Source organism: Acetobacter estunensis (assembly GCF_019083805.1).
GTDB classification, from domain to species: Bacteria; Pseudomonadota; Alphaproteobacteria; order Acetobacterales; family Acetobacteraceae; genus Acetobacter; species Acetobacter estunensis_A.
In genome coordinates this window covers 1-57397 of the sequence record NZ_JAHRDV010000003.1, presented here as the reverse complement: position 1 = coordinate 57397, position 57397 = coordinate 1, and the positions used below count along the sequence as shown (strand labels likewise).

Sequence of the window (57397 nt, the reverse complement as noted above, 5' to 3'; positions counted from 1 at the left end):
CATGGCAAGCGCCTGAAACTTCAGGAAATTACGTGTCTCAGCCTTTCCGTAGGCAATGTTGAGTGCCGAGAGAATGGACTTGATGCCTGCAGAAGCTGACCACAAGGCAATCGTCGTGGCGATGGCCAGATTGAAGGTCAGGGAGCTATGGGAGACAGAGACAAGCTGCTGCACCCGTTCCTGAATGATGGTGTAGGCTGCCGGCGGCAGAAGGTTGCGCAGCGTTTCCAGTTGCGGACCGACACTCTGCACGTCGAATGCCAGACCATAGATCGAGATCAATGTGCTGATGGCCGGAAAAAGCGCTAGCGTGGCGTAGAACGCGCAGCCGGCGGCCACCAGTGTCGTTGGTCCTGCGATGAGCGCCCCGATTGTGGAGCGGCATACAGCCCGCCAGTCGGCTGCTGTGAGCTGGCGGGGGGAGGTCAGGCGACGCTCAGTCCCGTTTTTGGAAACTTCCGCATGCTTGCCGTTCTCCATGTTGAGAGTGGGGGGCGTGGTGGGGGCGTTTGACAAGGATGAGCTCATCTCGGTCGGAACCTCGGGAACGATGGGTGCGTCTCGGGGGAACCTGACGCCGGACGGGCCATGAGGGATTTCGGCCACAAATTGCACAAGCTGGGCGTAATGCCGGAGCATCTGGCCCTCTCGCTGTCCGGGAAAGGGACAGGGAAGGAGCGCGGTCTTGACCGCGTGAAGGAGTGATAATGCACCGTCTTTAAAGGAAAGTGGTTCTGCAATTCCACTCTTTTCGGTGCGATGAAAGTTTTCTGTTGCGTGAGTGTGTCTTCAGGAGCATAAGCGGCTCCCTACGCAGCAACGCACGTGCCACTGGCCCACTGAGGTTACGCAACGACGTCAAGCGTTCTGGCAACTGGGATCCCACGCGGGATTCAGTCTTGGTCGCTGGTCCGTTAGACCGTTTCGCAACACAGCCTGCCATGGCTTTTCCTTTCTGGCAGGCGCAGAAGGTTTCAAGTGCGATGACTCCCAAAATCTCGCAGTTCCTCGCGGAGAAGCAGCCGGCTACACCCTGTCTTGTGGTGGATGTCGATGCCGTCGAAGAGCGGTATCGCGCGCTTCAGGCTGCTCTGCCGCTTGCCCGTATCTATTACGCCGTAAAGGCGAATCCTGCCCGTCCGATTCTGGATCGGCTCGTCTCTCTTGGTTCTTCCTTTGACGCAGCGTCGTGGGAGGAGATCGAAATGTGCCTTGATGCCGGTGCGCGCGGCGAGGACATTTCGTTCGGCAATACTGTCAAGAAAGTATCCGCCATTCGTCGCGCGTGGGAGGCGGGCGTGCGTCTGTTCGTCTTCGACTCTGAGGAAGAACTGGACAAGATCGCCCGTCATGCGCCCGGTTCCCGAGTGTATTGCCGCCTTCTGGTGGACAATTACGGCGCGGAATGGCCGCTGTCGCGCAAATTTGGCACCACGGTGGAAAGCGCGCGCGAACTGATGCTGCGTGCCCGTGATCTGGGTCTCGATCCCTACGGTCTGTCTTTTCATGTCGGCAGTCAGCAGATCGAGACGGACAGTTACGAGATGGCGATCAGCCGGGTGGCAGCACTTGTGAGCGATTTGTCTGCGGCGGGGCTGGACCTTCGTATGGTCAATCTGGGTGGCGGTTTTCCCATTCGCTACCGTGAAGATGTGCCGGATATCGACACGTTCGGAGAGGCCATTTCGGTAGCGATGCGCAAGCATTTCGGCAACGCTTTACCGGAGATGCTGGTCGAGCCGGGACGCTTCATCGCCGGTGCGGCGGGTGTGGTGTCGGCTGAAGTCGTGCTGGTGAGCAAGCGCGGCCGCGAGGATGGTCCGCGTTGGGTCTATCTCGACATCGGGCGTTTTGGCGGCCTTGCTGAGACGGAGGGCGAGGCCATCCGTTACGCTATTCGCACTGCGCGCGACGGGGAAGAGACGGGACCGGTGGCGCTGGCCGGTCCTACCTGCGATGGCGCGGACATTCTGTATGAGCGTTCGCCCTATGCGCTGCCTCTATCGCTGGAATCCGGCGATCGCATCGAACTGCTCAATGCGGGTGCATATGTCTCGACCTATTGCTCAACCCGTTTCAATGGGTTCGCGCCACTGGCTGAGCATTACATCTGACACGAGATGTCCCCTCTTGTTGTGAGAGGGGACACGTGTGGATGATGGTGGCTTTTCGATCATCGAAGGTCGGAATATGCTGCTTCCATGACACGCATCGACACCTCTCGCCCTTTTCTGCCGGTCCGCATCGCCGTGATGACGGTTTCGGATACACGCACTCTCGAAACCGACACATCGGGACAGGCGTTGGTCGAGCGTATCGAAGGGGCCGGGCATGTCGTCGCTGCGCGGACCATCGAGCGCGATGATGTCGAGCGCATCACGACGCGGTTGCTCGACTGGATTGCCGATCCTGAAATCGATGTGGTCATCACGAACGGCGGGACGGGTGTGACTGGGCGCGACGTGACGCCGGAAGCGTTTGAGAAGGTGATCGAGAAGCGCATCGAAGGCTTCGGTGAACTGTTTCGGATGCTGTCGTACCAGAAGATCGGCACGTCCACGATTCAGTCCCGGGCACTGGCAGGTGTGACGGGCGGGACATATCTCTTCGCGCTGCCCGGCTCGACAGGGGCTGTGAAGGACGGATGGGACGATATTCTCGTGTTCCAGCTCGACAACCGTCATCGTCCTTGCAACTTCGTGGAACTGATGCCGCGCCTGAAAGAACGATAAGGAGACCCACCATGGCCGACGAGATCAAGCTGCTGATGCTGGCGGGCGATTATGTCGAAGATTATGAGATCATGGTGCCGTATCAGGCGCTGACCATGGTTGGTTACACCGTCGATGCGGTTTCACCGGGGAAAAAGAAGGGTGAGACGGTCATCACGGCTATTCATGACTTCGAGGGCGCCCAGACATACAGCGAGAAGCCGGGTCATCATTTTGCCCTGACGGCGAGTTTCGATGGTCTGAATCTGGACGATTACATCGGTCTGGTCGTGCCGGGTGGCCGTATGCCGGAATATCTGCGTCTCGATCCCAAGGTGCTTGAGATCGCGAAAGCGTTTTCCGACCGCCCGATTGCCTGTATCTGCCACGGTATTCAGATTTTGACGGCGGCCGGGTTGGTGAAGGGCCGCAAGGTCTCTGCCTATCCGGCGTGCCGTCCAGAGGTGGAGATGGCTGGTGGCACCTATATGGACATTCCGGTGACGGAGGCCGTGACGGATGACCAACTGGTCACCGCCCCAGCTTGGCCTGCTCATCCCACATGGCTGGCGCAGTTTCTGAAGGTTCTGGGCGCCAGCGTTTCGCCCTGATCTGGAAAAGGCGTGACACGGTGAAGTGTCACGCCTTTTCTTTAGTGGCCGAGGATCACGCTTGCGTGGACATTGGCGCTGATCGTCTGCTCTTCCGGTGTGGCCTCGGGGCTGGCCGCCGCCATGCGCGCCATCATCGCCATCGGACGGTAGACCATCGGTTCGTTGACGGAGACTTCGGCGAAGGACACCATCTTCAGCCCCAGATTCCCCGCCACGTCATTGGCACGTTGACGCATATCGTCCAGCGCCTTCTTCTCGGCCTGACGTTGCAGATCGCGGGTGTGTTCGGGTGAGAGCGTCCAGTTCACGCCTTCCAGAACTAGTCCCATGCCTTGGAGCTTGCCTGTGACGTCGAGCAGGGTGGCCAGATCCTTGCCCTGAATGCGAAGTGTTTGCCGGGCCACCCAGCTTGTCGCGTTGTTGTTGGGACGCCGCTCACGGGACGTATTGTAAGAGGCGGCTTTAACATCGAGCGCCGGTGTCTTACGGATCAGTTCGATCGCCTGATGCACCCGTTGGTTTACCCGCATCTGGGCTGCGGCAGCGCTGGCGTTTTCCTCTTCCACGACCATGATGGCCGTTGCCTGATCGGGCTGGGCTTCGATCGAGCCTGTGCCGCTTACGTCCAGCTTTGTGGTGGAGACGTCATGACCTGCCTGCTGCGCGAGAGCGGACAGCGGCGCGCTGGCGGCGAGCATTGCAAGCAAGCCGCACAGACGCGAATGTATTATTTTCATGGATGATTTCGGCCTTTGAGAATGGCAAGGGCTTCACGCAACCGGGACACACCCAGCCGGATGTGCCCCTCGCTGCACAGGGTCTGCCCTTCTTCCCTCAGCGTGCCGACAGACCGATGCTGACCGTCGTCATGCGCTTCGATTGCCCGGACAAGGCGCCGACAGTAGTCACGGCTGTCGGAGGTGACAACCAGCGAATGATCGGCCTTTGAAGCCTCTGCCCCCGTGGCCTCTGGCACCTCGACGGAAACGGTCTGGACACGCAGAGCTTCCCTCAGACCTGTCGGTTCCCGCGAGAAGAGCTGCCGGGCCGATGTTGCATCATCCTGAGCATGGGCCGCTGCGGCGGCACCGCAAAGTCCGATGGCAAGGATCGGCAGCACGACCGGGAGGGGCAGATATCTCATGATTTATATCGTATCAGGTTTCTTTGTCGTGAGCATGAGACGTGGGTGAATCCTGCGTCATGTCAGCCACCGCGTTTTTGCTGGCTTCCTGTGGAAGCGGCAGGGTCATGCGGACGGACAGGCCCGGTTCGCGCCGGATGTAGCGCAGCGTGCCGCCATGCAACTGCACGATGGCCTGCACCAGCGAGAGACCAAGACCGGAGCCGGGCGTATTGCGCGCCGCATTGGCCCGGAAGAAGCGTTCGGACGCGCGTTCGATGTCCGCTTCACTCATGCCGATTCCTTCATCACTCACGGTGATGGTCGCGACGCGCGCATCGGGACGGTCTTCATGGAGAAGATCCGGTCCGGTCGCGACGGCGATGGTCACCTCTCCTCCTTGAGGAGAAAACTTGAGGGCATTGTCGATCAGGTTCGAAACCGCCTGCTGGATCATCGAGCGGTCTCCGTAGAATTTCACCTGCTCGGGCAGGCGGGGCACCAGACGGATGTCCTGCTCGTCCGCCAGAGGTTCATAGAGCTCCACGATGTCCTGCAGGACGGGGACGAGATCGAACGTGGCGAAGGCGGAACGGCGCGCGCCGGCCTCGATCTGGGCGATGCGCAGGAGCGCCTCGAAAACAGCGGTGATGTTGTCCAGATCGTTTACGCCTTCTTCGATGGCGGCGCGCAGCGTGCCTTCGTCATGAGCATGGAGAGCCGCGTATTCGAGTTGGGCGCGCGCGCGCGTGATGGGGGTGCGCAGATCGTGCGCGATGGCGTTGGAGACCTGCTTCACGCCATCCATCAGCCGCGCGATGCGGTCGAGCATCTCGTTGATCGCCTCGCTCACCTCGTCCAGTTCGTCGCCGCGTCCGGACAGGGGCATGCGGCGATGCATGTCGCCGTGAGCGATGGCCGAGGTGGTGCGTGCGATGGAGGAGACCATGCGCCGAAACATCTTGCGCACCAGCAGCGCACCGAGGAGTGCGAGCGCCGTGATGACGACCCACGCCCAGAGCAGCGTGTCGGTGAGCAGATGGCGCAGGGCGGTACGGTCGCGTACGTCGCGCCCGACGAGGAGACGGTAGCCACGCGGCAGGTCAAAGCCCTGAACTTCCGCGATGCCGCGCACACCGGCGCGGCGGATGGTGAGCTGGTACCACACATTGCTCATGGCCACGGCTTCGGGCCATGAGGGCAAATTGCCGGCGACGCGGACACCGTTGCGATCGACGAGCAGATAGAGCGCGTCATCGTCCACGTTGTCTTCCAGCCGGTCTTCGATGGTCAGTGCGAGGGCGGACAGGCCGCCATCGGTCCAGCGTTCGGACAGGGCGCGGGCATCGGCGGCGACGGAGGCTTCTACCTGTCGCTCGATCAGCTCGGCGGTGCCCCACCAGATGACGGACAGGAAGAGCACTGCCGACACCCAGAAGAGCACGGCGTAACCTAGCGCGAACCGCACCCCGGCTGAGCGCAGGCCGCCGATGTGATGGCGCAGGGCCGCAAGGGAGAAACGACGGCGCGAGCGCCTGTGTCCATCGGAAGGTGGAGTCGGATCGGTCATCGGGCGCGGTGGCCGGTCAGTCGGCGCTCAGCATGTAACCGGCGTTGCGGACCGTGTGGATCATGGGCTTTTCGAACGGCTTGTCCACTTTCTGGCGCAGGCGCGAGACATGAACATCGATGACGTTAGTCTGCGGATCGAAATGGTAGTCCCACACGCCTTCGAGCAGCATTGTGCGCGTCACCACCTGTCCGGCGTGACGCATCAGGAACTCCAGCAGGCGAAACTCGCGCGGCTGGAGATCGATTTTTTGTCCCTCCCGCTTCACGGCGCGTGAGAGCAGGTCCATTTCCAGCCCACCCACTTCGAGCCGTGTCTGTGGCACCGTTTCATTGCGGCTGCGACGTCCGAGCGCTTCCACGCGGGCCAGCAGTTCGGAGAAGGCAAAGGGTTTGGTCAGATAATCATCACTGCCGGCTTTCAGTCCTGCCACGCGATCGTCCACGTCACCCAGCGCGGAAAGAACGAGCACGGGGGTGGCGTTTTGCTGGGCGCGAAGGGTTTCGAGAATACGCAGTCCGTCAATGCCGCCGGGCAACATCCGGTCAAGGATGATGACGTCGAACTTTTCGCTCACGGCAAGGAAGAGACCGTCCTTGCCGTTGTCGGCCTGTTCCACGAGATGGCCTGTCTCCGTGAGACCCTTGGCGACGAAGCTGCGAACGGTCGGGTCGTCCTCAACGAGAAGTATGCGCATGGTCGTGCCTCCGGGGCCGTAGGTTCACGGGCAGTGGTGTCATTCTAGGAGCGCGAACAGATCCTGTCACGCAGGAGGCAGATCGCGTGCGTCGAGATCGCGCCACACCCCACCGGCGAGGATTTCGGCGGGGCGGAAGCCGGATTTGTAGGCCATCTTGGGGCTGCGCGCTATCCAGTAGCCCAGATAGACATAGGGCAGGCCAAGCGTGCGCGCATGTTCAACGAGCCACATGATAGAGAAACTGCCCAGCGAGCGGTTCGGCAGGTCGGGTTCGTAGAAACTGTAGACGGCGGAAAGGCCGTCACCCACCCGATCCACCAGCGAGGTGATGAGCAGTTCTCCGTGCGGATTGCGGAACTCGACCATACAGGTGTCGATAGGGGTGTCCTCCACCATCGAGCGGTAATCGGCAAAGGTCATGCTGGCCATGTCGCCTTCCGCGTGGCGCGTGGCCTGATAGCGCTGGAAGAGATCGAACTGTTCGGGCGTGGCGCGGGGAGGCACCTCGAAGCCTTCGAGATCCACGTTTGTGTTCCATGTGCGCCGCTGGGTGCGGGTGCGCTGGAAGCGCTCCACGGGCAGGCGAATGGGCACGCAGGCATTGCACCCGTTGCATACGGGGGCATAGGCGATCATGTGGCTGCGCCGGAAGCCGGCACGCGAGAGCCGGTCGTGCAGGGCTTCCGCGTTCGGGCCGGTGAGATCGGTGACGACCTTCCGCTCCACTCTGTCCGGCAGATAGGGGCAGGGCAGAGGGGCCGTGGTGTAGAAAAACTGGGGGTGGCGGGATGAAAACGTCATCGTCTCGTAGCGCCTCCCTTCCTGCGGTTGGATGAGCGAGCCGACCGGGAAGAAAGATGATGCCGAAGAGGAAACGCCTCCGTCAACGAAGACGTTTCCTGTAGGGCGTGTCAGCCTTTTTTGAGGCGCTCGGCGGCTTCCACGGCGAAGTAGGTCAGGATGCCGTTTGCCCCCGCGCGCTTGAAGGCGAGCAGGCTTTCCATGACTGCGCGTTCATGGTCCAGCCAGCCATTGCGGATGGCGGCCATCAGCATCGCGTATTCGCCCGACACCTGATAGGCGAAGGTCGGAACGGCAAATGTTTCACGCACGCGCCAGATGATGTCGAGATAAGGCATTCCCGGCTTGACCATGACCATATCCGCGCCTTCGAGCAGGTCGCTCTCGACTTCGCGCAGAGCCTCGTCCGAATTGGCGGGGTCCATCTGGTAGGTCTTCTTGTCGCCCTTGAGCAGACCGCCTGAGCCGAGCGCGTCACGGAAGGGGCCGTAGAATGCGCTGGCGTATTTGACGGCATAGGACATGATGCGGGTGTTGACGAGGCCGTTTTCATCCAGATCGCGCCGCATGGCCTCAATGCGTCCGTCCATCATGTCGGAGGGCGCGATGATATCGATGCCGGCGGCCGCCTGATTGGTGGCCTGCCGGGTGAGGATCGCCACGGACTCGTCATTCACCACGTAACCGTCACGAATAATCCCGTCATGGCCGTGGCTTGTGTAGGGATCGAGCGCCACATCTCCAATGAGTCCCATATCGGGGAACTCTTTCTTGAGCACGCGGGCGGCGCGGCACATCAGATTGTCGGGGTTGAGAGCCTCGGTGCCTTTTTCGTCACGCACCTCGGACGGGGTGACGGGAAAAATAGCCAGCGCCGGAATGTCGAGCTTTGCAGCGGGTTCGACGTGAGCGGCGAGGCGATCGAGCGTGACGCGTTTCACGCCGGGCATCGACTCCACTTCGGTCACGTTGTTGGTGCCCTCCATGACGAAGATCGGCCAGATCAGGTCATCAGTGGTGAGCACATTCTCGCCCACCAACCTGCGCGTTGAGCGATCGAAGCGATTGCGACGCAGGCGGGTCAGCGGAAAACGACCGACGGTCATGAAGGCGGCTCCTGTAGCGCCGGGGTCTTGGCGGAGCGCCAGCGGGCCGCGGCATGGTTCGGGCTTCACCGTTTCCGGGAGCCATGCCGGGCGGGCATATGGCTTCGCGGAACGGCGGGCAGGCCATCTGTCCAAATGGGCAGGGTGCCTGCGGGCGGAGTTTCCGCCCGCAGGTCGGCACTATGCGCCTTGTTGAAGTCTCTGCCAAATGAAGCGTCGTATCCCGCAGACAAACGACTCCTGTCAGTGCAGAGCCGTTATTCCGAGCGCGTCGGTCCACGCCGTGCCGTTCCACCACACGGGAATGCCTTTGTGGGCAGAGGAGCCAGCGGAGGCATAACAGTCGGTGCAGTAAATCTGGGCGCCTGTGGCGCTCCCGGAAGTGGGCAGGGAGGCGTAGCTAGAGTTGAGATTGGTGATCGTGCCATTCATTTTGAGACCACCGTCAACGGTAAGAGCGTCCTCGGTCAGGCCCGCCGCACCGAGAACGTGAGTGGTTCCGTCTGTGTTTCCGTAGATATAGACGCGAAGTGTGTCGTTGGGGTCTTCAAGCATAAGAGACTTGCCCGCGTGCATCACGGCATTATCGGTGAACTCTGGCGTTCCATAGATGTCCACGGCAAATCCGCAGCCGTAATAACCGCACAGGGCGATCCCGTTGGGGAAACTGGCAGGATTGAACTCCATGTGTTCCTGCACTGTGCCATCCATGCTGAGTTGGTGGACATCGCCGTGACCATCCACCTGCACGCCAATGCTTGTGGTTATGTCATTGTAATCGTTCTGATTGCTGGTGTCGTCCTGATTGCGCGTGTTCCAGATCGTCATGCGCATGTTGTGGGAATAGGCAGGAGATGCTGCATCGGCATCCCAGCCGGGACGATTGGACTGTCCGAAGTCGGCCACGACTTTCTTCGAGCCAGCGGCATAGTCAGGGCCACCATATCCCGCTGAGGAAAAGGAGCGGGAGCCTATATTCATCGAATACCATTCACCCTCAAGCAGGATCATGTTGGCATTCCCGCCGGCAAGAGCCATGTCGAAGCTGTCTGCGGCAGGAGAGGTAGTGCCGCTATAGGACACGGTTATGCCGTGCATGACGCCCGCTTCACCTGTGGTGTCATCGTCCCATAGGTCGTATTCGATCCCTTCACAGGCGCGGAGTTGGTTGTTTATCTTGCCGGTCGGATCGTTGATGTCGCCAGGTGTGGCATGTGGTGTAGGGCCGGGCATGTAGCAAACGGCATTGGCATCAAAGGCTTTGGTGTAAGCGCCGAACATGATGGCGGGGTCGCCGAAGTCGGACCACACGGTGTCGACGGCCGGTGTCGTCCCGTCCATGGAAGACGTGCCGGGCGTTTCATTGGTTGTAGAAGCACCGCTGATGCTGGCCTGTCCGAAAATACGCCATCCATCGGTCGTTACGGTCTTTACGAGACCGTTGTCGTCCATTGCGTAGCCTGTCAGCATGCCGACATAGGTGGCGTTCTTATGAGACGATGGGTCCACGCCAATCTCGTTGGTAATCATGCGGGTGTGGGGATGACTCTTGATCCAGTCCGACCATGCCTGTGGTAACGGATTGGCAAAAGTGGCTCCCCAACTGTAAAATACCGGAATATGCGTCTGGCCATCAGGCGCTGTGACAGCGCTGCCGGTGGCGGTGAAAATGGGCGAACTGGGACCTGCGAAGGTATAACGGGCAACGACATCGTAGTTGTCGTAGGTCGTTACGGCATCTGCGCCTCCCGGGCCGACACCCGCGATGGAGCCGCGCATATTCTCGGACTGCAGAAAGACGCCTTCGACGATGCCCATATTGCCTTCGCTGTAAGGCACGTTGTGGACAAAGAGCGGTACACCGTCGAATTCCTGCGAGCCGCCGAGCCGTAGATGAGTGGGCGGCATGTAGTCATCGGTCTGGGCATTGTCCGATGAGTCGTATCCCATGGTCCACGGGTGATTAAAGGCGATTTTTGGATTGGCGTACTGCGTGCCGGTTCCGGAATTGACGGTCCATGTTTGATCGGCGTTCCATCCGATTGTGGCATTGTCGCTTGCGGTAGCTATCGTCGTGGAAAGGGGCGAGGTCATGGCGCCGGTGGAATCCAGCACCGCCACGCCGCCTGACGTGCCGAGCAGCGAGGACTGGATGGCGCCGACGGCAAGCAGATAGGCGTTGTTGACCGAGGACGTGACCGAATTGATGGAGGTCGTGTTCGACTGGATTGCGCTCACCAACTGGGCGAGGGTTTCGCCCGTGCCGGAAACCGTGGTGCTTCCGTCGATCTGGTTGGTCTGGAACGAACTGCCAGCCTGAGCGGGCGCCGAGGTAAGAAGCAGGACCGAAGTCAGCCCCGTGGCGAGGAGACATCGGGTGGAAAAGCCACCCGTCACGCCGGTTCGGCCGGACATGCGTGAAAGAAAAAGGATCATTTCATCTCGTGCTGAAAAGGAATTGAAGGCAGGAATGAGAGTCGTGCGATCCGGTCCCGGGTGGGCCGGAATGGGGCGAAGAATACCTTGTCTCCACGCGGTCGATGGTGGCTGTGTCCGCATCAGGTGCGCGCCGGGATTTGGGTGTGGGGGTTTTCTCGCGCCCGTGAAGCGGCTATCCGCCCTTGGCAGACGGCCCCGCCTCCCGCACCCCGGAGGCATCAGACGTGGATGAGGTCACATGAGCGACGATGTCGATACGCTCCGTACGGAGTGCCTGGCGGCTCTTGCCGAGGCGCAGGACCAGCGTGGCTGGGACGCGATCCGGGTGGCCTTTCTCGGCAAATCGGGGCGGCTGACGGGACTGCTCAAACAGCTTGGGCGCATGGATGCCGAAGAGCGTAAGACCCGTGGCGCGCAGCTCAACCGCCTGCGGGATGAGTTGACCCGCGCTATTGAAGAGCGTGGACGTGAGATCGAAGCCGCAGCGCTTGACGCGCGGCTGATCGCTGAGCGCGTGGATGTGACTCTGCCTGTTGTCGAAACACCGCGCGGTGGCATCCATCCCGTCAGTCAGGCGGTGGAAGAAATCACGGCCATCTTCGGCGCGATGGGTTTTGCCGTGGCCGAAGGGCCCGACATTGAAACGGACTGGCACAACTTTTCCGCGCTCAATACGCCCGAACACCATTCCGCCCGCACCGACCACGACACGTTCTATCTTCCGTCCAAAGAAGGCGAGGGGGCGCGTGTGCTGCGCACCCAGACCTCGGGCGTGCAGATACGCACGATGCTGGGGCAGGAACCGCCGATCCGCATCATCGCTCCGGGCCGGACCTACCGCGCTGATCACGATGCGACCCATTCGCCCATGTTTCATCAATGCGAGGGGCTTGTGGTCGATCGTGGCATCACGCTCGGTCACCTCAAGGGCACATTGATCGAGTTCCTGCGGGTCTTCTTCGGCAAGCCGGAACTGCCGGTGCGCTTTCGCGCGTCCTACTTTCCGTTCACCGAGCCTTCGATGGAGGTCGATATCGGCTGGTCGCGCAAGACCGGCGAGATCGGTGGGGGTGGTGACTGGCTGGAAGTGCTTGGCTCGGGCATGGTGCATCCGCGCGTATTGGCCAATTGTGGGCTGGACCCGAAAGAGTGGCAGGGCTTTGCTTTCGGTATGGGGATCGAGCGCCTGTCGATGCTCAAAAACGGCATCCCCGACCTACGTTCCTTCTATGAAAGCGATGTTCGCTGGTTGCGTCACTACGGGACCGATCCGCTCGCGCCCGCCCTGCTGCACGAGGGAGTCTGATCCATGAAGTTCACGCTATCCTGGCTGCATGAGCATCTCGACACCACCGCCACGGTGGAGGACATCTGCGCTACGCTGAACCGCATCGGCCTTGAGGTTGAGAGCGTGGAGCAGCGTGGCAAGGCGCTGGAGCCGTTCCTGACCGCTCGCATCGTGGAAGCCGTGCAACATCCCAATGCGGATCGTCTGCGTGTGTGCAAAGTCGATGCCGGTCCGGGGTTTCAGGACGTGCAGGTCGTCTGTGGGGCGCCCAACGCCCGGACGGGGCTGGCTGTCATTTTCGCACCGCCGGGGACATATGTTCCGGGGCTCGACATCACCATCAAGGCGGGCAAGATCCGTGGTGAAGCCAGTGGTGGAATGCTGTGCTCGCTGCGTGAACTGGGACTTGGCGAGGAATCGAACGGCATTGCCGAACTGCCGGAGGACACCTTCCCCGGTCAGTCATATGCCGATTTCGCGGGACTGGACGATACGGTCATCGATATCGCCATAACTCCCAACCGGGGCGATGCGCTGGCCGTGCGCGGCATTGCGCGCGATCTGGCAGCAGCCGGTCTGGGCAAGCTCAAGCCGTTTCTGGCCGAGACGGTGGAGGGCACGTTTCCCTCGCCTGTGTCGTGGAAGCTGGAATGGCCAGAGTCCTGTCCGTGGGTGCTGGGACGCACCATTCGCGGTGTGAAGAACGGACCCAGTCCGCAATGGCTGCGCGACAGGCTCGAATCCGTGGGGCTGCGCTCCATTTCCACACTGGTGGACATCACCAATCTGTTCTGTCTCGATCTTGGACGTCCGCTGCACGTCTTCGATGTGGCGCGGATCAAGGGCGACACGCTCACGGTCTGTCGTGGCGGGGGAGAGAGCGTCCGCACGCTTGATGGCAAGGACCATATCGTCACGGCCGAAGATTGCGTGATTGCGGATGGTGCTGGAGTGCAGTCCATTGCAGGCATCATGGGCGGGGCGGAGACCGAGGTTTCCGACGGCACGACGGACGTGTTCGTGGAATGCGCGCTGTTCGATCCCATCCGTATCGCCCTGACCGGCCGTCGTCTGGGCATCAACTCCGATGCCCGTTATCGCTTCGAACGTGGGGTGGATCAGGCGCTGCCGGTGGCGGCGCTGGAAGCTGCCACACGCATGATGATCGATCTGTGTGGAGGAGAGGCCAGCGACGTCGTGTCCGCAGGCGCGGAACCGCACTGGCAGCGTTCGGCGCGGCTGCGTTTCGCACGTGTGGCAAGTCTTGGCGGGCTGAATGTGCTCTCCAAGGAGAGCATCGACATTCTGGGGCATCTCGGCTTCGAGGTAGAGCAACAGGATGCGGAGTCTGTCACTGTCAGCGTGCCGTCATGGCGCAATGACATCGCCCAGTCGGTCGTCCTCGATCCGTCGCCCACCATTGCTGCGGATCGTTGCATGCTGCTGGAAGATTCAGTGCGTGAGATCGAACCCGAATGCGATCTGATCGAGGAAATCCTGCGGATCAAGGGGCTGGATCAGGTGCCGCCCGTCGCCTTGCCGTTGCGTTCCGCCGTGCCGGGAATCGCTCTTACGCCGGGGCGCGTACGTCTGGCGAAGGCCCGCCGTGTGCTCGCAGCACGCGGTCTGATGGAAACCATCGGCTTCTCCTTCATCGCGCACGAGGACGCCGCCCGCTACGGGGAGGCACCGGAATCGCTGCGACTGCTCAATCCCATCGCGGCCGATCTGGACCAGATGCGTCCCACGCCTCTGCCGAGTCTTGTGGCGGCAGCCCAGCGTAACGCGGCGCGGGGGTGGGCGGATGTTGCCCTCTTCGAGATCGGAGCGGCTTTCGGGGATGAGAGCCAGACCACTCTTGCCGCAGGTGCGCGCAGTGGCCACACGCCGCGTCAGCCCGGTGGGGGTGGACAGCCCATGACCTTCATGGCCGCGAAGGCCGATGCGCTGGATGTGCTGCTTTCTCTGGGGGTGTCGCCGGAGGCTCTCAGCGTGACCACCGATGCGCCGGGCTATTATCATCCGGGCCGCTCGGGCGTTTTGCGTCAGGGACCGAAGATGGTGCTGGCCAATTTCGGGGAACTGCATCCTTCCTTGCTGAAAGAGGCCGGATTTGATGCGCCCGTCGTGGCGTTCGAGGTGTTCCTTGATCGTATTCCCGAGCCGAAGCGCCGCAAGAAGACCGCCCCGGAACTTTCGCCTTTACAGCCGGTGCGCCGCGATTTCGCTTTCGTTGTCGCAAAAGATACGCCTGTGGGCGATGTCCTCCGTGCGGCCCGGGGCGCGGAACGCAACCTGATCGCGAATGTGTTGTTGTTCGATGTTTATGAAGGCGACAAGCTGCCGGAAGGGCAGAAGTCGGTCGCGGTCGAAGTGGTGCTCCAACCGAAAGGCGCCAGCCTGACGGATGGAGAGATTGAAGCCGCTTGTAACAAGGTCGTGGCCGCCGTTGCCAAGGCGACTAACGCGACATTGCGGTCGTGAGGACATCTCGGCACATGACCCGCACTCCAGCCAATGGTATGAGCGCAGCATGACGTGCGATCAGCTTCCTTCTCCGGCGCTTCTGCCGCCCGGCTTTGCCGACCGTCTCCCGCTTGACGCTCAGACGGAGGCCAATGGCACACAGGCGCTCCTGTCCGTGTTCGCAAGCCACGGTTACGAGCGTGTGGAGCCACCGCTTCTGGAGTTCGAGGATACGCTACTGGGTGGAGCGGGAGCCGCTCTGGCCGAGCAGGCGTTTCGGATGATGGACCCGGACACACGCCGTATGATGGCGCTGAGGCCCGATATCACGCCGCAGGTGGCACGTATTGCGGCGACACGTCTGCGTGATGCGCCTCGTCCGTTGCGCCTGTCCTACGCCGGGCAGGTTGTGCTGGTAAGTAACGATATTGCGGGTGAGGACGCGCGCCAGATCGCACAGGCGGGTATCGAGTTGCTGGGCCCCGACAGCGCCGAGGCGGATGCTGAGGTCGTCAGCGTGGTGGCCGAAGCGTTGGGGCGCGTGGGCGTTGCGGATCTGTCCTGCGATCTCACCATGCCGCCGCTTGTGCCATGTCTGATCGAGCAGGCCGGTCTGGCTCCGGCCGCCCGTACGGCGCTCATGCATGCGCTAGACCGTAAGGATGCGGCGGCTGTAGCCGAGCATGGCGGTGCGATCGCTCAGACGCTCATTACATTGCTCAGTGCCGCAGGCGATGCCGAACAGGCGCTGGCAGCGCTCGGGACAGTTCATCTGCCTGAGCAGGCACGGCTGTTCAGTGACCGGCTGACGGCAACGGTGGCGGCCATCCGTGCGCGTCTGCCGGGCATTCAGATTACCGTCGATCCGGTGGAGTTTCGTGGCTGGAAATACCACACAGGCGTGTGCCTGACGGTCTATTCCCTGACTACACAGGAAGAACTCGGGCGTGGCGGTCGGTATCGTAGCAACGATCATGAGCCAGCCTGCGGTCTTACATTGCGGCCGGGAGCCGTGTTTCGTGCCGCTCCACCCGTGTATGTCGCGCCGCGTGTCTACCTGCCGTTCGGGACCGATGCGGCACAGGCGCGCAGGCTGCGCGAAGAGGGCCACATCACGGTTGCTGCGCTTGCCGCCGAGAGCGATGCTGAGCGGGAAGCGCAACGTCTTGGCTGCACTCACATCGCCCGACGCGATACGCTGGTGCCGCTCGTCTCCGCTTGATTCCAACTCCTCCGGCCTCCGGGCCTGAATTTCACCGCAGGGGAAACTGCGCATGTTCAATGTCACCGTAATCGGAACCCAGTGGGGGGACGAGGGTAAAGGCAAGATCGTCGATTGGCTGGCGAGCCGCGCCGATGTCGTGGTCCGTTTTCAGGGTGGCCACAATGCCGGTCACACGCTTGTCGTGGGCGATCAGGTCTATAAGCTTTCGCTGCTGCCTTCCGGGTTGGTGCGGGGCAAGCTTGGCATCATCGGCAATGGCGTGGTGGTGGACCCGCAGGCGCTTCTGGCCGAGATTGGACGTGTGCAGGCACAGGGCCTTCCGGTTTCTCCCGAAACCCTGAAGGTGGCTGAAAACGTGCCTCTGATCCTGCCGCTGCATGGCGCGTTGGACCGCGCGCGCGAAGCTGCGCGCGGTGATCGCAAGATCGGCACCACCGGACGGGGCATCGGTCCGGCCTATGAGGACAAGGTGGCGCGTCGCGCGATCCGTCTGTGCGATCTGGCCGAGCCGGAGACACTGGACTGGAAGGTGGACGAACTGCTGCTGCACCATAACACCTTGCTGGCCGGGCTGGGTGCGGAGCAGTTCACAAAGGAGGAAGTTCTCGCCTTCCTCACCGACATCGCGCCGAAAGTGTTGCCCTATATGGCGCCTGTGGCCGATCTGCTGGAAGCGGAACGCAAGGGCGGCAAGCGCATCCTGTTCGAGGGCGCGCAGGCCGTCATGCTGGATGTCGATCACGGCACCTATCCCTTCGTGACGAGTTCCAACACCGTGGCGTCCAACGCCGGAACCGGTTCGGGCATGGGGCCGAACGCCGCCGGTTTCGTGCTGGGCATCGCCAAGGCTTACACCACCCGGGTGGGTGAGGGGCCGTTCCCCTCCGAACTGTTCGATGAAACGGGACGGACGCTGGGTGAGCGCGGTCATGAGTTTGGCACGGTCACGGGGCGCCCGCGTCGTTGCGGCTGGTTCGATGCTGTGCTGGTCAAGCATGCGGCACAGGTCGGCGGTGTCAACGGACTGGCGCTGACCAAGCTGGATGTTCTTGACGGTCTTGCCGAGATCAAGGTGTGCGTGGGGTATGAACTGGACGGAGAGGTGATCCGTCGCTTCCCTGCAGGTTCGGCAGCGCAGGCACGTGTGAAGCCGGTTTATGAGACGCTGGAAGGCTGGGGCGAATCGACACAAGGCGCTCGCAGTTGGGCGGATCTTCCGGCGCAGGCGGTGAAATATGTACGTCGCATTGAGGAACTGGTGGGAGCGCCGGTGACGCTTCTGTCGACAAGTCCTGAGCGTGACGACACGATTCTGGTGAAAGATCCTTTCGACGCCTGATCTGGCGGCGGATCGCATGATGTAAGCGGTCCGTTAAGCACCGGCTGCTAACTCTTTCTTGTTCACAAACCGGGAAAGAGTTACATGGCGGACGACGAGGACATTGCAGAGGACGACCTGTCTGCAACCGGGACTTCCGGACGTCTCGTTATCGGTGGCCGTTATGTCGTGGAAACGGAGCAGGCCGCTCCCGAACTTGCTCATTGCAAGACGTGCGTCGTTCGCGACCAGGTATCTCATTCAGCAGAACTGGTGGCTCTGGCGCCGGATGCCTTTCATGCGGCTCGGGAAAATGCCGCAGCTTTCGCCCGCGTGCGGGCACCCAATACCCTGACACTTCACGCGGTGGATGACAGTTCCGGTTCGGTCTGGATGGTCTGCGACGCGCCCCCCGGTCCTTCCCTGATGGAAACGGGTGGGTGGACGGAAAAATCCGTTCTTGAGCGCGTGATCGAGCCTGTTGCTGCCGCTTTACATGCTTACAAGGAAGCCGGACTGACACATCGCGCCATTCGGCCCGATAACATGTTCGATCCGGGGGGGCGGTTGCCTGTCCGGCTTGGTCCGGCCGCAGCCGGACCGTCCGCCTTCTGGCAGCCTGATCGTTTCGAACCGTTGTCGTCCGTGCTGTGTTTTCCTGCCGGACGAGGGCGTGGCACGATCGCAGATGATGTGTTTGCTCTGGGGGCCGTCGCCGTATGGCTTCTGAGCGGATGTCCATCCTACGCTGCCGATGTGGCGGGTGCCAATCTGGAGGAGCGCTTCGCAAAGGGAAGTTTTGCAGCACTCGCAGGACACCTTTCCCTTTCGGCCGAAGCGAGGGCAATGCTTGCGGCCATGCTGGCGGATGATCCGGCAGCCCGGCCAGCGCCGCGCGATTTGCTCAACGCCGCGGCACACAAGGGATATGTGGCACGTAAAACTCCTGTTGCGACCATCCCCATTCAGGTCGGCCCGGTGAAGGTGAGGACGACACGAGATCTGGCTTGGCGGGCGACCTTGCATCCCAAGGAGTTTACGGACCTTTTCATGCGCGGAACCGTCGAACGCTGGCTTCTGCATGAAATGGGGATGACGCAGACCGCCGGACGTCTGGCATCGATTGCCAAGGATATTATTCTCGCTGAGGACGGAGTGCTGGGTAACTCCGTTCTCATGGAGATTGTAGCGCTTCTTGAACCTTCATTGCCCATGTTCTGGGGAGGCATGTGGTTCTGGCCGGATGCTCTGGGGCAACTGGTGGTCAGCGCCATGGAAAGTGCCGGGGCTTTTCCCTTCGATGTGCCTACGACGATTGTCACCATTCTGCGCAGCGGAAAGCTGGCACGGTTCGGTCAGATCTCTTCAGTGCCCATTCAGGACACGGCATGTCAGCAGATGCAGGCGGCGGCCCGAAAAGCGCAGGTGGACGATGCGACGTCCGTTGTACGTCTGGCCTATGTCTTCAATCATTTCCAGTCCTGTCTGTCGCCACGATGCATCGAACAGCGTCTTTCCACCGCTGGGGCCCTTCTTCATTGGCTCAACGCCACACGCTCAGCCATTCCCCAAGGCTCCAATGCTTTTCTGGACGCACATATGACGGCTTTTCTGGTGGCGTCTGTTCATCGCAGTGGTGTCATTGAATATTTTGGCGATCTGATGCCTGATCGCTCGTCATGGACCTCAGACCTGCTTTTGCTTGCGCGTCTTCAAAAGCAGTTGACGACGGGACCGTTGCCGGGTGTCGGCCGCCAGCTTCTTCCTCATCTGACCGCAGCCCTGAAACGCTGGCGCAGTCGGAAAACCCGGACGGCGCGGGGGGAAGCGCTCGCGACTGCAGCGAGTGAGGGAGACCTTCAGAAAATGAACGAGCTGCTGTCCGATAAGGCGGCCCTTACCCGGGATCAGCAGGAATGGACGGCGGCGCAACGTGAAGCGGCAAGCATTGAAGCCTCACTTGCACAGACGCGCACTTGGAAGCCTGAGATAACACCTCGTGCCCGTCTTGAGATTGTACGTATAGCTACATCGGTGGGCATGATGGCGATGGTTGGCGCATTGTGTGTGGAGCTGATTCTGTGAGTGCGTCTTCAGCGGGAACGCGCCGGATCGGCGGTATGAAGTGGTGGCATGGGTTGGTCTGCGGTGCGGCACTGGCGTGGATGCCCGGCTATGCCCTGCTGATCGGAGTCCTGCTCGCGCCTGTGCTGATACTTCATATTCTTGATTTTCGGCGCAGCGAAGAAATGGCGCGGATTCTGGCGCCCTATGCCTTTGCCGCGTTGATCCATCCTTTCCATCAGTTGTGGTCCGCTGATGGGACGCTGGATGCGGCTTTTGCCATTCTTTCTGATCCCATGACTTCAATTTTGAGCTGGGGCGCGACCGCTTTGGCATGGCTCATTTTTGAAGGGGGAATGCTCGGTATCCGCCTGTGGCGTCAGTATCAAATGACACGGCAGAAAGCGGAATGGACGGCCCGCCTCAAGGCTGTGCAGGATGAGTGGGGCGATGAAGAGGCATCGCCGCCGTCCTCCGTCGGAGCGGGAGCGACAGCGACGACAACGCCTTGAAAGATTAGCGGGCCTGCTGGATGGCTGAGAGAAGCCATGCTCCGCCCGACGACGGCCGCACGAAGGTCCACAGTTCCGTCACCACAACCGGTTCGGTGGAGCTTCCCGCCACTACACGACCGGTCATGTCCGTGGTCAGGTCGATCAGGCTGTAGCGGATGGCGACCGTGGCGTAATCATAACCATTTTCAGTCCACGCTTCGGCCAGATCGCCTTGCAGGAAACGTACGTCCGAGACGACATTGCGTTCGCCCCGACTGGCAAGAGCGCCAAGCTGCTGGTTGAAATAGCTCACCATCTCTGGTGTCGCCATGCCCTGCAATGCGGGGATGTTCTGCTGGCTCCATGCGGCCTGAATGTTCAGCAGCAGTGTCTGGAAAGCCTGATAGTCCTGCGCTCCGATCTGAAGCGTGGAAGGCGCTGTGCGACCGTTTGAGTTCCCGGCTCCCACAGGAAACGCCCCGGCAGAACCGGTGCCGCCATTACGGTTGCGCGTGAAGAGCGCGAACAGCCAGCGGATCACGATCACGGCCAGAAAAATCTGGAGCAGCAGCCCGACAAACCCGAACAGTCCATGCACGCCACCGAGGAAACCATGCCCGGACAGAAGACCGAACACACCCGCTCCCAGCATGCCGCCCATAAAGCCGGTCAGGAAAGGATGACGCGACTGGCCCATCATCGGCGCGTTGCCATAACGGGGCGCGGACTGGCCCGGCATTCCGTAACGCGGGGCGATGGAGCGTTCCATTGGGGCTGCGCCATAGGGAGATGTGCGCGTGGGAGCAGGGGCCGACCATGTGCGACTTCCCCGGCTGCCCATCGATCCTCCTTCGCCGGGGCGCGCTTGCGCGATACCGGAGAAGAGAGACAGGGCAATGGCCACAGCGGCAAAAGTCGTGGTGGAACGAGACTTCATGGTGGACAGAACGCACCTCCGATTACACAGAAACGGATGATCGAAGATCACCCGGCAACCTATTACTTACGGCTGAGGAAAGATTCAGTTGCCCGCGACACTCATGGCGTCGATGCGAACGGTGGGTGAATCCATTCCGAAGCGGAAGGACAGGTCGTTTGCCACTTGTACTCGCCCGAACATGTCCAGAAGATTGCCGGCAACCGTGAATTCTGCAACCGGATCGGCAAGCTGGCCATTGCGGATCATGAAACCGGAGGCGCCACGGCTGTAATCGCCGGTAATGCCGTTAACGGCGGAACCCATCATTTCGGTAATGTAGATACCTTCCTCGATATCGGACATCAGTTCCTGAGGCGTGGCGGTTCCGGGCGCGAAAAACAGGTTCGATACGCCCGGAGACGGAGGGGAGGACGCGCCACGGACCGCTCGACCATTAGAAAGCAGTTTCAACTGACGCGCGCTGCGGCCATCGAGCAGCCAGTGCTGCAAAACGCCATCCGCCACGAGATCGAGCGTTGCTCCCTGTACACCTTCACCATCGAAAGGACGGGAGCGCAGGCCGCGCTGACGATGCGGATCATCAATCACACGCAGACCTGTCGGAAAAATGCACTTGCCCATATGCGCTTTCAGGAACGATGTGCCCCGGGCAATCGCCACACCGTTGATCGCTCCGGCAAGATGCCCAAGTAGGCTGTTCGCTATGCGCGGCGCAAAGAGTATCGGCAGGACGCCAGTGCGCGGCTGTACCGGATCCAGACGGGCGACAGCCTTGCGCCCTGCGCTGGCACCGATGGTTTCTGGAGCGTCCAGATCCGCCAGGTGAACGGTGCTGTGGTAGTCGTAATCGCGCTGCATGGCGGTACCGTGACCGGCCAGCGCGCTCATGGAAATGGAGTGCCGCGTCCGGCCGTACTGTCCGGCCACGCCACGTGAAGTTGCCAGCGCGACCTGAGTGCGCCCCCATGAAGCGCTGGCTCCGGCTGAGTTGGTCACGCCTTCAATGGCTCGTCCGGCATCTTCCGTGCGGCGGGCGCGATCGAGCAACTGCGTCGCATCTGGCTCCGTCGGGTCCATCAGATCGAGCGTGTTGGTTTCCACCCGCCCGATCAGTTCCACGCCGTCGGGAAAGCCGGCATTGGCATCTTCAGGCAGCACACGGGCCATGGCGAGTGCCTGCTCAATCAGCATATCGAATCCGGCCGGATCCGGTGTGGAGGTCGAGACGATGGCGGAGCGTTTCCCCACGAACACCCGCAGGCCGAGATCGGTGGTCTCGGAGCGTTCGAGTTCTTCCGTGACGCCGTTGCGCACGCTCACGCCCAAGGCTGTGCCACCTGCATAGACAGCATCAGCGGCATCGGCACCGTGTTTCGTGGCGCGTGCGACAATCTCGCAGGCGAGGTCGAGGGGAGAGGTGCTCATGCCGCAAGCTGCTCCTCAAGCGTGCCGAAAGACATCACGCCATCCACCGGGCCGAGGCAGGCGAGTGTGGGCTGCGCGCGGAAGATGCGTCGCGCAACGCGATTGATGTCGTCGGGTGTTACCGCATCAATCTTCGCCACGGTCTCGGAAATCGAGATCAGGCGACCGAAGATCTGAAGCTGTCGAGCGATCTGCTCACACCGGCTGCCCGTGCTTTCCAGTGACATGAGCAGCGAAGACTTAAGCTGGGCGCGGGCGCGGGTCAGTTCCGGTGTGGTGATGGCCTGCTGCACCTTGGCCAGTTCATCCAGCGTCACGGGCAGAAGCTCGCGGGCCTCCTCCTTGCCGGTTCCGGCGTAGATGCCGAACAGACCGCCATCGAGAAAGGGCGTGATGAAGGAATAGACTGAGTAGACCAGTCCGCGTTTTTCACGGATTTCCTGAAACAGCCGCGAGGACATGCCACCGCCCAGAAGAGTGGAGAGCAGCAGGGCCGCATGATAGTCCGCGTCTCCATAGGGCACAGACGGGAAGCCGAGCAGGATATGGGCCTGATCGAGTTCCTTTTCCTTGCGGTATTCGCCGCCGGTGTAATGGCTGGTGACGCGGGGCATTTTCTTGCCGGCGGGCAGATCCGCGAAGTGACGACTTACCCGCTCCACCACATCGTCATGATGGAGGTTGCCGGCGGCTGCGACGATCATGTTGTCCGCAGTGTAGTGAGTGCGCATATAGCCCATCAGGGTGTCGCGGCTCATCTCGCGGATCAGGCTTTCGGTGCCGAGCGTGGGCAGTCCCATCGGTTGGCCGGCAAACGCCGTTTCCTGAAAATGATCGAAGATGATGTCGTCAGGCGTGTCGTTGGCCTGCCCGATTTCCTGAAGAATCACGCCACGTTCGCGTTCCACTTCCTCGGGCAGAAAGGTGGAGTGGGAGAGGATGTCACCGATGATGTCGATGCCCAGCCCCAGATCACCCTTGAGCAGCTTGACGTAATAGGCCGTCTGCTCGCGCGCCGTATAGGCGTTGATGTGTCCACCTACATTCTCGATTTCTTCCGCAATCCGGGCGGCGGAACGCGAGGTCGTGCCCTTGAAGGCCATATGTTCGAGGAAATGGGAAACGCCGTTTTCCTCAGGACGTTCGTCGCGGGTGCCTGTGGCGACATAGGCTCCGAAGGAGACGGTCTCGACGCGCTCCATGCGCTCTGTGACAACGGTCAGGCCGGAAGGCAGGCGGGTCGTCTGGATGGGATCGGTCATGTGTATCCTGAAAGGGGGCGGGAGAGCCTCCCGCCCGGAAGGGGATCAGCGTGAGTTGGCGAGGACGCTGGCCCGGATGGCATCTTCCACGACCGTAAGATCGTTGGACACCACGCGGTAGCGCTCCTCGCGCTCGAACAGGTCCGCCAGAGATGGGGGTAGTGCGGGCGTAATTCCAGTGGCTTCACGCATGGCATCTGGGAACTTCGCCGGATGCGCCGTCGCCATGGCCACCATGGGTACACCCGGCTCGCGGAACGCGCGGCCTGCGGCAATGCCAATGATGGTGTGTGGGTCGGCTAGATAGCGATTTTTCTCGTACAGCGAGCGGATTTCGGCGGTCGTGGCCGCGTCGTCCAACTCCTTGCCGGAGAATAGGGTGCTGATGGCCTCCCAGGCCTTGGAGGGGACGTCCATCTTTCCCGTCGTGCGGAAGCCGGTCATCAGATTGGCGCAGGCCTGTGCGTCCCGTCCCATCACCTCGAACAGCAGACGCTCAAAGTTGGAGGAGACCTGAATATCCATCGACGGCGACAGGCTGGGCACGACCTTGCGGGTGCTCATGTCGTTGCTGTGAAGGAAGCGTGTGAGGATGTCGTTGCGGTTGGAGCCAACGCACAGATGCTTCACCGGCAGGCCCATCTGACATGCGACCCATGCGGCCAGCACGTTGCCGAAATTACCGGTGGGGACAGCGAACGAGACTTCACGGTCCGGCGCGCCAAGCTGCAGAGCGGAATAGACGTAATAGGGGATCTGGGCGGCGATGCGGGCCCAGTTGATGGAATTGACAGCAGAGAGGTGCATGTCGGTGCGGAACGGCAGGTCCGCGAACATGGATTTCACCAGATCCTGACAGTCGTCGAACGTGCCCTGCACCGCAAGATTGTGAATGTTCGGGTCCAGCACCGTGGTCATCTGGCGACGCTGCACTTCGGAAGTGCGGCCTTCGGGGTGCAGAATGGCCACCGTCAGGCGCTCGCGTCCACGACAGGCTTCGATCGCGGCGGAGCCGGTGTCGCCCGAGGTCGCACCCACGATGGTCACGCGTTCGTCACGCTCGTTTAGTACATGATCGAACAGCCGCCCGAGCAGCTGCATGGCCATATCTTTGAAGGCCAGCGTAGGCCCGTGGAACAGTTCCTGTACGAACAGACCGTCCTCAATCTGCGTAAGCGGCACGATGGCGGCGTGATCGAAGCGTGCATAAGCGTCGTGGCACAGCTTGCTCAGCGTCTCGTGCGTGAGCGAACCCTCCGCGAAAGGCGCGATGACGCGCGCGGCGAGGTCCGGATACGACAGCGTGCGCATGGCCCGCCATTCGTCTTTCGAGAACTGCGGCCAGCTCTCGGGCATGTAGAGGCCGCCATCCTCCGCCAGACCGGCAAGCAGGATGTCGGAGAAGGAGCGGGTCGGGGCCTGACCACGGGTGGAAACGTATTTCATGTGTCTTCCATAGCCGGTCTAGGCGCCGCCGGGGAGGGGACTATTTGCGCAAAACGTCCGATGTGGCGTCATCGGGCAGGTGCAGCGCATAGACCGTGACAGGCCATTGCACCGTGGCGTGGCCGTTCTGGAAACGCGCGGCCTGATCGAGTTGCGAGGCGGGCACATAGAGGGTGTTGCCAGAAAGCGAAGCGCCGCCCGGCCAGCGCAGTCTCGGATCGGTGATGAGATGATGCGGGATGCGGCCCGGTGTGTAGCTGTCGATGCTGCCGGTCGTCACATCGGACCAGTAGAGCGTGCCATCTGGTCCGACTGTCAAACCACCGAGAGCATGTGTCTTGTACCACAGCGTGGCGCTCTCCTGCAGAGCAGTGTTCGTGGAGTCGGGATCGTCGAACAGAGAGGTGGCGATGCGGTAAAGCGGTCCGCAATAGGGCTGGACATAGAGCCATTGCCCATCCGGGCTGATGGCGATCAGGCTGGCGTCAATGGCGATGGGTCGTCCGTCCGGTGCTTTTACCGTGCCGGACGGGGTGGTGATGGGGCGTCCAGCGGTCAGTGCCTGCACATGATCGAGAAACCGTTGGGCCGAGCCGTCATCGAGATTGACCACGACAAGCCCGGCATCACCAGAATCCGGCACATAGGCCGTGTTGCCATGAATGGCGATGCCACCGAGGACGCTGCCGTGTCGCAGAACATTGGGGGAGAGTTCGATCACTCTCTGCACGGTGTTGTTCTGAGTTTCGATCTGGATCAGTTTCGGCCCCGCTACAGGTGGCTTCTCACGGTCCGAGACACCGCTATCGATGACCCACAGGCTCCCATCGGAGGCCAGCGTCATGCCGGTGATGGCGACAAAACGCTGCGCCGGATCGCCTGCGTCCGTGTTCCAGCGACTGTTGGGATAGGGCGTGGGGGCCGCACCTTTTGCGCTGACGCTCAATTGCGGAGTGGGATTGCCCAGCCAGCCCGGCGCTTCGAGGATCAGACGTCCATCGGGGAGAGCCTGCACAGCGTCCCATATCTGCGTGGAGGAGGTGAGAGCGGGCGAAAGCGCGCCCCCAGCGACTTCCGGTTTCTCCGGCATTGGAACGGCCCACGCCATTTCCGGCGTAATGAGGGGCGAGAGAAAAAGGACCGCCAGAAGCGGCAGGCGGGCGCATGCGGAAAACCGTCTCATGGCGACGAATGTCGCTTGTGGAGCCGCGACTGACAACACCCGTTGGACGCTGACCTGATTCGCCCAGAACGGATTACGCGGAGGCCAGCGCCAGACCTTCGGCCACCGAGACGAACTCGCCTCCGAGTTCCACACGCTCTTCTCCAAAACGCGAAGTAAACAGGCGACGCACGGCGGGCACGAAGGAAGTGCCACCTGTGAGGAAGACGCGATCGATCTGATTGGGTGTCAGATTCGCTTCATTCATGGCGCGATCGATGCCTTCATCGAGTTGTGCGATGTCGGGAGCAATCCAGCGCTCGAACTCTTCACGGGAAATGGAAGTCTCGATGTTCAGACCGGGCTGAGAAAAGCTGAGCTGTGCGGTTTCGGCGGAAGAGAGGGCGCGTTTGGTTGCCGAGACCGCGTTGTAGAGTTCCTGCCCGCGCTGTTCGCGAACCAGTTCGATGAGGTTTTCCAGCTTCTGCGGTTCGGAGGTGGTGCGCGCGACATCCGCGATTTCGTTGAGAATACGAGGTGTGCGCATTAGCGAAAGGCGGTGCCACCGGGCAAGGGCACGGAACCATTCGATAGGCACTGGCAAAGGTTCCCCGCCCATGATGCGGAAAGTGCAGTCGCGGCCGAGGGATGGCGCCACCACATTATCGATGATCCGGAAGTCGAACTGGTCCCCTGCCAGTCCTACACCGGCATGTCCTAGCGGCTGGGTGGCCTGCGTGCCGCCGGGATCGAAGCGCATGACCGAGAAATCGCTTGTGCCGCCGCCGAAATCCCCCACCAGCACAGTGGCGGGGCGATCAAGACGCTGCATGAAGCGCCATCCAGCGGCTTCCGGCTCCAGCATGACAGAAACATCAGCAAATCCCGCTTCGGCAAAACCGGCCCGTAGACGTTCCTCTCCAAGAGCATCATCGGCGCTCTCGCCCACGAAATGCACCGGCCGCCCAACCGTCACGGCGCAATCGGCCGGGGAGAGGCCGCCCAGCTTCATCAGTTCGCGCAAGAAAGTGGCGATAAGGCGTTCCAGTGACAGCCGCTGGCCGAACACCTGTGTTTCACGGAAGCTGGCCTGCGCCAGATAGGACTTCATGGACATGATCAGGCGGGTCTCGGCCGGATCGTCCAGATGCGCCTCGATAGCGTCTGCGCCCACGGCACGTTCCAGCACGCGGCGTCCACCTTCCATTTCCTGCCAGATGGCCAGCAATGTGCGGCAGGTTTCGGTGGTGGAGCCGTCCTGCATGGGAAAACGGATGGTCTGGATCGTGCGGTCGGGCCGCGCGATCACGATGACGCTGTTGGTTGTGCCGAAATCGATACCGATCCGGGTGAGGGCGGGGGAGGACGTCATGACGGGCGGAGATAGAGTTCGACCGCCTGCCTGTCCATGTCTGATTTCAGGTGGCGAGAGGGGACACGTTCTCGTTGGCATACAGTCTCAGGAAGGCAGGCAGCGGTTCCGCTGCCCCCAGCGCCATGCCACCGCCTTCTCGACAGCCGATCGATTGAAGAAAGGAAAGAGTGTCCGCCGTATCCACCCCATCCGCGCGCGTGGTCAGACCCATATCGCTTGCCAGTTGGATAATAGCGTGGGCCATGCTGCGGTTGACGGCCTGCTGTTCGTCATCGCTTGTCTGAAAGAGATGGCGATTGAGCTTCACCCCGGTCAGGAGACCGGCAAATGTGCGGTCTCTCAGAAGGGTGAGGCTGGATGTGCCGGAACCGAAGCCCGCCAGAATCAGGCCCACGCCAACATCACGCAACGCAGCAAGGGAATAGAACAGCGTATCGGTGTCTTCCGTCAGGCTGATCTCGGTAAATTCAAGGTCGAGACGATTGGCTTCGAAATCGTGCGTTGTCAGGGCCGTCGTCAGGCGCGTCAGCAGATCTTCGGGCAGCGGCCCGGCATGTTCGATCGGCAGCGAGAGGCGACATCCGGGCGGCAGACTCGCTGCCACTGCGCATCCATCCGAGAGAAGACGCCCCCATGCCGGATCTTTCTGTCGGCCACGGCGCACAGAAGGGCGGCTGATGATGGGCGTAGGCGCGGGATGAAGATCGGCGCCTGTCAGACACAGGGTCGAAAGGCAGCGACGCGGAGAAAGAATGAGGGGTGGGGCCAGCCGGACATCCGGACGCGTCTCCACATTGCGTGGAGCCTTGCGGCGTGGTGGCTCGGACTGTGCCGTGGTGACGGTCACGGGTAGGGGATCTCCCATTTGCAAGGCTCGTGGGAGAATGGGGGAGAGTGGTAATTTTCTGGTAAACCGCGCCAGAATTTCGTGTCTCTACAGACGTTTTCCCGAACTGGTGAAGAAAAGCCCCGATACGCAAAGACCCCGCCGAAAAATAGGCGGGGTCTCTGGCAGTCAGCGCCGAAACAGATCCGGCGTTAGCAGGACGCGGGGATCAGACGAGCGCCTGCTTCAGCGCGGCCGTCAGTTCCTTGGTGCCGGCTTCACCGCCCATGTCACGGGTGCGGACCTTGCCGCTGGTGATCAGGTTGGTGATTGCCGTATCGATCCGGTCGGCCAGATCGTCACGACGGACATGGCGCAGCATCATCACCGCAGCGAGCAGCAGGGCCAGCGGGTTGGCAAGGTTCTTGCCCGCGATGTCAGGAGCCGAACCATGCACGGCCTCAAAGATCGCGGTCTTTTCACCGATGTTCGCACCCGGCGCGAGACCGAGGCCGCCCACCAGACCGGCAGCCTGATCGGACAGGATGTCGCCGAACAGGTTGGTGGTCACGATGACGTCGAACTGCCACGGATTGGTGACGAGCTGCATGGAGCAGGCGTCCACAATACGCTCGTCACACTCGACGCGGCCCTTGTATTCCTCGGCCACCTTGCGACCGGCTTCGAGGAACATGCCGCACATCTGCTTGATGATGTTGGCCTTGTGGACCAGCGTCACCTTCTTGCGGTTGTTCTTCACGGCGTAATCGAAGGCAAAGCGGACGATGCGCTCACATTCCTTGCGTGAGACATAACCACCCGAGAGCGCAATGCCCTTGGAGTCGCCGTTCGCGGGGATCGTGTGCTCCATCGCGGCGTAGTAGCCTTCGAGGTTCTCGCGCACGATCACGAGGTCGATCTTCTCGTAGCGGCCACCGGGGATAATGGTCTTGGTGGGACGAAGATTTGCGTAGAGTTCGAACTCCTGACGCATCGTGACGTTGATGGACTTGAAGCCGCCACCGACGGGGGTGGTCAGCGGGCCTTTCAGTGCCAGACCAGTCTTGCGAATGCTTTCGATGGTTTCTTTCGGCAGCGGATCGTTAACCGCATCCACGCCCGCCATGCCAGCGATGTGGCGTTCCCATTTGAACGGCGCGCCAACCGCGTCGAGGATTTCGACGACCGAGTCCATGATCTCGGGACCGATACCGTCGCCCGGAATAAGGGTGGCGGGGATGGTTTTACTGTTGCTCATCTTGAACTCCCTGTGCATCCGCCGCCTGTTCTGCCCCGCAATGGCTCCGATGGCGACGCGCAATCGCGTGTTTTCACTTCCTGTTGATGGGAGAGCAGGCATGTGAGAGCCATGCTGCCGTCTCCGCAGGCAGCAGCGGACCGATCTTTTTCAGCACCTGCGCATGATATTCATCGAGCCGCGCCGCATCGTCCGCTCCCAGCAGTTCCACATCGATCAGACGTTTGTCGAAGGGCGCCAGAGTCAGCGTTTCGAACGACAGGAACATGCGGTTTTCCGGTCCCGGCTCGGGCGCGGTGACCAGCACGAGCGTTTCCAGCCGGATGCCGAATGCGCCGGGGCGGTAATAACCCGGCTCATTGGAAACGATCATGCCCGGCTCGAGGGCTACCTTGTTGGCCATCTTGGAGATGCGCTGCGGACCCTCGTGTACGGACAGATAGCTACCCACCCCATGACCGGTGCCATGGTCGAAATCCAGCCGTCCCTCCCACAGCGCGAGTCGGGCGAGGGCATCCAGGGCGCTTCCCGGCGTACCTTGGGGAAAGACAGCCGCTCCCAGTCGGAGGTTGCCCTTGAGCACGCGAGTGAAGGCGGCCTTCACTTCGGCAGGCGGTGCGTCCGGTCCGGTCCAGACCGTGCGGGTTATGTCGGTGGTGCCGTCAGGATACTGACCGCCGCTGTCGATCAGACACACCGTATCGGCTTCGATGGTGCGGTCCGTCTCCGATGTGACGCGGTAATGGATGATCGCTCCATTCGGACCTGTGCCGGCGATGGTGTCGAACGAGTCGCCGCGATAGTCCGGGACTTCGGCGCGGAAGGCGGCAAGCTGCTTTACCAACCCCAGTTCGGTCGAACCTATGGCGTGCTGATCCATCCAGTGCAGGAAGCGACAGACAGCCACGGCATCGCGCAGATGGGCTGTGCGGGCGCCCTGCTGTTCCACGTCGTTCTTACGGGCGCGGGGAAGGGCACAGGGATCGTTCGCTTCCACGATCCGGGCATTGTGCCGTTCCAGTACCTGCGTGAACCACACGGGCGTTGTCGTAGGGTCAAGAGCGACGGTTTTACCGCCCAATGCGGCCAGAGACGCTTCGAGGTGCGCTGGTGGAAGGATGGAGACTTCGCTTCCCAGACCGTCTCGCACATCTGCCGCCACTCGGTCGGGCTCTACAAACAGGTCCACACGGGCATCGCGGTGCAGGATGGCGAAGGCGAGCACAACCGGCGTGCAGGGCACGTCCGCTCCACGAATGTTGAGTAGCCACGCCACCGATGTCGTATCGGCGAGAACGACGGCGTCCTGCCCATCCTGCGCAAGATCGGCGGCCAGCGCACCCCGCTTGGCGGCACTTGTTTCTCCCGCAAAGGCAAGCGGGTGTAAGGTTACAGGGGAACGTGGCGTAGCTGGACGATCTGCCCACACACGGTCGATCAGATTTTCGGAAGTGGGGATAAGGTTCGCACCGGATTGGGCGAAGGTGTTCAGTGTTGCTGCGCTGATGATACGGGGATCGTAGCCGATACGCTCGGCCGGGGTGGCGTGGTCTTTCAGCCATTCCTGTGGCGGGGTTTGGCTGATGTGCAGCCGGTCCCATATTTCGCCGTCCACCTGATCGTCCATCTGGGTGATGTAGCGTCCGTCCGAAAAGACGGCCGCACGCTCACGCAAGACGATCGCCAGGCCCGCGCTGCCGGTGAACCCGGTGATCCACGCCAGCCGCTCGGCGCAGGCAGGTGTGTATTCGCCCAGATATTCGTCGCTGTGGGGAACAATTAGGCCCGCGAGATCGTGTTCCTCCATGAGCGCGCGGAGGCGGCGCAGCCGATCTCCCATCGTGTCCGCTGAAGAGTGGGGAGGTTCGGCCATAAGTGAGGTGTCTCCTTGCTGGACGGGATTATTAGGACGCGTTTGGACGTTTCAGCCCTTGGAAGGCGTAGCCACTGGCGTTGCCTGCGAATGGGTGACAGGAGGCGTGGTTTTTTCCAGCCAGCCGCCCCGGAAGCCCGCCTGTTCCAGTCCCGTGCGGATATAGGGGTTGCGCTTCATCACGTTCCACACAAGACCACTGCGCCAGTTTTCGATCATCAGCAGGATGGGGCCCTGATCGATGCCGACATATTCCTTGTCCGACCAATAGGATTTGCCGTCCTTGAAGGTCGGGTTGAACGCATCGACGAAACCATAACGCCCATAAATCTGGCCGCCATAAAGTGTTTTCATGTTGCGAAGTGTGGGCAGCACGATTTCGGGCGCGAAGGCAATCGAGCCGGCGGCGGCCGTGGGGGCGATGGTGCCGTCATCCTGTGTGTAGTCGCGACCGGTGCCTCGGGCGGAATAAGAAAGGAAGTGACGCTTCTGACCGTCCACGTCCCGATCCGTCTCTCCCGGTCCATCGGAGGCCGTCAGCCCCCATACATTGGCGCCGTAGCCCTGCCATTTTCCGGGATTGGCAATGGCATAGGCGCGCTGGGCATAGGCGGCGCGACGGCTGTTCTCGAAATAGTCGATGTTCTTGGTGCGGACCCATTCATCCTGAATGCCGCGAAAGTCGATCCATGCGTGGGTGTACTGGTGCCCGAAAAGGGGGGCGAAGTTCAGAAATGTCTGACCATTGAAATCGCCCCACCGTTTGTCATTGGTCGAGAGCCATGCCTGCCATGAAGCAGCCTGTAACGGTGACGAAGGGGAGGCGAGGCCGAGGATATAGACCATCATCCCCTCGCTGTAGCCTTCCCAGTAATTGGCGATGAACTGGTGCTCCGGACTCCATCCCATGCTCAGCCGGTTGTCAGGGCGGCGCATCCACTGCCAGTCCACATTGCGATAAAGTTGGTCCGCAAAGGAGCGGATCTGCTGCTCAGCCGGAGTGTCGCGGTCGTAGAAGGATTGCGCGAACAGCACGCCCTGTATCAGCAGCGCGGTGTCGATGCTGGACAGTTCGATATCGTGATTGAAGCGCAGGCCGGTCTGATTGTTCAGAAAATGATAGAAAAAGCCGTGAAACCCGGCGGCATCGTCCGGCGTATCGTTTTGGGGAAGCTGTGAGAGATAGCGGAGTGTTGCCAGCGTGCGGTCAGCGGCGTCTTCACGAGTGATATAATGGCGGCTTGCTCCGATACCGTAGGCTGTCAGGCCGAAACCGATGGACGCCACACTGGCGAAGGTCTGGGGAGAGGGGTAGCGATCCGGCACAAGGCCAGTGCGTGGATCGGATGCGTCCCAGAACCAGCGAAAGGTGCGCTGCTCGAGATCGTCGATCAGCGCCGTGTCCGAACAGTTTTCGGAGCAGGCAGTGGGAGAAGAAGGGGGCGGGGCGTCTTGAGCGGCCTGAGCCGGGAAAAGAGGGGCAGGGGTGCATGCCAGCAGCATGAAGGCTGCGCTGACCCGCAGTCTGGCTCTACGAACACTCATCCTGTCCCCGTTTTCATCGTTGTGTGATCCGGCTGCCAATGTGCGGCGGCGTGCCACATTAGGATGGTCATGCACGCAGGAGAAGAGCACGGACGTTCGGAGGGGTGGGAAAGTATTCCGGGCAGCTCGTGCGTTTTCGCTTGTGTTCCAGAGGGCGATCTGTGCAGAGTCCGTTTCGACGGATGCTTTTATCCGGGTTTTCGACGCATGCTGCGTTCATCATCCCTCTAAAAGTTAGTGTTTTCGTGCGTGTTTTACGTGCGACCGTCGTGTTGAGAAGAAGGAGCCTTGTTATGTCAAAAGGCACCGTAAAGTGGTTCGATACTGCCAAGGGTTATGGCTTCATCAAGCCTGAGGACGGAACGAAAGACATTTTCGTTCACGTTTCGGCTGTTGAGCGTTCCGGAATGGGAACTCTGTCCGAAGGTCAGGAAGTTTCCTATGACGTCGAAGCTGGCCGTAATGGCAAGGAATCGGCGGTGAATCTTCAGGCTGCGTAAAGCGCCGGGATTTCCGACCAGAAGCCGTCCTTCGGGACGGCTTTTTGCGTTTATGGGGATAGGATCACTGCGGGTGTCCGCAGACGGTTTTTTCACCCGGCAGATGATTGAAATTGCATGAAAGCGCTGCATCCGTCGGCGTAGGAGACGATGATCTGTCGCAGCAGGCCCCAAGAGAAATAAGCGCTGCGATGAGGAAGAGGTGACGCTTCTTCACGAAATTCCCTCTCACACCAGTTGGGCCAATGGCCGGACGATGTTCCAGATGCTCCGGCCTGCGACGGAGAGGATAAGGACTACGATAGCCAGCGCTATGAGAGGCTTCGTTTTCATGATGGTCTCTCCGTTCTTCGGTGGAGGCGTGAATTGGATGGCTGGTTGATGAGTTTATCTAGCAAGCCTGACGATAAAAGCCTCTTGCGTCTTTGATGGAACTTTCCTCGGTAGTGCTTGTGAAGAATTTCCTGCCTTTGACTTGTCGTGTAGAAGCAGGGCAATGCGAAAATGCTTCCGTCGCGCGTGTCATGTAGTGGCGGACAGACTGCACATCGATATATGCAACCGCGACCATGTGGAGATACCAATCAAGGCAGTCCACATGGTCACATTGCCTAATGCTTCAGGCCGCGGCTTCCGCCATGTTGCGCACATTGTCGGACACCACTGGAAGCGGCACTTCCGCCAACAGTGTCTTCAGAGCTGCCACCATCTGATCCATCATTTCGTCCGTGTGAAACGGGCCGGGCGTAAGTCGCAGACGCTCCGTTCCCTGCGGCACGGTCGGATAGTTGATGGGTGTGGCGTACAGCCCGTATTCGTTGAGCAGACGGCGGCTGATGATCTTGCAGCGCTCGGCATCGCCCACAGGCACCGGAACAATATGGCTTGGCGTCATGGTGAAGGGCACGCCAGCAGCCCGCAACTTGGCGCGGAAGGTGTTCACGCGCTCGAACATTTTCTCACGTCGCCAGTTCTGGGCGCGCACCATCTTCACGCTCGTCAACGCGGCTGCGACGACTGATGGCGGGAGAGAGGTGGTGAAGATAAACCCCGAGGCGGCTGAGCGGAGATAATCCACGATGGAGGCGGACGCGGTGATGTACCCACCATGCACACCGAACCCTTTGGCCAGCGTGCCCTCAATGATGTCCACCTGGTCGGACACGCCATCACGGTCCGTGACGCCGCCTCCCTGTTCGCCGTACAGGCCAACTGCGTGGACCTCATCGATATAAGTCAGGGCGTTGTAGCGACGGGCCAGCGCGCAGATGCCCGCGATGTCTGAGATGTCACCGTCCATGGAATAGACGCTCTCGAAGGCAATCAACTTGGGAGCATCGACCGGCGCTGCCGCAAGTTTAGCTTCGAGGTCCGCCAGATCGTTGTGTTCGAATATGATGGTCGTGGACCCGCGCGCACCCTTGATGCCTGCGATCATGGAGGCATGGTTCAGGCGGTCGGAGAAACAGATCCAGCCCGGCATGGAGGTGAGGATCGTCTGCAGGCTGGCTTGATTGGAGACATAGCCGGAGGTGAAGAGCAGCCCCGCTTCCTTACCGTGCAGGGACGCCAGTTCCGCTTCGAGCGCCTTGTGCAGCGGGCTTGTGCCGGCGATGTTACGGGTTCCGCCAGCGCCAGCGCCGTGTTCACGAATGGCATTGATGGCCGCCTCGCACACTTCCGGCTCCACGCCCATGCCGAGATAGTCGTTGGAGGACCACACCACGACTTCGCGGCCCTGCGGAATATCGGCCAATTCTTCTTCATAGACCGGGTAACGGGCCGCATCACGGGCAAGGGGAGTGAAGGTCCTGTAACGTCCCTGTCTGCGGATATCCGCCAAAGCATCGTCACAAAAATCGTAAAACGGGTGTCTCGCGTTACGAATACTCACCCTGCTCCACTCCTGTTCGGGCCTTTCCGCACGGTCCATTTCTCTCTTCCCAAGCCGAAAAGCCAAGGATTCAAGAGAGTCATGAAGATTTCTTCAGTGGGCCAAGCCCCTGAGAACATGCAAAATCCGGCTCTGCCTGCTGCCGACGACCTCCGGCCGGTCCGAAGTCGTCTCCCGTGTGCCGTTTGTTCCCAGATACAATCGGGATACGCGCACCTACAACCCGCAATAGATGCAGGTTATCGGGAAATGTCAGCGAACATACACCTGCACCCGCGGACTCGCCACACTCGAATCCGGCATGGCCGACATCTCGACTTGTGCGGGATCGGCTCCGGCCCCCACGATGGTGTCCGCGATAGGCTGTCCTTCCTCGGCCAGAACACGTTGAAGGGCGTCGCGCGTGGCATCTTCGCTGGTGCCCGGCGGAGCCAAAACACGCACAAGGAAAAGGATATTCGGTTTGCGGTCGAGAGCCTTGCGCGTCACGGTTTGGACGGCGCTTTCCCATTGTGACCGGGGCGTTCCAGCCATCACTTCGATCAATGGGGGAATGGGAGGCGGCCCGGGCGGCGGCGGCGGAATGTAGACTTTTGGCGGTCGACTCGCGTTTGGGTCGAATGTCCGCTGATCGAGCAGCTTGCATCCGGCAAGAAATCCCGCTCCCCCAATCAGACCGCCACGCAACACATGGCGACGAGTGGCCTGCAGCTTCACGCCCGCCGTTGACGACGCATCTCGTCTGCGAGAGCGGGGCAAAAAGGAGGCAGGGAAGGGATGCGGCATGAGGCAGACGCTTGCAGAAAGTTGAAGATACGGCAAACCGTCACCGCACTTGTCGCGGGACCGCTTGGAGCCTATAGCCACGACTGCAAGCGATCCACAAGACCTGCAGGAGCCGCGGCCCCTTCCGACAGGGAGGATTTAGCTTTTCTATGCCTCATGTCTCCGGTTCTTCCCGTCTGTCCAGCCGCCTCCGCCAGCCGCCTGCCAGTGTGAGGGCGGGAGCGGAGCGGGTTATTCCAGATGTGTTGTGGGCGGTCACAGCGCTTTTGCGTGACCGCATCCTGCGGTTCGATCCACAGGCGCCGCTTTGGCCGGATCGGGATCGTCTCGTCGTCTCGTCCCCCTCACTGCTTCCATTGCGCTCGGCTTTTGCATTGGCGGAGACGGCTCCCCCGTCATCCCTTCCGCGCTCGACGCAGGACGAACTTTTCGGTCTGGCGGGAGGGCTTCCGGGACAAGCCATAGCCGCGGCCTCCGGCATGGCCTTGGCGGAACAGCTTCTCGCCCGTCGGTTCGGGCGCTCGCTGGTGGATCATCGGACGTGGCTGCTGGCGCTTCCCGGCGATCTGGAAACCGGTGTGGCTCTTGAAGCGGCGGTTCTCGCCGGACGCTTCCGGCTGGAGAGACTGGCTGTCATCGTTGCCAGTCCTGACGCAGCTTTTCCGGCGACCCGGGAAGACCTCACGCGCGCTCTCGATCGCATCGAGGCGTCCGGGTGGTCCGTGCGCCGCACGAGCGGTGACGATCCCGAGGCTCTGATGAACGCCCTGACGGGGATCCGTCGCGCCCGCAAGCCGAGCCTGCTTGTCTGCGATCCGGGAAAAACACCGATCGTCCTGCCCTCCGAGCCGATGGTGCCGCGTGGTCAGGCGGCACGACGCACATGGCTTCGCAGGCTCAACCAGCACGCACAGCGCGCCGAATTCGAGCGCATTATGGACGGCCGGACCATTCCGCGTCTGGAAGAGGATTTCCTACGCCTATGGCGTATGAAGCCGCATGACGAACAGGAGGACGAAACCGCTCTCGTTCAGGAGGGGCTTCTGGGGCAGGCGACGCTGGCGGATCTTTTGCCCGAACTCGTCTCGCTCATCGGAGGGGCGGAGGCGGCCTCCCTTCTCGGTGCTCCCACAAAAACTTCGCATCACACCACGCTGACCTGTGGGCCACGTGAGCCTGCGATGGTGGGACTCATGAACGGGCTGGCTCTGCATGGTGGTTTGCTGCCTTGTGGCACGGCTCCGCTCTCTTCCGCCGACCGGATGCGTCCGGCTCTCCGATTTGCCTCGCTTGCCCGCAAGCGATTGCTCTGCGTTCTGGTCGAAGATTCACCGGACGCGGCGAGCGCCTTGTGGCAGCAGGTGGAGCAGCTCGCCAGCCTGCGCGCGATGCCGCATCTGGCGCTTTTCCGTCCCGCCAACGCGGAGGAAGTGGCTGCTGCGTGGCTCGGTGCGCTGCGGTGGAGTGATGGTCCTTCCGTCATCGTGCTGGGTCGAAACCTGTCCGAGCAGACAGACGCCTTCTCATTTCCCTCCTCCCGCGCGCGACGGACGGCGCGGGGGCCGGAATGTGGGGGGTACGTGCTGGAAGAAGCAACAGGAGGCGCTGGTCGTCGCAACGTGACGCTCATTGCCTCCGGTCCGGAACTGTCCGTTGCCCGTCAGGCCCGCGCCATGCTGGCGGCGGATGGCATCCGTGCAGCCGTAGTGTCCCTGCCGTGCTGGGAACTGTTCACACGGCAGGATCGAACCTATCGTGATGCGGTTCTGGGCACGCAGCCGCGCGTCGCGATTGAGGCGGCCTCCGGGTTTGGCTGGGAGCGCTGGATCGGTGAAAGAGGAGTTTTCATCGGCACGGAAGAATTCGGTATGGCATCGGGGGTCGACCCGCTGTACCAAAGCTTCGGTGTCACGCCGACCGTCGTCTGTGCGCACGTCCATGCGTGCCTCAACCGGGAGAGTCGAGCGGGCCAGACAGGTGGGGCGCAATCGCTCCGTTCGCAAGGACGGCGGATGCGCGCCACCACTCCATCGTAAGGTCAACGACCGGCCTTCTTCACGGAAGGCCTACAACAAGAAAAAGACGGAGAGAGATCTGATGGCAGTCAAAATCGCGATCAATGGATTCGGTCGCATCGGGCGTCTTGTGCTGCGCGGCATTATCGAGAGCGGTCGCACGGACGTGATCCCCACCGTGATCAACGACCTCGGTAGCGTCGAGGCCAATGCGCATCTGCTGGCCTATGACAGCATCCATGGCCGCTTTCCCGCCGAGGTGAAGGTGGATGGCAACAAGCTCATCATCACCGCCAATGGCCGTACATGGGATCCGATCACCGTTTCCTGCGAACGTGACCCGGCCAAGGTGCCGCTGAGCGGTGTTGACGTGGCCATGGAATGCACGGGCCTCTTCACGTCCAAGGAAAAGGCCGCTCCCTTGCTCGCCGCTGGCGCGCGCAAGGTCATCGTCTCGGCTCCGGCCACCGATGTGGACGCCACCATCGTCTACGGCGTGAATCAGGATGTTCTCACCAAGGACATGACAGTCATCTCCAACGCCTCCTGTACGACCAACTGCCTCGCCCCCGTGGCCAAGGTGCTGGACGACGCCTTTGGCATCGAGCGTGGCTACATGGTGACGATCCATTCCTACACGGGCGATCAGCGCACGGTGGACACGTTGCACAAGGATCTACGCCGTGCCCGCGCAGCTGGCCTGAACATGATTCCGACGTCCACGGGTGCCGCCCGCGCTGTCGGTCTCGTGCTGCCGCATCTCAAGGGCAAGCTGGACGGGATGGCCATTCGCGTGCCGACCGCCAACGTCTCGCTCGTCTCCCTCGACTTCGTGCCCAAGACCATTCCGGCCTCGGTCGAAGCCGTGAACGAAGCGCTGAAAAAGGCGTCGGAGTCCGGTCCGCTCAAGGGCATCCTTGGCTACAACACGGCCCCTCTGGTCAGCGGCGATTTTAACCACGCCATCGAGTCCTCCACATTCGACGCAACCCAGACGGCGCTGGTCGATGGTGGCAAACTTGTGCGCATCTGTTCATGGTACGACAACGAGTGGGGCTTCTCGAACCGCATGTCCGACACGGCGGCACTCTTCGGCTCACTCTGAGGGCATAACGGAAGGGCCTGATCTTGGTCCCTTTCTCCCTTGAAAACGGTTCCCGCGTGGCGCAGCCCCGGACCGGGCATGATTTCCGCGTGGGACAACAGGAAGGACGCTCCAATGGCGACCCTGTCGTTCAAGACACTCGATTCTCTCGATCCGCGCGGCAAGCGCATCCTTCTGCGTGCCGATCTCAACGTACCGGTGCGCGATGGTGCGATTTCCGATCTTACCCGTATCGAGCGGCTGGCGCCCACCATCAAGGAACTGGCGGACAAGGGCGGTCGCGTGATCGTCGTGAGTCATTTCGATCGCCCCAAGGGCAAGCCGGTGCCGGAGATGTCATTGGCGCCCATTTCAGAGGCTCTCGCCAAGGCGCTCGGCAAAAAAGTGACCTTCGTGCCGGACTGCGTGGGTAAGGTGGCGCAGGACGCGGCCGCCGCCATGCATGACGGCGATGTCGTGGTGCTGGAAAACACGCGCTTCTATCCCGGGGAAGAGAGCAACGATCCCGATATGGCGAAGGCGCTCGCCTCCCTTGCGGATATCTACGTCAATGATGCCTTTTCCGCAGCTCACCGTGCCCATGCCTCTACCGAAGGCGTTGCGCGCCATCTGCCGTCCTTTGCCGGACGTCTTATGGAGATCGAACTGAGCGCGCTGGAAGCTGCGCTGGAAAATCCCGCGCGCCCGGTCGGTGCGATTGTGGGCGGAGCGAAGGTGTCCACCAAGCTCGATCTGCTCAACAACATGATCGAGAAAGTGGATATGCTTGCCGTAGGTGGAGCGATGGCCAATACGTTCCTTGCGGCACAGGGGCTGTCCGTGGGCAAGTCACTCAAAGAAGAGGACATGCTCGACACGGCCCGGGCCATTGCTGCCAAGGCGAAAGAGCGTGGCTGTGAACTCGTCCTGCCGGTGGACGTGGTCGTGGCGTCCGATTTCATGGCCGGAGCGCCCACGGAGACCGTCTCGGTCTCGGCCATTCCCGATGGCTGGATGGCACTGGATGTGGGGCCGAAAACGGTGGCGTTTCTGAAGGAAAAACTGGCCGGTCTGAAGACTCTTGTGTGGAACGGCCCTTTGGGTGTGTTCGAGCTCGCGCCTTTCGACGAAGGCACGAACGCTGTTGCACAGGAGGCGGCCAGACTGACCAAGGAGGGCAAGCTCAAGACGGTAGCGGGTGGAGGCGACACGGTTTCCGCGCTTCGTCACGCGGGTGTGCTGCATGACATGAGTTATGTTTCCACGGCGGGTGGCGCGTTCCTTGAATGGCTGGAAGGCAAGCTGCTGCCCGGCGTCGTGGCGCTTGGTCAGGCTGGTGAGGACGTCGCTCCTCTTTAAGAGAGCCTTAATCGGCGTCGGGCAGGCTCGGCGCCGATGATGCTGTCTAGGTTCTGTCCATGATTCCCTCTGACCTGCCCAGTTTGCTGGCTCTGGCCGGACGACAGCCTGCGATCACACGCAAGACGCGCCGCGCGCCTTCCACCTCTCTCGCTGTTTTTACGGATGAGGGAGAAAGTCGGTCCACACATGTGAATCTGGCGCCCGGAGACCTGCCCGACGATGGCTCCATGCCGATCTTTCGTCGTCGTGGCTTCTATCTGGATATGGTGATCTGATTGTGGTTTCGCTCACTCCGGTCTTCCGGCTTGTGAGGGGGGCGGAGGTCCGCTACACAGCACACAGTGTCCGCGTAGCTCAGTAGGATAGAGCACAGGATTCCTGAATCAATTGGGCGCCACGGTGGGAAACTTCGTGGTGGATCTGCTCAAATTCGGGGAACGCTTGACCCGCTCGGGTCGTGCCGATCCCGAGCCAAGTCCGGGTCTTTGTCCGGAAAGGTGTAGAGACTGGTAGGGCAGCGCCTGTCGGCCATTGGGCCTATGGTGAAGGGACAGTCCAGACCACGAACGTGCAGCGGTGAGCGCACGGCGACGAAAGTCGAAGTGGTATGAATCCTGGGGCCGGGGGTTCGAATCCCTCCGCGGACACCAAATCTCTTGGAAATAGTTAAGTGAAGAGCGCGTCAAACACCACGTAAGGTGCGTTTGCCGGCCTTTCGAAGAAACGATCACGCCGCCGGATCATAAGGATTGGGGCAGCGTTTCTTTCCATGGTTCGGAAAGACGTGGAGCCCTGATAGCGCGTCCACAGGAGCGTGCCATCAGGGGGAAATCCGCAGATTACTGAGCGGCAGCCGGGGCGTTGGCCGGAAGTGTGGTCGGAGCCGTCGGCAGGGCCGGGGCCGTCACGCCGGTGCCTGCTGCCGGAGCAGCGACCGTCGGAGCGGAAATGGAGGGTGCGGTCACGGTCGGAGCCTTGACGGTTGGCATGGCCATGCCCGGCGCCATCGGCATAGCCGAAGCCGTGGGGGCCGTCGTCGCAGGAGCCTCAGCGCCGATGGCCGGAACCTTGTCCTGCTGCGCGGCCGAAAGGCTCTTCGCGTTCAGGTCGTCGGTCTTGCTGTCGGCCGTGTGCGTGGCATTGTCAGCTTTCGAAGAGGCATGGTGGTGACCATGGAGATGGTGGTGGGCCGTCGTCTCGGCATGAGCGGAGACGAGGAAGGCCGGTGCGCCGCCGAGCAGCGTGGCGCCGAGAAGAGCCTTGGAAACGAACGACCGCATGAATGGAATCCCTGCTGTGGTTGTCTGGCCCTGCATCGGGCCAAGATGATGAGGACAGGCCACACGGCTGTCCTTGCGGCGCTACCGTAACAGACGGAATCACGGCGGCATAGACCGCGCGGAAAATCTAATGGGGATAATGGGTTACTGACCCGTTACCCCAAAGACGAGTTCGAGGAAAAGCGAGAGCAGCGCGCCCACGCCAAAGCCAACCAGAGTGCCGTTGACGCGCACATATTGCAGGTCGCGTCCAACCCGCAGTTCCAGCTTTTCCGAAACGCTCACGGCGTCCCAGTTGCCAACGACGGACGCGATGAAATTGGAAAGATGTTCGCGCAGATAGGGCAGGGAGCGATGCACGCTCTTGCGGGCCGTCTCTTCGATACGTGCGCGCATGGTGGGATCGTCCTGCGCCTGTGCCGCCAAACGAAAGAGCGCCTCACGGATAAGGGTCGCGGACCATCCATCTTCGCGCTCAAGGTCAGTGCCGATCATGCGTTTTACACGTGCCCAGATGTCCGAGCCCCATGTCTGCATCGTCTCGTGCGAGAATACCGTCTTGAGCACCTGAGAGAGGTCATCGGCCCGTTTTGGGTCGTTCTCAAGCCGATCGATCTCGCTGTGGACCCATGCCGTGAATCCTTCCCGGATGGTGGAATCATCGGGATTGATGCGATCGAGCTCTTCGCTGGCGGCCACCAGCACCTTGCTGGCAATCGAGCCGCCGATGGCCCATCCAAGAAGGCGGCCTCCCTGTTCGCGCACTCGTTCCTCGATCATGGTGCGCAGGGCTGGTTCGCGCGCCTGTAGCCCAGACTTCAGTTGTTGCAGAAGAAAAGTCAGAACTTCCTGATGATGATTGCCGTCTACAAGCGCTCGCAGGCCGCGGGCGATGACCGGTGCGAGATTGCTTCCGCCCAGCAACAGGGGCAGCGTACGGTCCACGGCGGCGCTGGCACGTCCATCCTCCAGCCGTTCCAGTAACTGGGGCACCGCCCCGACTAGTCCGCTGGTCAGTGTCGCGGCTGTGGCCGGGTCTGAGAGCAGACGTCCCACGAAGCCGGGAAGGTCGATGCGGGCGAGAACCCGGTCCACTTCTTCTTCCGTGAACACTTGCGTCGTCACGAAACGCCCGAGGGCGCGTCCGAGTCGTTCTTTCTGGGCGGGAATGATGGCCGTGTGGGGAATGGGCAGTCCCATGGGGTGTCGGAAGAGGGCCGTGACGGCAAACCAGTCCGCCAGTCCCCCCACGACACCGGCCTTGGCACCGGCGCGCAGCGTGTCGAGCCACAGATTCTCGGAGACCCAGCCATAGAGTGGGGCGAGATAGCCCACTGCCGTCAGCCCTCCCATGAAGGCCAGAAGCCCGGTCGCGGCCCGTTTCTGGCGGGTGAGAGCGTGCCGGGCTTCGTCGTCGGTAAGAGGGCGTGTGTTCATCACGTGCTGGATAGCATCGACGTGAAGCCTTCCCAAACCTTACCGGACGTGATCGGATGAAAGTTACTTTTCCGTATCGTCTTTAATGGCGATATTCTTTCCCCGTTGCACGAGAAGGCCGGTCTGCATGGTTCAGCGTGACATTTCCTCCACCTCTGCGCGTGACGAAAATCTTTCGTCCGCCGCGCGCGCCGTGCTGGCGCTGGGCTGCCCGCAGGCGCAGCCGGGCGGAGATGTCGAAGAGATCAAACCGGCGGAAGTCAGCAGCAACGATGTACTGTCCATGTCATGGCAGGTCTCCGCCATGCTGGAAAAACAGACGCTCACGATAGCCGATCTGGCGGCCGTCACCCGCCGCCTGCGTGACGATGCCTTTTTGCGTCGGGCCACGCGGCTGCACCGTTATCCCGGCGGGACGAATGTGTCCGACACGGCAAGTCGTCTGGATGGATTGGTGCGTCTCGTCATCGAGAAAACGGCGGAAGCATCTGCGGGAAAGCCGGAAGCCGAAGCGCTGGCAGCCTTTCGGCAGCAGGTGGAGCGCATCCGTTTTGCCGCCGTGTTCACAGCTCACCCCACTTTTGCCCTCTCCAACGAGGTCTATGCGGCGCTCGCGGCGAGCGCTTCTGCGCCCGAGCCGCTGGAGGACGCGCCATATTTCGAAACGCATCGTCGCAACGGTCCGCCGACGTTGGAAGAGGAGTTCGGGCTGGCGTCCGCCGCCATTCTGCGGGGACGCGATGCGCTCGATCAACTGACCGAAAGCCTGCTGACACATGCACGGGAGAAGTGGCCGGAAGCATGGTCCACCCTTGTTCCGCGTCCTGTCGTGATGACCAGTTGGGTGGGCTACGACACGGATGGGCGCACCGATATTGGGTGGTGGGACACGCTGCGCCTGCGTCTGCGCATGAAGCTTTTTCAGATTCAACGACTTCGCGCTCAGGTCGCTGCCAGCGGAGTGGAGGCGGCAACTCTCCAGTCACGGCTGGTCCGTGCCTGCTACACGGTGGAAGCTCAGATCGCGGCATGTCCCAAGAGCGGCGATGAGGTCGAGACGGCGGAATTCGCCAAACTGCTGGTGGAGCATGCCAATGATGCCATTGCCGATCCGATGGTGCTGGCGGATGCGCTTCAGGACGCTATCGATACCGCCGAACCTCAGGCGGCGTTGGCTTTGGCCGTGGCCCGTGCCGGTTTCCTCGCGCATGGCATGTCCGCCTCACACAGCCATACGCGCCTGAACGCCACCCAGATCCATAATGTCATCCGTCAGCGTCTGCGCCTGACCGATGATCCGGCTGACCCCGCGCATCGCCGCGCTCTGCTGGCACGTATCAACGAAGCACTGGAAACAGTGCAGGCTGTGCCGGTGGATTTTGGCGCGCTGCTGGTCGAGCAGGCCTCGGCCGCGCGGCTGATGATGACCATCGCGCAGATCGTCAAGCACATCGATTCCGCAACACCCATCCGTTTCCTGATTGCGGAGACGGAAAGCGGTTACACGCTGCTGTCGGCGCTCTGGCTGGCCCGGCATTTCGGGATCGCGGAAAAGATCGAAATCTCGCCGCTGTTCGAGACGCGCGAGGCGTTGATGGGCGGCGCGCAGATCATTGAGGAAGCGCTCCGTTCCCCGCACTGGCGCGCCTATCTGCGCGCGACGGGACGGTTGAGTCTTCAGTTCGGTTATTCTGACTCGGGCCGGTATGTCGGACAGCTTGCGGCCACATATCTGATCGAGCGGCTACGGCTGAAAATCCTCGATCTTCTGCGTAAGTGGGATCTGGAGGACATCGAGGTCATCCTGTTCGATACGCACGGCGAGAGTGTCGGGCGCGGCGGTCATCCCTTCCGCCTGGCGGACCGTCTGGCCTATCTCTCGCCCGATCATGTGCGGGCGCGTTTTGCCGAACGCAATGTGAAATGGCGCGAGGAAAGCGCGTTTCAGGGCGGTGACGGCTATCTGCTGTTTGGTACGCCCGAACTGGCGACGGCCAGCGTGGTCACGATTGCTGAGCATGTGTTCGCGCCTCCCCAGCGGCAGGGAGACCCGGTCTATGACCAGCCGGATTTCTCGGCGGATTTCTTCTCCACCATTGCCGACGCCATGACGGAATTGGTGGCAGATCGTGGATATGCCGATGTGCTGGGTGCGTTCGGGCCATCGCTGATCGACAAGACGGGTTCGCGTCCGGCGGCGCGACAGAGCGAGGGGCGTGGTGTCACGCCGCGTATCACGCATCCGGGACAGCTTCGTGCCATTCCCAACAATGCCATTCTCCAGCAACTCGGCTGGCTGGCGAATACGGTGCAGGGATTGGGGTCGGCGGCGCGCCGTCATCCCGAAACCTTCGAGACTTTTCTGGGCGACAGTCCCCGTTTCCGTCGTGCTCTGGATTTCGCGGCGCATGCGCTGGCTCACTCGAACGATCAGGTGCTGCGCAGTGTCGTGTGGCTGCTCGATCCCGGTTACTGGCTGGACCGAGCGACGGTGGAAGCCAAAGCTTCCCAGCGTGAGCGCTATCTCTCGGTGATGCACGATCTGGAAAAGCTGGATTTCTGGGCCGACACGCAGTCCATGTTCCGCCGTATTCAGGCCGATCATCTGGCCTTGCGCGCGGCGTGGCCGGATGCCCCCACCATGGCCCAGCCCGAGAGATTGTTGCACGCCATTCGTATCGCGCTGATCGAGCGTATCTGGCTGCTGGCCACCCGTGTTCCGTTTTTCATGCCACGCGGCAACTTCACCCGCGAAGTGATGATGCAGCGTATTCTGTGTCTGGAAATCCCCTCGGTGCTGCGGGAACTCGACGCGGTCTTTCCGCTGGCAGGAAGCAAGCCGGATCTGGATTTTCATGAGCCCGCCGGGCCGCAGGCGGACAATTCCTACCGTCAGGAACATGAAGAGATTTTCCGCCCCATGCGGGAGATGTTCCAGATTATGCGTGAAATCAGCGTGGCCATCGTCCACGGGGTTGGCGCGTTCGGCTGACGCTGCACCACGGGAACGGGACGCCGCATGCGTCCCGCGCACGCCCCTCGCGCAGCTTTGAGCTTGACGCGGCGGGGTCACGGCCTCATCTGTGTTCTGAAACAGGACCTGTACGGTCCACAATAGGTCCGACGGACCGTCACACCGGATGGGAACCATGCTCAGGCTATCGAAACTGGCCGATTATGCCGTCCTCACCCTCGTGGAACTGGGGCGGCACGAAGATGTCGTGACGTCCTCAGCTATTGCGGCGGGGACAGGCGTGCCGGAACCGACCGTGGCGAAGGTGCTCAAGACACTTGCGGCCGATGGTCTGGTGGTGTCCCAGCGCGGCGCGCGTGGTGGTTACCGGCTGGCTATGCCGCAGCGAGATATTTCCATTGCGCGGGTGATTGCGGCTGTGGATGGGCCGATTGCCCTGACGGCTTGCGTCAATGGTGGGGCCGGTTGCGACAATGGAGCGGACTGCGCGCTTTATGGGAGCTGGGAAGTGGTCAATGAGGCCATCCGAGCGGCTCTTGCGGACATATCGATTGCTAGAATGGCGGAAATGAGCGCATCGGCACGACGGCCATGCGTGGGGTCGGCATTGCCGGACGAGACCGTCGTGCGAGAAAAGAAGACAGCGACCGAGACGGTCGGGGCGTTGGGAGGATGATGGGTCATGCCAGCCGTTACTGAAACCCGTGAGCAGGTCGAAAAGCTCGGCCAGTCCTCCTACAAGTGGGGCTTCGAGACCGACATCGAGATGGACTTCGCGCCGAAAGGTCTGAACGAAGACATCATCCGTCTGATCTCGACGCGCAAGGAAGAGCCCGAGTGGATGCTCGAATGGCGCCTTGAGGCCTATCGTTCCTGGCTGAAGATGAAGGAGCCGACCTGGGCGCACGTGTCCTATCCGCCCATCGACTATCAGGACGCGCATTATTACGCCGCGCCGAAGAAGAAGGCGGGACCGAAGTCTCTCGACGAGGTGGACCCGGAACTGCTGCGCACGTACGAGAAGCTTGGCATCCCCTTGCATGAGCAGGCGATGCTGGCCGGCGTGGAGGTTCCGGAAGGGGAGGAGGCCCGTCTCCCCGTTGCGGTCGATGCGGTGTTCGACAGTGTGTCCGTTGCCACGACTTTCCGTAAAACCCTCTCGGAAGCGGGTGTGATTTTCTGCCCGATCTCGGAAGCTATCCGCGATTATCCCGATCTCGTGCGCCAGTATCTCGGGAGCGTGGTACCGGTGGCGGACAATTTCTTTGCGGCGCTGAACTCGGCTGTCTTTACGGATGGATCGTTCGTGTTCGTGCCCAAGGGCGTGCGCTGCCCGATGGAACTGTCCACCTATTTCCGCATCAATGCCCGCAATACGGGCCAGTTCGAACGCACCCTGATCGTGGTGGAAGACGGTGCTTCCGTCTCCTACCTTGAGGGCTGCACCGCTCCGATGCGTGACGAGAACCAGCTTCATGCTGCCGTGGTTGAACTGGTGGCGATGGAAGACGCCAAGATCAAATACAGCACGGTTCAGAACTGGTATCCGGGCGATGAGAACGGGCGCGGTGGTATCTACAATTTCGTCACCAAGCGTGGCGCCTGTCGTGGGGCGCGCTCGCGCATTTCATGGACGCAGGTGGAAACCGGGTCGGCGGTGACGTGGAAGTATCCGTCCTGCATCCTGCAAGGTGAAGGTTCGGTGGGCGAGTTCTACTCGGTGGCTGTGACCAACAACCATCAGCAGGCCGATACCGGCACCAAGATGATCCATCTGGGACGCAACACGCGCTCCACGATCATTGCCAAGACCATCAGCGCCGGAAAATCCGACAGCACCTATCGCGGGCAAGTGAAGATCATGCCCAAGGCGTCGGGCGCGCGGAATTTCACGCAGTGCGACAGTCTGCTTATCGGCGATCAGTGCGGGGCGCACACGGTGCCCTACATTGAGAACCGCAACATGACGGCGCGTGTGGAACATGAAGCCACGACCTCGAAGATTTCCGAGGACCAGATGTTTTATTGCCGCCAGCGCGGGCTGTCCGAAGAGGATGCGGTGGGATTGATCGTCAATGGCTTCTGCAAGGATGTGCTGAAGGAACTGCCGATGGAATTCGCCGTGGAGGCGCAAAAGCTCCTCCAGATCAGTCTTGAAGGCAGTGTTGGCTGAGTGTGCGGTCAGGGAGTGAAAGACATGAGTGAATTACTGAAGATTTCCGGCCTGCACGCCAGCATCGAGACGGAGGGTGGCCCGAAGGAAATCCTGCGTGGTGTCGATCTGGTGATCCCGCCGGGTGAGGTTCATGCCATCATGGGGCCGAATGGCTGCGGCAAGTCCACGCTGTCCTATGTGCTGGCAGGACGTGAGGACTACGAGGTCACTGCTGGGGAAGCTCTCTTCAAAGGGCATGATCTTTTGGAGATGGAGCCGGAAGAACGGGCGGCGGCTGGCGTGTTTCTGGCTTTCCAGACACCGGTGGAACTTCCGGGTGTGAACAACGCGAATTTCCTGCGCACCGCTGTCAATGCCGTGCGCCGCGCGCGCGGTGAGGCGGAACTGGATGCAGTGGGCTTTCTCAAAGCTGTGCGTGCGGCCACGAAGAATCTCTCCATGTCGGACGATATGCTCAAGCGCAACGTCAATGTCGGATTCTCAGGTGGTGAGAAGAAGCGCAACGAGGTGCTTCAGATGACCATGCTCAAGCCAACACTCGCCATTCTGGATGAAACCGACAGCGGACTGGACGTGGACGCGCTGAGGATCGTGGCGGAAGGTGTGCAGAACCTGCGCTCCCCGGATTTCTCTGCGCTGGTGATTACGCATCATCAGAAGCTGCTGGATTATCTCGGTCCTGACCGCGTGCATGTCATGGCAAAGGGACGCATCATCCGCAGTGGTGGGCCGGAACTGGCAAAGCAGATCAATGAGGAAGGTTACACCGCTTTTCTCAAGGAGGCGGCATGAACGCCATTACACCGATCTCGCGGGGTCTTGCCCCGTTTGAAGGGCGTCTGACGGGCATTACGAATGATGTTCGTGCCGCCGCCGTGGGTGAACTGGAACGGCTGGGACTGCCCACGCAGAAGGTGGAAGCGTGGCACTACACCAATCTGCGCGCGCTCTCCGGGCATGCTTTTGCTGCACCGGGAACGGTGGATGAGGGAAAAGTTACTGCGGCACTTGCTGCGTTGTTTGGCGACACTGAAGCGCTGGCAAAATTGCCGCGGCTTGTGCTGGTGAACGGACGCCTTTCCGCAGTCCATTCCACAACGCAGCTTCCAGACGGTGTGTCCTGCACATCCTTTGCCACGACGCAGGATTTCGGAACGCAGTCCGCACCGGACCGCGAGGCGATGGTGGCGCTCAACACGGCTCTTGCGGAAGATGGTGTGTGTCTGTCCGTCGGCGCAGGCGTGAAGGCGGGCGCTCTTCTGCTGATTTCCGTGGCGGGCTCCGGCGACGAGGATACTTCGTTCCATCCCCGCCATGCTGTAGCACTTGGTGAAGGTGCTTCGTTGACGCTGATCGAATTGGCTGTGTCCGTGGAAAATGCTGGTCCGGCCATGTATTTTCACAACCCGGTTCTGAGCTGTGACGTGGCCGAAGATGCGCATCTGACGCACATGAAGGTGCAGGAAGAGGCGGAGAACGCCGTGCATCTGGCGACGGTTTACGCCGATGTCGAACCGCGCGGTTCATATGACAGTTTCACGCTGGGTCTTGGCGCGTTGCTGGCGCGGCACGAGGTTCACGCGGCTCTGCGGGGCAGCCACGCGAGTGTTCATGTGAATGGCGCGCAGATTCTGGGCGCGCGGCAGGTGGGAGATATCACCAGCGTTATTCTTCACGGTGCGCCGGACGGGGTCTCCCGTCAGACCGTGCGCAATGTGCTGACGGATCATGCGCGCGCCGTGTTTCAGGGCAAGGTGCTGGTCGAGCGCATTGCGCAGAAGACCGACGGGTATCAGATGAATCAGGCGCTTCTGCTTTCACCCAATGCCGAGATCGACGCCAAGCCAGAGCTGGAAATCTACGCGGACGACGTGAAGTGCAGTCACGGCGCGACGGTCGGTGCGCTGGATGAAGACCAGCTTTTCTATCTGCGCGCTCGCGGGATTCCTGACGATCAGGCGCGTCGTATGCTGGTCGAGGCGTTTCTCACGGAAACTGTGGAACTTGTGCAGGACGAGGCTGTGCGGACGTTCCTGATGCAGAGGGTGGAGCGGGCGCTGAAAGCGCGTGTCAGCGCTGGAGAAAAGGCAGCATGAACATGGCTCCTCACGACATACTGACCCACGCCGATCTGTCGTATCTGCGGACGCAGTTTCCGATCCTGTCTGAGAAAGTGCATGGCAAGCCGCTGGTGTTTCTCGACAGCGCGGCTTCGGCGCAGAAGCCGGATGTTGTGGTCGACGCCATGAGCACGATGATGCGTACGCAGTATGCGAACATTCATCGTGGTCTGCACTGGATGAGTGAGCGGGCGACCGAGGCGTATGAAGGCGCACGCACGCGAGTGGGGGAGTTTCTCGGTGCCTCTTCCCGCGACGAGATCGTGTTCACGCGCAACAGCACCGAGGCCATCAATTTGGTGGCGTATTCGTTTGGCTCTCTGCTGAAACCGGGGCAGGCGGTGTTGATCTCTGAGATGGAGCATCACGCCAATCTTGTGCCGTGGCAGATGCTGCGTGACCGGGTGGGTATCGAACTGCGTGTGGCTCCGATCACGGATGCGGGCGATCTGGATCTTGAAGCGTATGGTCGTCTGCTGTCGGACGGCAAAGTGGCGCTTGTGGCCATCACGCATATGTCCAACGTGCTGGGCACGGTGACGCCGGCGGAGCAGCTTGTCGCGATGGCGCATGACGCTGGCGCGAAAATCCTGCTCGATGGCAGTCAGGCGGTTGTTCATCGCAAGGTCAATGTTGCGGAACTCGGAGCGGATTTCTACACGTTTACGGGGCACAAACTCTACGGGCCCACGGGTATCGGGGTGTTGTGGGCGCGACGCGAACTGCTCGACGCCATGCCGCCGTTTCTCGGTGGAGGTGACATGATTTCGTCTGTCACGTTCGAAGCCTCCACGTGGGCGCCGGTTCCCGCAAAGTTCGAGGCGGGCACACCGGCCATCGTGGAAGCGGTGGGGTTGGGTACAGCCATCGACTGGGTGGAAGACATCGGGTTTGAGGCCATTGGCGCGCATGAAGCGGCGCTGACGGCGCACGCGCTGAAGGTCTTGCCGGACGTGCCCGGCCTGAACATTGTCGGATGTCCAAAGGAACGGGGCGGAGTGGTGTCGTTCACGATGGATGATGTGCATCCCCACGACATTGCGACGCTGCTTGACCGCAATGGCATTGCGGTTCGGGCAGGGCATCACTGTGCCGAGCCGCTGATGCGTCGGTTGGGGCTGACAGCCACGGCGCGCGCCAGTTTCGGCGTCTACACCACTCAGGCGGAGATCGATGTGCTGGCGCAGACGCTCACGCGTATCCGCTCGTTCTTCGTGTAAGGCGCTGCCATGCTGAATGTGGTGGATCTTTATGGTGAGCAGATCGTGCAGCGGGCACGGAAGCCTTTGTTCGCAGGCGTGACGGAAAACTCCACGGGAACGGCACAGGGGAGCAATCCGATGTGCGGGGACCGGGTGAAGCTCTCGCTCCGTGCGACCGATGCGGGCATTGCCGAAATCCGGCATCAGACACGCGGCTGCGCCATCTGTATGGCCTCGGCCGATCTGATGGCCCAGACCGTGGCCGGACAATCATCTGCGAAGGCTCTTGAACTGGCAGCAAGGTTTTCCAATATGCTGGAAGACGGCTCCACGGAAGAAGAGGCCCGTGAAAGTGCGGTTCTGCCGCCAGCTCTTGAGGTCTTTCTGCCACTGAAATCACACCGTTCCCGCGTGCGGTGTGCCACACTGCCCTGGACGGCGCTGGGGGAGGCGCTCACGCAATGACGGAATCCGATACCATTCACACTGAGGCGGCTACTTCGGCAGAAACTCAGACGACGTCTGAGCCTGTCGCAACGGGACCGGCGGATACGGCAACACCGAAGGTGGCGCACTGGACGCCCGAGGGAGAAGTAGCGCCTACAACCGACGTCCCGTCAGAGGATGCGGTGATCGAGGCGATCTCGACCGTGCATGATCCTGAAATTCCGGTGAACATTTACGAACTCGGCCTGATCTATGCGATCGAGTTGCACGACGATGGGCGGGTGAAAGTCGAAATGACGCTGACGGCTCCTAACTGTCCGAGCGCACAGGAGTTGCCCGCCGCAGTGAAAGACGCGGTCGAGAAGATCCCCGGTGTCACGTCTGCGGATGTCGATGTGGTGTGGGATCCACCGTGGGATATGTCCCGCATGAGCGATGAAGCCCGTCTTGCTCTGAACATGTTCTGATCTGGAAGGACGGACAATGACCACGCAGCCAATTACCGAACAGACCGCTCCGCGTCCCGTGCGTGAACTGCCGCCTGTCATGACACTTTCGGAGGCTGCAGCGTCCCGTCTGCGCACGCTTTATGCTGGCGCGAACGCGGGCCAGCTTCTGCGTATTTCCGTCTCGACCAAGGGGTGTTCCGGCCATGCCTACGATATGGCGTTCGTGCCTGAAGCGGGGGAAGCGGGCGATGAGCGTGTGACGGACAAGGGTGTTACCGTTCTGATCGACCGTAAGGCGATCCTCTTTCTGATCGGCTCTCAGATAGATTACCGTACAAGCGATCTGGAATCCGGCTTTGTGTTCGAGAACCCGAACGAGAAAGGTCGGTGCGGCTGTGGTCAGAGCTTTCACGTCTGAAAGATTAGCTGTCCAGCGCACGGCCGCGTTTCACGGCGTCTCGCCCGAAGCGGGAACGCAGCGTATCGATGGCTTTCTGCATCGCGACGCGATCGGCGGATCGTGAATCGGCAAGATCCTGCGGATCGGCGGCGTCCAGTGGCGCTACGCCGTTTGAGCCGATGCCGAGCAGGCGGAAAGCCTGTGTGCCGCTTTCGGAGCGCAGCATTTCGCGTCCGGCTTGAAACAATCGATCGGGCAACACCGTGGGCGAATGCAGCCGTGTCGCGCGGGTGCGTGTCTGAAAATCTCCTGTACGCAGCTTGAGCGAGACGCCGGTGGCCGAGACCTCCTTGCGGCGCAGGCGCATGGCCAACTGCTCGCACAGTTTCCACAGTTCGCGCTCCAGAATGACCGGATCGCGAATATCGCGCTCGAATGTGACTTCCGAACTGACGGATTTTACGGGGTGATGGGGCGTGACACGGTGTCGGTCTTCGCCGCGGGCGCGGGCGAGTAACTCGGGGCCACGCGGTCCAAGGCGGCGCACGGCCTCATCCAGTGTCAGGGCGGCAATCGCGCCCAGCCGCATCAGGCCGAGACGATGAAGGCTTTGTTCCTGTGCCTTGCCGATGCCGGGAAGAATGCGAACGGGCTTGTCGGCCAGCCATTCCCGCGCTTCCCGTCCGATGACGCCGAACCCGCGCGGCTTATCCAGCCCGGCCGCCAGCTTGGCCATAAGAGGATTGGCCGCTAGCCCGATGGAAATGGTCACGCCCAGTTCCCGTTCAACTTTGAGCGCGAGTCGCGCGAGTACGACGCAGGCGGGTGCGCCATGAAGCTGGCGTGTGCCTGAGAGATCGAGCAGTGCCTCGTCGATCGAGCGGATTTCAACCAGTGGAGTGAGATCGCGCATCAAGGTGCGGATGCGCTCCGCCACCCTGCGGTAGGCCGCCATATCTGGGGGAAGGATGATGGCGTCGGGACACAGGGCTCGGGCCTGTCGCATGGGCATGGCCGAACGCGCTCCGCTCAGACGCGCGATGTAACAGGCTGTACTGACGACGCCCCGGTCCCCGATACCGCCCACGAGAAGCGGTTTTCCCGTCAGTTCGGGACGGCGTTGCTTCTCCACGCTGGCGAAGAAAGCGTCGCAGTCCATGTGAGCGATGGTCAACTGCGTGAGGTCAGGGTGGAAAACAAGCCGCCGGGAGCCGCAGACAGGACAGCGGCTGGGTGGAACTGGGGAAGCCGACCAGAACAGGTCCGGGCAGTCCCGGCACAGAATAGGGTGGGTGGCTTCGGTCAGCCGCGAATCTCCTCGGCAGTGTTCCAGAGCCATGCGGCTCCCCTGACTCCTGAACTGTCCCCGTGCTTGTGCACAAGAAGTTCCGTACGGCATTCCGGCGTGATGATGTGCTGTGAGAGCAGAGGCGGTACCCGAGCGAGCGTTTTCTTGAGGTTGGAAACACCGCCACCGAACACGATGGCGTCCGGGTCGAGGAAGTTGATGAACAGGGCGCAGGCGCGGGCAAGGTGATCGACATAGCGGTCGAGCGCCTTTTGTGCCCGCACGTCACCATTATCGGCAGCGTCCTCTATGCCATGAGCATTGCGCTCACCTTCGCCTTTCCATGATGCGGCCAGCGCTGGACCGCAGAGGAACCGCTCAAGGCAGCCTTCATTACCGCAGAAACAGCGCGGCAGTGGGAATTCGTCGGCACGGACCCACGGCAGAGGAATATGCCCACATTCACCGGCAAGATGGTTAGGGCCGGGGACGAGGCGGCCATCGACCACGATCCCGCCGCCCATGCCGGACCCGATGATGATGCCCAGCACGACCGGACGTCCGGCTGCGGCTCCATCGGTGGCTTCCGACAACGCGAAGCAGTTGGCGTCGTTTTCGATGCGGATGAGCCGCTTGGTCACTTCGGGAAGGTCACGGGCGAAGGGCTTGCCGTTCAGCCATGTGGCATTGGCATTCTTCACCAGTCCATCGCTGGCATTGATTGAACCGGGAATACCCACTCCGAGCGGAAGGCGGGGACCTGTCGAATCCAGCCCGAGTTCCACTGTGGCCGAATCAGCCAGATCACGGATGGCGGCCATCATGGGCTCGTAGGCGCCGGGGTTGGGTGTGCGGCGGCGGAGGATGATATTGCCCGCGTGATCCAGCGCGGCGATCTCGATCTTTGTGGCGCCGAGGTCAATTCCAAGACGGATGATATTCATGTTAGCGGTGCATCCCCTGTCGTCACGCAGGGACACCTCAACCTCATCTGGACGAAACGCTCAAGATGTTAACGAATTTTCCGTTGCATGAGAGGGTGTCGTGGAAAGCAGGTAAACACGGGAAGGAAAGAGCGACGTGAGCGAGACAGTGCTTGATGTACGGGGGTTCAACTGCCCTCTTCCGGTGCTCAAGGCCAACCGTGCGTTGCGTGGGCTTGGGGCCGGAGACAGCCTGCGGGTGCTCGCGACGGATCGTGCGTCGGTTTCTGATTTTCGCTCGTTCTGCAAGGAGACCGGTCATGCTCTTGTCGCATTCGGGGAAGAAGGTGACGTTCTGTCTTTCGTGATCCGCAAGAAGGCGGACCCTGTGGAGAGCTGATGCCGCCGTGCCACGGCACGGCGGAAAACTGGCGGTTTTCCTAATTCCGGAGCGTGTTCGCGCGTCTTGCGGACTTGGCAGGATGGGACACGCGGGGTAAGGGCAGCGGCTTGATGAGCGATGAGGAGGCCATTCTGACATGACAGGCGATATTGCTTCGCTGTCCTTTGAGGACGCCCTCACCGAACTCGAGCGGATCGTTCGCGGTCTTGAAGGTGGCCAGCTCAAGCTCGAAGAGGCCATCGCATCGTATGAACGTGGTGCCGCCCTGCGCGCGCATTGCGAAAACAAGCTGCGCGAAGCGGAAGAGCGCGTGCAGGCCATTGTCCGGCGGGCTGACGGCACGCTGGAGACCAGGAACGTGGATTGAAGTTCGTCATGACCAACGTCGGCGCAAGCCAAAGCCCCGCCTCGTCCGAAAGCGTCTCCGACGCGCTGCGTGCTTCTCTTAAAACGCGGGCAGCCGCGGTGGAGAGTATGCTTGAGCGGCTGATTCCGCGTGTGGACGGACCTGAGGCACGCTTGATCGACGCCATGCGTTACGCGACACTTGGCGGTGGCAAACGTCTGCGTGGGTATCTCGTCGCGGAAGTGGCAAACCTGTTTGGTGGCGACGATACGCAGGCTGCAGAGCGCGCTTATCGTGCTGCGGCTTCTGTCGAGATGCTGCATGCCTATTCGCTTGTGCATGATGATCTTCCTGCCATGGACGATGACGATCTGCGCCGTGGCCAGCCTTCCACGCATCGCAAGTTCGATGAGGCGACGGCCATTCTGGCGGGCGACGCTCTCCAGACCCGCGCCTTTGAAGTGCTGGCGGAGACCGCAACCCATCCTGACGCCGCCGTGCGTGTGGAACTTGTGCTGGAATTGGCGCGCGCTTCCGGTGCGGCTGGCATGGTCGGTGGACAGATGATCGACATGGAAGGCGAGGGACGGTCGCTTTCCCTTGAGGAAGTGAGTCATCTGCACGCGCTCAAGACGGGTTGCCTGATCCGCTATTCCGCTGAAGCGGGAGCGATTCTGGGTAAGGCGAGCGCGGATGAACGCCGTCGGATCGTGGAATATGGCCGCGATATTGGCGCGGCGTTCCAGATTGCCGATGACGTCCTGGATGCAACGGCCAGTGAAGAAGAGTTGGGCAAGACGGCCGGCAAAGATCTGGCGGCCGAGAAGTCGACCTTTGTGGCGCTCCTTGGCATTGACGGCGCCCGGGATGCGGCGAACCAGCTGGCGCAACGCGCCTGCGATGTTCTGGACGTCTTTGGAAACAGGGCTGACCGGCTGCGCGATCTGGCGCGTTACGTTGTCGAGCGCAGGAGCTGAGAGAAATGAGCGAGTCGTCAGCGACGTGCCCCACGCGCGGCCGTTTTCCTGAGCTTGACCGGGTTGGCCTTCCTGTTGATCTGAGGAACCTGTCGATTGACCAGCTCAGGCAGGTGGCGGACGAGCTGCGGTCGGAGACGGTGGACACGGTCTCGACGACGGGCGGTCATCTGGGTGCCTCGCTGGGCGTGGTGGAACTGACGGTCGCCATCCACGCGGTGTTCGACACCCCTGACGACAAGCTGATCTGGGACGTGGGCCATCAGGCCTACCCGCACAAGATTCTCACCGGTCGCCGCGACC

General features: G+C 61.4%; 51 protein-coding genes (1 of these 51 cut by a window edge). 27 read left to right on the top strand and 24 right to left on the bottom strand.

What is annotated here, in order from left to right; translation table 11 throughout:
• Nucleotides 1–528, bottom strand: the 5' portion of a protein-coding gene (locus KUA11_RS05010) for a YihY/virulence factor BrkB family protein (RefSeq protein ID WP_217409282.1). The gene continues 465 nt to the left of window position 1, outside the view; the window shows 528 of its 993 coding nt (coding positions 1–528); the start codon lies at nt 526–528; its stop codon lies beyond the left edge, outside the window.
• Nucleotides 529–983: 455 nt separating this feature from the next.
• Here KUA11_RS05010 and KUA11_RS05005 point away from each other — a divergent pair, with 455 nt between their 5' ends.
• The 3 genes from KUA11_RS05005 (at nt 984) to KUA11_RS04995 (ending at nt 3322) form a co-directional block, all read left to right on the top strand.
• Nucleotides 984–2114 (top strand): type III PLP-dependent enzyme, encoded by a 1131-nt coding sequence (locus KUA11_RS05005; protein WP_217409281.1) that lies wholly within the window; start codon nt 984–986, stop codon nt 2112–2114.
• A gap of 87 nt (nt 2115–2201) precedes the next feature.
• Complete coding sequence (gene moaB, locus KUA11_RS05000; protein ID WP_217409280.1) at nt 2202–2732, top strand: molybdenum cofactor biosynthesis protein B; 531 nt, start codon at nt 2202–2204, stop codon at nt 2730–2732.
• An 11-nt stretch (nt 2733–2743) separates the two neighbouring features.
• Nucleotides 2744–3322 (top strand): DJ-1/PfpI family protein, encoded by a 579-nt coding sequence (locus KUA11_RS04995; protein ID WP_217409279.1) that lies wholly within the window; start codon nt 2744–2746, stop codon nt 3320–3322.
• 41 nt (nt 3323–3363) lie between these two features.
• Here KUA11_RS04995 and KUA11_RS04990 read toward each other — a convergent pair whose 3' ends face one another.
• The 7 genes from KUA11_RS04990 to KUA11_RS04960 form a co-directional block, all read right to left on the bottom strand.
• The gene (locus KUA11_RS04990; RefSeq protein WP_217409278.1) at nt 3364–4062 is read right to left on the bottom strand and encodes an SIMPL domain-containing protein; all 699 of its coding nucleotides are present in this window, start codon (nt 4060–4062) and stop codon (nt 3364–3366) included.
• Nucleotides 4059–4469: a hypothetical protein gene (locus tag KUA11_RS04985; protein ID WP_217409277.1), complete on the bottom strand. Its 411-nt coding sequence runs from the start codon at nt 4467–4469 to the stop codon at nt 4059–4061. Before KUA11_RS04985 ends, KUA11_RS04990 begins: the two co-directional genes overlap by 4 nt.
• Nucleotides 4470–4482: 13 nt before the next feature.
• Nucleotides 4483–6018, bottom strand: coding sequence for a sensor histidine kinase (locus KUA11_RS04980; RefSeq protein WP_217409276.1), 1536 nt, complete (start codon nt 6016–6018; stop codon nt 4483–4485).
• Between the two features lie 16 nt (nt 6019–6034).
• Nucleotides 6035–6715 (bottom strand): winged helix-turn-helix domain-containing protein, encoded by a 681-nt coding sequence (locus KUA11_RS04975; protein WP_217409275.1) that lies wholly within the window; start codon nt 6713–6715, stop codon nt 6035–6037.
• A 66-nt stretch (nt 6716–6781) separates the two neighbouring features.
• A complete protein-coding gene (locus KUA11_RS04970; protein ID WP_217409274.1) occupies nt 6782–7519 on the bottom strand; it encodes an arginyltransferase in 738 nt (245 codons plus the stop codon).
• Nucleotides 7520–7629: 110 nt separating this feature from the next.
• Complete coding sequence (gene hemB / locus KUA11_RS04965) at nt 7630–8625, bottom strand: porphobilinogen synthase (protein WP_217409273.1); 996 nt, start codon at nt 8623–8625, stop codon at nt 7630–7632.
• 243 nt (nt 8626–8868) lie between these two features.
• Complete coding sequence (locus KUA11_RS04960; RefSeq protein ID WP_254454690.1) at nt 8869–11061, bottom strand: hypothetical protein; 2193 nt, start codon at nt 11059–11061, stop codon at nt 8869–8871.
• 241 nt (nt 11062–11302) lie between these two features.
• On the opposite strand from KUA11_RS04960, the gene pheS reads away from it, so the two are divergent.
• From pheS to KUA11_RS04930, 6 genes are all read left to right on the top strand, one after another.
• Nucleotides 11303–12370: a phenylalanine--tRNA ligase subunit alpha gene (gene pheS, locus KUA11_RS04955; protein WP_217409272.1), complete on the top strand. Its 1068-nt coding sequence runs from the start codon at nt 11303–11305 to the stop codon at nt 12368–12370.
• Between the two features lie 3 nt (nt 12371–12373).
• Entirely contained in the window at nt 12374–14836 is a 2463-nt protein-coding gene (gene pheT / locus KUA11_RS04950) for a phenylalanine--tRNA ligase subunit beta (protein ID WP_217409271.1), read from the top strand.
• Between the two features lie 49 nt (nt 14837–14885).
• Nucleotides 14886–16040: an ATP phosphoribosyltransferase regulatory subunit gene (locus KUA11_RS04945; RefSeq protein ID WP_217409270.1), complete on the top strand. Its 1155-nt coding sequence runs from the start codon at nt 14886–14888 to the stop codon at nt 16038–16040.
• 52 nt (nt 16041–16092) lie between these two features.
• Nucleotides 16093–17382 carry an adenylosuccinate synthase gene (locus KUA11_RS04940; protein WP_217409269.1) on the top strand — a complete coding sequence of 430 codons (1290 nt, stop codon included), beginning with the start codon at nt 16093–16095 and terminating at the stop codon, nt 17380–17382.
• Nucleotides 17383–17466: 84 nt separating this feature from the next.
• Nucleotides 17467–19446 carry a serine/threonine-protein kinase gene (locus KUA11_RS04935; RefSeq protein ID WP_217409268.1) on the top strand — a complete coding sequence of 660 codons (1980 nt, stop codon included), beginning with the start codon at nt 17467–17469 and terminating at the stop codon, nt 19444–19446.
• Nucleotides 19443–19937: a hypothetical protein gene (locus tag KUA11_RS04930; RefSeq protein WP_217409267.1), complete on the top strand. Its 495-nt coding sequence runs from the start codon at nt 19443–19445 to the stop codon at nt 19935–19937. Before KUA11_RS04935 ends, KUA11_RS04930 begins: the two co-directional genes overlap by 4 nt.
• A 4-nt stretch (nt 19938–19941) precedes the next feature.
• Here KUA11_RS04930 and KUA11_RS04925 read toward each other — a convergent pair whose 3' ends face one another.
• The 10 genes from KUA11_RS04925 to KUA11_RS04880 all read right to left on the bottom strand — a co-directional run bounded on the left by KUA11_RS04925 (nt 19942) and on the right by KUA11_RS04880 (nt 32989).
• Complete coding sequence (locus KUA11_RS04925; protein ID WP_217409266.1) at nt 19942–20856, bottom strand: Tim44 domain-containing protein; 915 nt, start codon at nt 20854–20856, stop codon at nt 19942–19944.
• An 84-nt stretch (nt 20857–20940) separates the two neighbouring features.
• Entirely contained in the window at nt 20941–22284 is a 1344-nt protein-coding gene (locus KUA11_RS04920; protein ID WP_217409265.1) for a TldD/PmbA family protein, read from the bottom strand.
• A complete protein-coding gene (locus KUA11_RS04915; RefSeq protein WP_217409264.1) occupies nt 22281–23546 on the bottom strand; it encodes a M16 family metallopeptidase in 1266 nt (421 codons plus the stop codon). Before KUA11_RS04915 ends, KUA11_RS04920 begins: the two co-directional genes overlap by 4 nt.
• 45 nt (nt 23547–23591) lie before the next feature.
• On the bottom strand, nt 23592–24992 hold the full coding sequence (gene thrC, locus KUA11_RS04910) for a threonine synthase (protein ID WP_217409263.1): 1401 nt from the start codon (nt 24990–24992) through the stop codon (nt 23592–23594).
• 40 nt (nt 24993–25032) lie between these two features.
• Nucleotides 25033–26175: an L-dopachrome tautomerase-related protein gene (locus tag KUA11_RS04905; protein WP_217409262.1), complete on the bottom strand. Its 1143-nt coding sequence runs from the start codon at nt 26173–26175 to the stop codon at nt 25033–25035.
• 73 nt (nt 26176–26248) lie between these two features.
• Entirely contained in the window at nt 26249–27526 is a 1278-nt protein-coding gene (locus KUA11_RS04900) for an Hsp70 family protein (protein ID WP_217409261.1), read from the bottom strand.
• A 46-nt stretch (nt 27527–27572) separates the two neighbouring features.
• On the bottom strand, nt 27573–28394 hold the full coding sequence (locus KUA11_RS04895; RefSeq protein ID WP_217409260.1) for an EAL domain-containing protein: 822 nt from the start codon (nt 28392–28394) through the stop codon (nt 27573–27575).
• Between the two features lie 190 nt (nt 28395–28584).
• Nucleotides 28585–29613 carry an isocitrate/isopropylmalate dehydrogenase family protein gene (locus KUA11_RS04890; protein ID WP_166313572.1) on the bottom strand — a complete coding sequence of 343 codons (1029 nt, stop codon included), beginning with the start codon at nt 29611–29613 and terminating at the stop codon, nt 28585–28587.
• Between the two features lie 73 nt (nt 29614–29686).
• On the bottom strand, nt 29687–31486 hold the full coding sequence (locus tag KUA11_RS04885; RefSeq protein WP_254454689.1) for an aminopeptidase P family protein: 1800 nt from the start codon (nt 31484–31486) through the stop codon (nt 29687–29689).
• Between the two features lie 51 nt (nt 31487–31537).
• Entirely contained in the window at nt 31538–32989 is a 1452-nt protein-coding gene (locus KUA11_RS04880) for a glucoamylase family protein (protein ID WP_408744157.1), read from the bottom strand.
• Between the two features lie 335 nt (nt 32990–33324).
• Between KUA11_RS04880 and KUA11_RS04875 the strand changes: the two genes are divergently transcribed.
• Nucleotides 33325–33531: a cold-shock protein gene (locus KUA11_RS04875; protein ID WP_166313576.1), complete on the top strand. Its 207-nt coding sequence runs from the start codon at nt 33325–33327 to the stop codon at nt 33529–33531.
• Between the two features lie 619 nt (nt 33532–34150).
• Here KUA11_RS04875 and hemA read toward each other — a convergent pair.
• Together hemA and KUA11_RS04865 are read right to left on the bottom strand one after the other, a co-directional pair.
• Nucleotides 34151–35425 (bottom strand): 5-aminolevulinate synthase, encoded by a 1275-nt coding sequence (gene hemA, locus KUA11_RS04870; protein ID WP_408744149.1) that lies wholly within the window; start codon nt 35423–35425, stop codon nt 34151–34153.
• Nucleotides 35426–35677: 252 nt separating this feature from the next.
• Nucleotides 35678–36211 carry a hypothetical protein gene (locus KUA11_RS04865; protein ID WP_254454688.1) on the bottom strand — a complete coding sequence of 178 codons (534 nt, stop codon included), beginning with the start codon at nt 36209–36211 and terminating at the stop codon, nt 35678–35680.
• Nucleotides 36212–36360: 149 nt separating this feature from the next.
• Between KUA11_RS04865 and KUA11_RS04860 the strand changes: the two genes are divergently transcribed.
• The 4 genes from KUA11_RS04860 (at nt 36361) to KUA11_RS04845 (ending at nt 40947) form a co-directional block, all read left to right on the top strand.
• Nucleotides 36361–38247: a transketolase-like TK C-terminal-containing protein gene (locus KUA11_RS04860; RefSeq protein ID WP_217409257.1), complete on the top strand. Its 1887-nt coding sequence runs from the start codon at nt 36361–36363 to the stop codon at nt 38245–38247.
• 61 nt (nt 38248–38308) lie between these two features.
• Nucleotides 38309–39331, top strand: a complete 1023-nt coding sequence (gene gap, locus KUA11_RS04855; RefSeq protein WP_217409256.1) for a type I glyceraldehyde-3-phosphate dehydrogenase — start codon at nt 38309–38311, stop codon at nt 39329–39331.
• 114 nt (nt 39332–39445) lie between these two features.
• Nucleotides 39446–40669, top strand: a complete 1224-nt coding sequence (locus tag KUA11_RS04850; protein ID WP_217409255.1) for a phosphoglycerate kinase — start codon at nt 39446–39448, stop codon at nt 40667–40669.
• 59 nt (nt 40670–40728) lie between these two features.
• Nucleotides 40729–40947: a hypothetical protein gene (locus tag KUA11_RS04845; RefSeq protein WP_217409254.1), complete on the top strand. Its 219-nt coding sequence runs from the start codon at nt 40729–40731 to the stop codon at nt 40945–40947.
• Nucleotides 40948–41511: 564 nt separating this feature from the next.
• Here the strand turns inward: KUA11_RS04845 and KUA11_RS04840 are convergent.
• Complete coding sequence (locus KUA11_RS04840; RefSeq protein ID WP_254454687.1) at nt 41512–41952, bottom strand: hypothetical protein; 441 nt, start codon at nt 41950–41952, stop codon at nt 41512–41514.
• Between the two features lie 144 nt (nt 41953–42096).
• A complete protein-coding gene (locus tag KUA11_RS04835; RefSeq protein ID WP_217409253.1) occupies nt 42097–43389 on the bottom strand; it encodes a DUF445 domain-containing protein in 1293 nt (430 codons plus the stop codon).
• A gap of 127 nt (nt 43390–43516) precedes the next feature.
• Here KUA11_RS04835 and KUA11_RS04830 point away from each other — a divergent pair, with 127 nt between their 5' ends.
• The 9 genes from KUA11_RS04830 to KUA11_RS04790 all read left to right on the top strand — a co-directional run bounded on the left by KUA11_RS04830 (nt 43517) and on the right by KUA11_RS04790 (nt 53175).
• On the top strand, nt 43517–46381 hold the full coding sequence (locus KUA11_RS04830; RefSeq protein WP_217409252.1) for a phosphoenolpyruvate carboxylase: 2865 nt from the start codon (nt 43517–43519) through the stop codon (nt 46379–46381).
• A 157-nt stretch (nt 46382–46538) separates the two neighbouring features.
• Nucleotides 46539–47039, top strand: coding sequence for an SUF system Fe-S cluster assembly regulator (locus KUA11_RS04825; RefSeq protein WP_217409251.1), 501 nt, complete (start codon nt 46539–46541; stop codon nt 47037–47039).
• 6 nt (nt 47040–47045) lie between these two features.
• Entirely contained in the window at nt 47046–48536 is a 1491-nt protein-coding gene (gene sufB, locus KUA11_RS04820) for a Fe-S cluster assembly protein SufB (RefSeq protein ID WP_166313600.1), read from the top strand.
• A gap of 24 nt (nt 48537–48560) precedes the next feature.
• A complete protein-coding gene (gene sufC / locus KUA11_RS04815; protein ID WP_217409250.1) occupies nt 48561–49331 on the top strand; it encodes a Fe-S cluster assembly ATPase SufC in 771 nt (256 codons plus the stop codon).
• Nucleotides 49328–50635 carry a Fe-S cluster assembly protein SufD gene (gene sufD, locus KUA11_RS04810; RefSeq protein WP_217409249.1) on the top strand — a complete coding sequence of 436 codons (1308 nt, stop codon included), beginning with the start codon at nt 49328–49330 and terminating at the stop codon, nt 50633–50635. Before sufC ends, sufD begins: the two co-directional genes overlap by 4 nt.
• Nucleotides 50632–51879, top strand: a complete 1248-nt coding sequence (locus KUA11_RS04805; RefSeq protein ID WP_217409248.1) for an aminotransferase class V-fold PLP-dependent enzyme — start codon at nt 50632–50634, stop codon at nt 51877–51879. The genes sufD and KUA11_RS04805 overlap by 4 nt, the downstream gene beginning before the upstream one ends.
• Before the next feature lie 9 nt (nt 51880–51888).
• On the top strand, nt 51889–52326 hold the full coding sequence (sufU, locus tag KUA11_RS04800) for a Fe-S cluster assembly sulfur transfer protein SufU (RefSeq protein WP_217409247.1): 438 nt from the start codon (nt 51889–51891) through the stop codon (nt 52324–52326).
• Complete coding sequence (locus KUA11_RS04795) at nt 52323–52775, top strand: SUF system Fe-S cluster assembly protein (RefSeq protein WP_194303218.1); 453 nt, start codon at nt 52323–52325, stop codon at nt 52773–52775. The genes sufU and KUA11_RS04795 overlap by 4 nt, the downstream gene beginning before the upstream one ends.
• 16 nt (nt 52776–52791) lie before the next feature.
• Nucleotides 52792–53175, top strand: a complete 384-nt coding sequence (locus tag KUA11_RS04790; RefSeq protein ID WP_254454686.1) for a HesB/IscA family protein — start codon at nt 52792–52794, stop codon at nt 53173–53175.
• A 4-nt stretch (nt 53176–53179) separates the two neighbouring features.
• Here the strand turns inward: KUA11_RS04790 and KUA11_RS04785 are convergent, their stop codons facing one another.
• Nucleotides 53180–54496, bottom strand: a complete 1317-nt coding sequence (locus tag KUA11_RS04785) for a DNA polymerase IV (RefSeq protein ID WP_217409246.1) — start codon at nt 54494–54496, stop codon at nt 53180–53182.
• Complete coding sequence (locus tag KUA11_RS04780) at nt 54460–55389, bottom strand: ROK family protein (RefSeq protein WP_217409245.1); 930 nt, start codon at nt 55387–55389, stop codon at nt 54460–54462. The genes KUA11_RS04785 and KUA11_RS04780 overlap by 37 nt, the downstream gene beginning before the upstream one ends.
• A 136-nt stretch (nt 55390–55525) precedes the next feature.
• Here KUA11_RS04780 and KUA11_RS04775 point away from each other — a divergent pair, with 136 nt between their 5' ends.
• From KUA11_RS04775 to KUA11_RS04760, 4 genes are all read left to right on the top strand, one after another.
• Complete coding sequence (locus tag KUA11_RS04775) at nt 55526–55768, top strand: sulfurtransferase TusA family protein (RefSeq protein ID WP_217409244.1); 243 nt, start codon at nt 55526–55528, stop codon at nt 55766–55768.
• Between the two features lie 139 nt (nt 55769–55907).
• Nucleotides 55908–56138, top strand: a complete 231-nt coding sequence (locus tag KUA11_RS04770; RefSeq protein ID WP_166313618.1) for an exodeoxyribonuclease VII small subunit — start codon at nt 55908–55910, stop codon at nt 56136–56138.
• A gap of 8 nt (nt 56139–56146) precedes the next feature.
• Nucleotides 56147–57094 (top strand): polyprenyl synthetase family protein, encoded by a 948-nt coding sequence (locus KUA11_RS04765; protein ID WP_217409243.1) that lies wholly within the window; start codon nt 56147–56149, stop codon nt 57092–57094.
• 5 nt (nt 57095–57099) lie between these two features.
• Nucleotides 57100–57397: 1-deoxy-D-xylulose-5-phosphate synthase N-terminal domain-containing protein (locus KUA11_RS04760; protein ID WP_302480869.1), on the top strand; the 298-nt coding region annotated here is incomplete at its 3' end.

What these genes read in the sequence shown, in the direction of transcription:
- KUA11_RS04860 (WP_217409257.1), top strand. Translation starts at nt 36,361, where the DNA reads ATGCCTCATGTCTCCGGTTCTTCCCGTCTGTCCAGCCGCCTCCGCCAG.
- KUA11_RS04935 (WP_217409268.1), top strand. Translation starts at nt 17,467, where the DNA reads ATGGCGGACGACGAGGACATTGCAGAGGACGACCTGTCTGCAACCGGG.
- KUA11_RS04980 (WP_217409276.1), bottom strand. Translation starts at nt 6,018, where the DNA reads ATGACCGATCCGACTCCACCTTCCGATGGACACAGGCGCTCGCGCCGT.
- KUA11_RS04995 (WP_217409279.1), top strand. Translation starts at nt 2,744, where the DNA reads ATGGCCGACGAGATCAAGCTGCTGATGCTGGCGGGCGATTATGTCGAA.
- KUA11_RS04765 (WP_217409243.1), top strand. Translation starts at nt 56,147, where the DNA reads ATGACCAACGTCGGCGCAAGCCAAAGCCCCGCCTCGTCCGAAAGCGTC.
- KUA11_RS04975 (WP_217409275.1), bottom strand. Translation starts at nt 6,715, where the DNA reads ATGCGCATACTTCTCGTTGAGGACGACCCGACCGTTCGCAGCTTCGTC.
- KUA11_RS04920 (WP_217409265.1), bottom strand. Translation starts at nt 22,284, where the DNA reads ATGAGCACCTCTCCCCTCGACCTCGCCTGCGAGATTGTCGCACGCGCC.
- KUA11_RS04780 (WP_217409245.1), bottom strand. Translation starts at nt 55,389, where the DNA reads ATGAATATCATCCGTCTTGGAATTGACCTCGGCGCCACAAAGATCGAG.
- moaB (WP_217409280.1), top strand. Translation starts at nt 2,202, where the DNA reads ATGACACGCATCGACACCTCTCGCCCTTTTCTGCCGGTCCGCATCGCC.
- KUA11_RS04840 (WP_254454687.1), bottom strand. Translation starts at nt 41,952, where the DNA reads ATGCGGTCGTTCGTTTCCAAGGCTCTTCTCGGCGCCACGCTGCTCGGC.
- KUA11_RS04900 (WP_217409261.1), bottom strand. Translation starts at nt 27,526, where the DNA reads ATGACGTCCTCCCCCGCCCTCACCCGGATCGGTATCGATTTCGGCACA.
- thrC (WP_217409263.1), bottom strand. Translation starts at nt 24,992, where the DNA reads ATGAAATACGTTTCCACCCGTGGTCAGGCCCCGACCCGCTCCTTCTCC.
- pheT (WP_217409271.1), top strand. Translation starts at nt 12,374, where the DNA reads ATGAAGTTCACGCTATCCTGGCTGCATGAGCATCTCGACACCACCGCC.
- KUA11_RS04895 (WP_217409260.1), bottom strand. Translation starts at nt 28,394, where the DNA reads ATGGGAGATCCCCTACCCGTGACCGTCACCACGGCACAGTCCGAGCCA.
- pheS (WP_217409272.1), top strand. Translation starts at nt 11,303, where the DNA reads ATGAGCGACGATGTCGATACGCTCCGTACGGAGTGCCTGGCGGCTCTT.
- KUA11_RS04830 (WP_217409252.1), top strand. Translation starts at nt 43,517, where the DNA reads ATGGTTCAGCGTGACATTTCCTCCACCTCTGCGCGTGACGAAAATCTT.
- KUA11_RS04880 (WP_408744157.1), bottom strand. Translation starts at nt 32,989, where the DNA reads ATGCTGCTGGCATGCACCCCTGCCCCTCTTTTCCCGGCTCAGGCCGCT.
- KUA11_RS04875 (WP_166313576.1), top strand. Translation starts at nt 33,325, where the DNA reads ATGTCAAAAGGCACCGTAAAGTGGTTCGATACTGCCAAGGGTTATGGC.
- hemB (WP_217409273.1), bottom strand. Translation starts at nt 8,625, where the DNA reads ATGACCGTCGGTCGTTTTCCGCTGACCCGCCTGCGTCGCAATCGCTTC.
- KUA11_RS04835 (WP_217409253.1), bottom strand. Translation starts at nt 43,389, where the DNA reads ATGAACACACGCCCTCTTACCGACGACGAAGCCCGGCACGCTCTCACC.
- KUA11_RS04845 (WP_217409254.1), top strand. Translation starts at nt 40,729, where the DNA reads ATGATTCCCTCTGACCTGCCCAGTTTGCTGGCTCTGGCCGGACGACAG.
- KUA11_RS04850 (WP_217409255.1), top strand. Translation starts at nt 39,446, where the DNA reads ATGGCGACCCTGTCGTTCAAGACACTCGATTCTCTCGATCCGCGCGGC.
- KUA11_RS04805 (WP_217409248.1), top strand. Translation starts at nt 50,632, where the DNA reads ATGAACATGGCTCCTCACGACATACTGACCCACGCCGATCTGTCGTAT.
- gap (WP_217409256.1), top strand. Translation starts at nt 38,309, where the DNA reads ATGGCAGTCAAAATCGCGATCAATGGATTCGGTCGCATCGGGCGTCTT.
- KUA11_RS04865 (WP_254454688.1), bottom strand. Translation starts at nt 36,211, where the DNA reads ATGCCGCATCCCTTCCCTGCCTCCTTTTTGCCCCGCTCTCGCAGACGA.
- KUA11_RS04985 (WP_217409277.1), bottom strand. Translation starts at nt 4,469, where the DNA reads ATGAGATATCTGCCCCTCCCGGTCGTGCTGCCGATCCTTGCCATCGGA.
- sufB (WP_166313600.1), top strand. Translation starts at nt 47,046, where the DNA reads ATGCCAGCCGTTACTGAAACCCGTGAGCAGGTCGAAAAGCTCGGCCAG.
- KUA11_RS04785 (WP_217409246.1), bottom strand. Translation starts at nt 54,496, where the DNA reads ATGGCTCTGGAACACTGCCGAGGAGATTCGCGGCTGACCGAAGCCACC.
- sufC (WP_217409250.1), top strand. Translation starts at nt 48,561, where the DNA reads ATGAGTGAATTACTGAAGATTTCCGGCCTGCACGCCAGCATCGAGACG.
- KUA11_RS04790 (WP_254454686.1), top strand. Translation starts at nt 52,792, where the DNA reads ATGACCACGCAGCCAATTACCGAACAGACCGCTCCGCGTCCCGTGCGT.
- KUA11_RS04825 (WP_217409251.1), top strand. Translation starts at nt 46,539, where the DNA reads ATGCTCAGGCTATCGAAACTGGCCGATTATGCCGTCCTCACCCTCGTG.
- KUA11_RS04890 (WP_166313572.1), bottom strand. Translation starts at nt 29,613, where the DNA reads ATGAGCAACAGTAAAACCATCCCCGCCACCCTTATTCCGGGCGACGGT.
- KUA11_RS04945 (WP_217409270.1), top strand. Translation starts at nt 14,886, where the DNA reads ATGACGTGCGATCAGCTTCCTTCTCCGGCGCTTCTGCCGCCCGGCTTT.
- KUA11_RS04940 (WP_217409269.1), top strand. Translation starts at nt 16,093, where the DNA reads ATGTTCAATGTCACCGTAATCGGAACCCAGTGGGGGGACGAGGGTAAA.
- KUA11_RS04960 (WP_254454690.1), bottom strand. Translation starts at nt 11,061, where the DNA reads ATGATCCTTTTTCTTTCACGCATGTCCGGCCGAACCGGCGTGACGGGT.
- sufD (WP_217409249.1), top strand. Translation starts at nt 49,328, where the DNA reads ATGAACGCCATTACACCGATCTCGCGGGGTCTTGCCCCGTTTGAAGGG.
- KUA11_RS04795 (WP_194303218.1), top strand. Translation starts at nt 52,323, where the DNA reads ATGACGGAATCCGATACCATTCACACTGAGGCGGCTACTTCGGCAGAA.
- KUA11_RS04770 (WP_166313618.1), top strand. Translation starts at nt 55,908, where the DNA reads ATGACAGGCGATATTGCTTCGCTGTCCTTTGAGGACGCCCTCACCGAA.
- KUA11_RS05005 (WP_217409281.1), top strand. Translation starts at nt 984, where the DNA reads ATGACTCCCAAAATCTCGCAGTTCCTCGCGGAGAAGCAGCCGGCTACA.
- KUA11_RS04925 (WP_217409266.1), bottom strand. Translation starts at nt 20,856, where the DNA reads ATGAAGTCTCGTTCCACCACGACTTTTGCCGCTGTGGCCATTGCCCTG.
- KUA11_RS04970 (WP_217409274.1), bottom strand. Translation starts at nt 7,519, where the DNA reads ATGACGTTTTCATCCCGCCACCCCCAGTTTTTCTACACCACGGCCCCT.
- KUA11_RS04885 (WP_254454689.1), bottom strand. Translation starts at nt 31,486, where the DNA reads ATGGCCGAACCTCCCCACTCTTCAGCGGACACGATGGGAGATCGGCTG.
- KUA11_RS04915 (WP_217409264.1), bottom strand. Translation starts at nt 23,546, where the DNA reads ATGACCGATCCCATCCAGACGACCCGCCTGCCTTCCGGCCTGACCGTT.
- KUA11_RS04905 (WP_217409262.1), bottom strand. Translation starts at nt 26,175, where the DNA reads ATGAGACGGTTTTCCGCATGCGCCCGCCTGCCGCTTCTGGCGGTCCTT.
- KUA11_RS04990 (WP_217409278.1), bottom strand. Translation starts at nt 4,062, where the DNA reads ATGAAAATAATACATTCGCGTCTGTGCGGCTTGCTTGCAATGCTCGCC.
- sufU (WP_217409247.1), top strand. Translation starts at nt 51,889, where the DNA reads ATGCTGAATGTGGTGGATCTTTATGGTGAGCAGATCGTGCAGCGGGCA.